This is a genomic window from Pseudomonas cavernicola, assembly GCF_003596405.1.
Lineage (GTDB): Bacteria > Pseudomonadota > Gammaproteobacteria > Pseudomonadales > Pseudomonadaceae > Aquipseudomonas > Aquipseudomonas cavernicola.
The window spans coordinates 2509664-2565589 of record NZ_QYUR01000002.1; the positions used below are offsets into that span (position 1 = coordinate 2509664).

Sequence of the window (55926 nt, forward strand, 5' to 3'; positions counted from 1 at the left end):
AACTCGGCAAGATCTTCAATCAGGGCCGCTGGGCCGACCAACCTGTGGTGCTGAACGGCATCGACGGCCATACCGGCTGGGCCAATAACGCCATGCTCAAGCGCCTGAAGATCGACGCGGCGCTGGTAAAAAGCCTGCCGGAGAAAGAACGCAACTATATCGGCCACGCAGCCGACTTCACGCCCACTGGTTATTTATCTGAAAACGGCTGGGATCGGGTCCGCAGCCAGCTGCCCGGCCCCACTGAATCAGTCATGCTGAACGCCGCCCGCAAGGCCGTGAAAGTCAACAACCAATACGGCGTCACCGCCTGGATGGACGCGGCGGCTAATGCCGGCAGCGGCGATTCGCTGTTCGAGTTGCGCCCGACCGAGCAGAGCTTCGGTGTACTGCCGCTCTACCGCAAACTCGCGGAAGACGGCGAACTCAGCGCCCACGTCGCCGCCCTGCTGATCACTCATCCGCAAAGCAAACCGGCTGATCTGCAAGTGCTGGCCAAGGTCATGCAGCAGTTCGAAGGCGTGCCAAACCTGACGTTCCCTGGCATCAAGATTTTTGCCGACGGCATTCTGGAATTTCCAGGGCAGACCGCCGCGGTTATTGACCCATTCAAAAACAGCCTCAAACAAGGAGAGCTGCTGATCGACCCGGCGCACTTTGGTGAGCTGGTGGTGGCGGCCGAAAAGCGCGACTGGATCGTGCACATGCATGCGGTCGGCGACCGCGCGGTGCGTGAGTCTTTGAATGGCTTTGAATATGCCCGCAAGCTCAACCCAACCCCGGTACCGCACAGCATCAGCCACCTGCAACTGGTCAACCCCAAGGAGTTTCCGCGCTTCAAACAGCTCGGCGTGATTGCGTCCATGCAGCTGCTCTGGGCCACCGCCGAGACCTACACGGAGGAGTTGGTCAAACCCTATATCAGCGCCTTCGCCTACCAGTACCAGTATCCGGCCCGCTCGCTGCACAAGGCCGGCGCGACCATTGCCGGCGCCAGCGATTGGCCGGTGTCCAGCCCCAATCCGTGGAATGCCATCGCCCAGGCCAGCACCCGCAAAGGCCCGCTCGGCGTACTCAACAGTGCCGAGAGTATTGACCGCGAAAGCATGTTCTACGCCTACACCATCAACGCGGCCAAAGCCCTGCGCCTGGAGCAGCAGATCGGCTCCCTGGCACCTGGCAAACAGGCAGACCTGATCGTTCTCGACCGCGATGTATTCAAGGTCAGCGACAAAGAACTGTCCGACACCCAGGTCCTGCAAACCTTTTTCGCCGGCAAACAGGTCTACGCCCCCGCGTCCTGATAACCACTCCACCCGCTCCGCCTGAACGGCCCGGCTCCTCGCTCTGCGAGGGGCTCGGCACAGCCTTGTCCGAATCTGCCCACATACTCATAACAACAGGGAAATTTGCATGAATGCGCTACCCGCCCTAGCCCTTGCCAGCCTTGCACTGGCGCCACTGTGCAGCACCCAGGCGATTGAACTAAGTGATCAGTTCACCCTCAGCATCACCCCCACGATCATCAGCGATTACCGTGCCAGCGGCCTTTCGCAAACCCAAGGCGACCCGGCCGGGCAATTGAATATCGTGCTCAGCCATATCAGCGGCCTGTATGCCGGCGTGTGGACGTCCAACGTCGACTTTGGCTATGAGTCCAAGACCCGCCAGGAAATCGAGTACTACGCCGGTTACTACTGGCAAATGACTGACGACATCAGCCTCGACACCTTCTACACCCAGTATGAATTCCCGCGCGAAAGCCAGTTCAACCAGAGCGACATCCAGGCCACCCTGGATATCTACGGCGTGCTGCTCGGCGGCAAATACGTCAGCAACATAAAAGGCCCGGACTACGAGGATGAAGATGGCAATTGGCACACAGGCGCCCAGGACGAGGACCTGGCCTCGGCCTTTATTGGCTACCGCACCCAGCTGCCGGCCGAAATCGGCTTCGAAGCCCGCTACGAATACGTCGACTACAAGGACGACGTATTTTTCAGCGACGACGGCAGCAGCCGCCCCGACTATCGCAACTGGGAAATCAAACTGAGCCGTGACCTGATCGGCGTGACCTGGGGCCTGAGCTATATCGACACCGACCTGTCGAAAACCGAGTGCCAGAGCTTTACGGGCTTCGACGACCTGTGCGGCGCGACGCTGGTGGCCAGCGCCAGCAAGACCTTCTAACCGGCCGCTGCAAAACCACTGCGAGCTTCGTGCGCTAGGCGGCGTTGCAATCCGCCTCCCGAGCTGTCTGGCAATGCTGGCTTGGCTCTGATTGCAAGCTAAGCCAGCCACCATTTGGTAACGCTGGCCCTCAGTCAGCTGCCGGTACGACGTAGTCATCAGCAGCAGGCGCGCAAGGCCGGCTGGAGTAGCAGTTTTCAATCCCACCCAACAAAAACAAGAGCATCAGTCTGTTCCTCAAGGAGAACTCAGTAATGACCAAGGTCAGCGATAGTCCGCAGCGAAGGCCCCTGATCGAGACACGTTCGATCGATTACATTCCCGAGGCTGAGCGCCATGGCAGCCTCTACAGTCAGTTCACCCTTTGGCTCGGCGCCAACTTGCAGATCACTGCGATAGTCACCGGTGCTCTGGCCGTGGTGCTGGGCGGCGATGTGCTCTGGTCACTCATTGGGTTGCTGATCGGCCAACTGTTCGGCGGCGCGGTGGTTGCCCTGCATGCCGCGCAGGGGCCTAAGCTCGGGCTGCCGCAGATGATCTCCAGCCGCGTGCAGTTCGGGGTCTACGGTGCAGCCATCCCGATTGTGCTGGTGTGCCTGATGTATCTCGGCTTCAGCGCCACCGGCGCGGTATTGTCGGGACAGGCCATCGCCCAGTTGATCGAGGTCAGCGACAGCGCCGGCATCCTGATTTTCGCCTCCTGCATCGCGTTCCTGACCATGTTCGGTTATCGGGTCATCCACCTGGTCGGCAAGGTCACCAGTGTGCTCGGCATCATTGCCTTCGTGTACTTGTTCACCCGGCTGATGACACTCAACGATATCGGCCTCTTGCTGGACAATCGCCACTTCGGCTGGAGCTCCTTCCTGCTGGCGGTGTCCCTCTCCGCGTCCTGGCAGATCGCCTTCGGCCCCTATGTGGCCGACTATTCGCGCTACCTGCCGAGCAAGACCTCGTCCTGGAAGACCTTCACCGCCGTCGGCCTCGGCACCGTGCTAGGCGCCCAGGCCTCGATGGTGCTGGGGGTGTTCGCGGCGGCGTTGGCGGGCGCGAATTTCCGCGGCCACGAGGTGGCCACCATAGTCGGGCTGGGCAGCACCGGAGTGATGGCCGCTCTGCTGTATTTGAGCGTGGTGCTCGGCAAGGTCACGGTCTCCACTCTTAATGCCTATGGCAGCTTCATGTGCGTCGCCACCGTGATCAGCGGTTTCCGCGGTCGCCTGGAGATTTCACCCGTGCAGCGCATGCTGTTCATTCTGCTGATTGTCGGGGCTTCCACCACCATCGCTCTGCTCGGTCAGCACTCGTTTCTGAGTGCGTTCAAGTTCTTCATCCTGTTTCTGCTGACCTTCTTCACGCCCTGGAGCGCGATCAACCTGGTGGACTATTACTTCGTCAACAAGGAGCGTTATGACGTGCAGGCGCTGTCCAACCCCGATGGCCGCTACGGTCGCTGGAATGTGCTAGGGATCAGCGTCTATGTCACCGGTGTATTGATCCAGCTGCCCTTCGTCGACACCCACTTCTACACCGGGCCGATGGTCGCGCAACTCGGCGGCATCGATATTTCCTGGATCGTCGGCCTGCTGGTGCCGGGCATCCACTATTACCTGGTGGCCAAGACATCAGCCCTTGCCGTGCCGCCTGAACGTACCCAAGAGGCCTGAATGAAACTCCGCCGGCATGACTGTCACGCCGCGACCATGGCCGGCGGGCGTTGCTGGACCATCGAGGAAGCCCGCGAGATAGTCGATAAACGCCAGCACCTTGCGCGTCGATGGCTGGGGTGAAGCCGGATGAGGGGGTAAGCACAGGAGTGGCCGCCTCCCTCACTCCTGACCCTATCCCAACGGGAGAGGGTGTTTCTCGTACAGCTCCAATACTCGCGGAGTGCTCGCCCCACGCTTTACCAACTCACCCATACCCCCAAGGTTCCTTCCACCGCTTCCTGATCGAGGCTATCGATGTTGGCGCTGTAGTCGGCGGCCAGGTACAGGCTGACGTTGGTGGCGAGTTTGGCCACCAGGCCACCGCCAATATCCATGGTGCTGCTGTCGTGGTTGGTCTTGAGCGAGTCGACGCCATCGAAGGTCACCGTGTCGCGCCCACCGAAGCTGTGCCAGAGGTTGGCGCGCAAGTAAGGCTCCAGGGGCACATCTCCGGCCAGGTAAGCGCCCTTCAGTCGATCCCCCCACCGGCTCATTTAGACCCAATATAGGACGGTCGCGGGGGACAAAAATCGGCCAGGAGCAGGCAGTCTAGTGTGACTACAAAGCTAGGGGCGATTCAGCAGGTAAGCGTTTCAGATCCTGCTTAAAACCAGTACCCATCTAGGTCAAGGTGAGAGCAAACAGATAAAGCGTCAACCGACCTCTTTGATGTGCCGGCCCAACGCGGTGATGTAGTTGCAGGCTGTCAGCCCTGTTGACCGCTTTTATGGCACTGCTGGTGGATCGGTTGGCAGGTTGTTATCGCCCGTTTGCTGGGCGAACCATTGCATGATCTGCGAACGCGCCGGGTGCAATGCGGCTGATGGTTGCAGGTACATCGAATAGACCCCCTTGGTCTTCAAAGGAGAACCGAACGGGACGACCAGTACTCCGCGATCAATAGACTCCTGAGCCAGTGTCATGTCGGTCATGGCCACCCCCAACCCTCGTGCCGCGGCGTCGAGCGCCAGCTCGTCGAGGTTGAACGGTATCTGCCTATAGTCCTCCAGTAGCAAGCCTCCATTGGCTGCCAGCCAAAGTTTCCAGTCGTGCTTGTCCGTCGAACGATGGATCAGGGGAAAGTGTGCAAGGTCCTCCACCGATTCAAGTGGTTGGGTCCCGCTGACCAGACCGGGGGCGCATAACGGAATCAGCGCTTCCTCGAACAGGTTCAGGCAGGTGGGATCGCTTGATGGCTCAGGTAGATAAAGGATGTAAGCGTCGCTGTCGCTGGACGGTTCGACGACTTCGGTCGCAACAGTCTCGATCGACAAGGATATGTCCGGGTAACGCCTATAGAAATCTGTCAGCTTCGGCAGCAACCAGCGGACCGCCAGCGACACATGCATGCGTATGCGAAAGGGGCGATCCTGCGGAGAAATCCGGCTCTCCAGTACTTTCAATTGCTCCAGAATTTTCTGCGCAGTGCTCAGGACCTGCTCGCCTTCCACAGTCAGACGGACGCTGCGGCTGTTCCTCACGAACATGGGGACGCCGAAGTGACTCTCCAGTTGTTGAATCTTTCGGCTCACTGCGCTCTGGGTCAAACAGAGCTCTTCTGCCGCTTGGGTGAAGCTGTCCGAAGCGGCAACTGCCACCAGCGCCTGCAAGGCCTGGAGAGAGGGCACGCGGTGAAGTTTATCCATGCGTTTTGAGAATGGCTCAATGAGTTTATAGCGTTGGTTATATCACCCACGGCCTCGTAGATTCTAGCCATAGAGTCCGTCGCCAAAAAGGTTATGCATGCTTACACCGCATGTTGTCATCTTTCGGTCCGGCGCGGCGCGCAAGAGACGACAGGTTCTTGGCTAGTCCAGGGCGACAGTATGTGAGGCGATGCTATGAAGAATGAGTGTGGTTGGATTCCGCTGGCCGGGAACTCGCCCCGTCGTGAGTGTCTGAGCGGTACGGAAAAGGTCGACTGGCTGGTGATAGGTGCCGGTATCACCGGGCTTTCCGCTGCTCATGCGCTTGCTGACATGCATCCTCAGGCACGGATCGTGATCGTTGACCGGCAGCGGGCGGCGCGGGGGGCCTCGGCGCGCAATTCCGGATTCGTGGTGGCCCACGAACATCCTGGAGTCGATGAACTGGTCGGTAGCCGGGACTTCGCCGGTTACGAAGTGGATACTTCGATCTCGCGTGCCGCCAATGAGGAAGTACGAAAGCGTATTGCCCGTCAGGGCATCGAGTGCGAGTTCAGGGACTCCGGCTATTTCTTCGCGGTCAGCGATCCGCACAAGCTGACGCATGTCGACGCTCGACTGGAAACGCTACGGGCCGTCGGCGCATCTGCGGAGTTCCTGGAAGGCGAACGCCTGGTGCAGAAGCTGGGAACCCGGCATTACCGAGCGGCGATCTGGTGTGGTAACGGCAACGCCCTGCTGCAGCCGGCGAAATACGTGAAGGGCCTGCTGGATACGCTGCCAGACACTGTGACCCTGTTCGAGGAGACCGATATCACTGGCCTGGAGCGTCTGGGCAGGGGGCGTCTGCGCGCCAATGGCCCTGGCGGCAGCATTGAGGCGAAGCAGGTACTGGTCTGCCTGAATGCCTTTCTCCCCCGCGTGGGTGTACGGGACAGCGGGACCTTCCCGATGGAGCTTAGCGCCAGTCTCAGCCGGCAGTTGAGCGACGAGGAGTTCCGGAGCATCGGTGGTGTGGAATCTTGGGGCGTGCTGTCCACCCGTCCGCTCGGAGCCACCGTGCGGCTTACCCCGGATCGTCGCGTGCTGATCCGCAACACCGCCGAATACCGAACTCGGGATTTGTCCGGCAGTGAACTCTTGAGCCGCCGCAAACACCATCTGCTCGGTTTGCAGCGACGCTTCCCCTGGTTTGCCGAGCAGGACATCCAATACACCTGGACCGGGCACCTGAGCGCCTCGCGCTCCGGGCAGCCCTATTTCGCCAAGGTCGAAGAGGGATTGTTCGCCGTGGCCGGATGCAATGGTTCAGGCGTCGCACGCGGCACCCTCTGGGGGCGGCTGCTTGCCGAACTGGCATCGGGCGGCGACTCGCCAACCTTACGGTCGGTCATGGACAGGGCCCAGCCTGGCTGGTTACCCCCACGTCCCTTGTTCGACATCGGCGCAATGCTGCGTATGCAAGTGGAGGCGGTTAGAGCAAGGACGGAAGTCTAGAAAACTCGGCTATCACAACAAGAACGAAAGCTCTTCAACAAGAAGGTGACCGAACATGAACGTCAACAAGAACCTCCTGGTGGCAATGCTCACCACGTTTTCGGCAACGACCTACGCAGCCGGAGACGTGATCATCTCCAACTGGAGCGGGTATATCGCCGACGATACCCTGAGCAATTTCACCAGGGACACTGGCATCAAGGCGACTTACGACATTCACGACAGCAACGAGGTTCTCGAGTCCAAGCTGATGACCGGCAATACCGGCTATGACGTGGTCAGTCCCTCGAACCACTTTCTCTCCAAGCTGATCAAGGCGGGAGCAATTCAGAAGCTGGACAAGAGCCAGCTGCCTAATTGGAGCAACCTCGATCCGGTGCTGATGAAGGTGCTGGAGGTCAACGACCCGGGCAACCAGTATGGTTACCCCTACATGTGGGGTACCGTCGGCATTGGCTACAGCGTCGAGAAGATCAAGGCGATATTCGGCAGCACCGAGATCACCCGCTCCTGGGGCATGTTGTTGGACGAGAACAACATCAAGAAGCTGAGCCAATGCGGTGTGGCGATGATCGACAACCCCACGCAGATCCTGCCGATTACCCTCAACTACCTGGGACTGCCCCACCATAGCCACGACCCAGCGGATTACCTCAAGGCCGAGCAGGCGCTGATGAAGATCAGGCCGTCCATCCAGTATTTTCAATCATCCAAGTACGTCGCTGACCTGGCTAACGGCGATATCTGCGCCGTCATCGGCTTCAACGGCGACATTCTGCAGGCGGCACGCAGCGCCAAGGAGGCGAAAAACGGGGTAGAAATTGCCTATTCGATCCCCGAGGAAGGCTCCACCCTGTGGTTCGACATGGTGGTCATGCCGAAGAACGCGCCGCACGAAAAGAACGGCTATGCCTACATGAATTACCTGCTCGATCCAAAAGTCATCGCCGATATCAGCAACTCTATCAATTACGCCAACCCCAACACGGCAGCCGATGTCTATGTCCACCCGTCCCTGAGGGCTGAACCGGCGGTTTATCCGCCGACAAAGGTGATGGACAAGCTATTCACCGTAGAGGAGCTGCCATTCAAAATCGTGCGTCTGAGCACCCGCCTGTGGACCAAGCTGAAAACCGGTACCTAGACGCTTTCGAGTGTCCGCGTTTGGCCGATCCCTGCCTGTCACGCGACTCACAGCGGCGTAGGGCGTTCATGCCGCTTGCGGCTTGTCCGCCGCAGAAGCTGGACAGAACTTCGTTATGCCCCCCCCGACCCGGCTCCTCAAACCCCGCACAGCAAAAGGCCGCCCGCCGGCGGCCTCGAGCAAAGGAGCCGGCCTTACTGCACCAACTCCTGCTCGCTGAACATATCGCTGAACAGCATGCTGCTCAGGTAGCGTTCGCCGGAGTCGGGCAGGATCACCACGATGGTTTTGCTTTGCATTTCCGGGCGCTCGGCCAGGCGCACCGCTGCCGCCATCGCCGCGCCGCAGGAGATACCACTGAGGATGCCTTCTTCGCGCATCAGCCGTAGCGCCATGGCCTTGGCCTCATCATCGCTGACCAGCTCGACCCGATCGACCATCGACAGGTCGAGGTTCTTCGGCACGAAACCGGCGCCAATACCCTGGATCTTATGCGGGCTCGGTTTGATTTCTTCACCCGCCAGCGCCTGGGTGATGACCGGAGAGCCGAGCGGCTCCACCGCCACCGAAACAATCGGCTTGCCACAGGTGTTTTTGATATAGCGCGACACGCCGGTAATAGTGCCGCCGGTGCCGACGCCAGATATCAGCACATCAATCGCGCCGTCGGTGTCGTGCCAGATTTCCGGGCCGGTGGTCTTCTCGTGGATCGCCGGGTTGGCCGGGTTGTCGAACTGCTGCGGCAGGAAGTACTTACTGGTGTCCGAGGCGGCAATTTCCGTGGCCTTGTCGATGGAGCCTTTCATACCTTTAGCGGGATCGGTCAACACCAGCTCGGCGCCGAGGGCTTTCAACACCTTGCGCCGCTCCAGGCTCATGGACGCCGGCATGGTCAGCAGCAGCTGGTAACCACGGGTAGCCGCGACGAAGGCCAGACCAATCCCGGTATTGCCGGAGGTTGGCTCGACAATAGTCATGCCCTTTTTGAGCACCCCACGTTCTTCGGCGTCCCAGACCATGCTGGCGCCAATCCGGCATTTAACCGAATAAGCCGGGTTACGCCCCTCGATCTTGGCCAGGATAGTCACGCCCTTCGGGCCTAGACGGTTGATCAACACCAACGGCGTGTTACCGATCGACTGGGCGTTGTCTGCGTAGATACGGCTCATGCGGTGTCCTTCTGCGTGTGCTGCCGGAAAAACTTCAAGCCTAAAACTACGCTGGGTGGGCGTCCAGTTCGCTCACCGAGAAGCAGTGACCTTTCTCACGCCTGGACTCTGCCACGCGCTATCCGGCCGTGCCTACACGAGCAGGAAGCCTCAACTGGCCACACCGATGAGCAGCACCCATCACGGTGACAGCAGAGCGCTGACTCGCCATTCAGTGACTGAATGGCCCGTCTGCGTTCACAGTCGCGCCTCCCGCGCGTTATAGTCGGTTTTTTCGGCAGTGTTCGAACAGGTCGCGCGTGCGCTTGTTTTGAACCGCACCACTACTGAACCGCCGGCTTCTCTGCCCAGGCGTTACCGTTCGAGGATTTTCCGATGAAGTTCGAAGGCACCCAGTCTTACGTCGCCACCGACGATCTCAAGCTTGCAGTCAACGCCTCCATCACCCTGGAGCGCCCGCTGCTGGTCAAGGGTGAGCCCGGTACCGGCAAGACCATGCTCGCCGAGCAGTTGGCGGAATCCTTCGGCGCCAAGCTGATCACCTGGCACATCAAATCCACCACCAAGGCGCACCAGGGCCTCTACGAGTACGATGCGGTCAGCCGCCTGCGTGACTCGCAGCTAGATTCCGACAAGGTTCACGACGTTCGCAACTACATCAAGAAGGGCAAGCTCTGGGAGGCTTTCGAGAGCGATGAGCGGGTGATTCTGCTGATCGATGAAATCGACAAGGCCGACATCGAGTTCCCCAACGACCTGCTGCAAGAACTCGACAAGATGGAGTTCTACGTTTACGAGACCAACGAGACGATCAAAGCGAAGAAGCGCCCGATCATCATCATCACCTCGAACAACGAAAAAGAGCTGCCGGATGCCTTCCTGCGTCGCTGCTTCTTCCACTACATCGCCTTCCCGGACCGCGTCACGCTGCAGAAGATCGTCGATGTGCATTACCCGGACATCAAGAAAGATCTGGTCAGCGAAGCCCTCGACGTGTTCTTCGATGTGCGCAAGGTGCCGGGCCTGAAGAAGAAGCCCTCCACGTCCGAGCTGGTCGATTGGCTGAAGCTGCTGATGGCCGACAACATCGGCGAAGCGGTACTGCGCGAACGCGATCCGACCAAGGCCATCCCGCCGCTGGCTGGTGCTCTGGTGAAGAACGAGCAGGACGTGCAGCTGCTTGAGCGTCTGGCCTTCATGAGCCGCCGCGCCAGCCGTTGAAGCCTTTAGTCTCCCCTCTCCCGCTTGCGGGAGAGGGGCCGGGGGAGAGGGAGGGGAGCAGCACCGAAGTTGCCTGATTCACCCTCTCCCTAGCCCTCTCCCTCAAGGGAGAGGGGATGAATTCGCAAGTGAGGTGCAGCCATGCTGCTCAACCTGTTCAATGAAATGCGCGCCGCCAAAGTACCGGTTTCGGTACGCGAGCTGCTCGACCTGATCAACGCGCTGAAACACAACGTCGTGTTCGCCGATATGGACGAGTTCTACTTTCTCGCCCGCACCATCCTGGTCAAGGACGAGCGGCATTTCGATAAGTTCGACCGAGCTTTCGGCGCCTACTTCAAAGGCCTGGAAAACCTCAATCAGCACATCGAAGCACTCATCCCCGATGAATGGCTGCGCAAAGAGTTCGAGCGCATGCTGACCGATGAGGAACGGGCGAATATCCAGTCCCTCGGTGGCCTGGACAAGCTGATCGAAGAGTTCAAAAAGCGCCTCGAAGAGCAAAAGGAACGCCACGAAGGCGGCAGCAAGTGGATCGGCACCGGCGGCACCAGCCCGTTCGGTTCCGGCGGCTTCAACCCGGAAGGTATTCGCGTCGGCGATGCCGGCAAGCGCCAGGGCAAGGCGGTCAAGGTCTGGGATCAGCGCGAGTACAAAAACCTCGACGATCAGGTCGAACTCGGCACGCGCAACATCAAGGTCGCCCTGCGCCGCCTGCGCAAGTTCGCCCGCCAGGGTGCGCAGGACGAACTGGATCTGGATGGCACCATCGACTTCACCGCCCGCGATGGCGGCCTGTTGAACATCCAGATGCGCCCGGAACGACGCAACAACGTGAAGCTGCTGATTCTGTTCGACATCGGCGGCTCGATGGACGCCCACGTCAAGGTCTGCGAGGAGCTGTTCTCGGCCTGCAAGACCGAGTTCAAGCACTTGGAGTACTTCTACTTCCACAACTTCGTCTACGAGTCGGTGTGGAAGAACAACCTGCGGCGCACCTCCGAGCGCTTCTCCACCCAGGATCTGCTGCACAAATACGGCGCCGATTACAAAGTGGTGTTCGTCGGCGATGCGGCCATGGCGCCTTACGAAATCACCCAGGCCGGCGGCAGCGTCGAGCACTGGAACGAGGAGCCGGGTTACGTCTGGATGCAGCGTTTCCGGGAGAAGTACAAGAAGCTCATCTGGATCAACCCCTACCCCAAGGACACCTGGAGCTACACCGCCTCGACCAACATCGTTCGCGATCTATTGGAAGACCAGATGTACCCGCTCAGCTTGCGTGGGCTGGAAGACGGGATGAAGTTTCTTTCCAAATGACCAACGGGCCCCATGGGGCCCGTTTCGTTTAACCCTGGATATGCCTGTAAACCTGAATATGCCTGCCGTAGGCTGGGTTTCATGAGGTGCATCCATGCACCTCACCCTACGGGCAGCTAAAGCTGTGCAAAACGGCGTTCCTGCCGTTTTGTCACTGCGTTCTACCCAGCCTACGTCTTGCAATCATTTCCCGCTCAGCGCCAGTGCCGCTGCTCATGCTGGATGATCTTGTGCTTGCGCCCCACGCCCAAAGTCCAGCCGGCGCCCAGCAGCAGGCATTCCACCAGCCAGGCCAGCAGCAACGCGCAGGCAATCCCCCAGGCAATCACTTCCGGTGCCAGCAGCACTTGGTAGCGGTAGCCCTGGTAGGTTTCTTCCAGCAACTCGGGGTCGGCCGCAGAGGCCACATGCCACGCTTTGGCGTACCAAGGGCCTTGCATGGCTCGCCATTCGCCATCAAGCAAACGAGACCGGTCAAGCAGCAGGTTCAAGCTATCGGCATCGCTGTTGAAGACCGGATCATCGCTGGCCTGGTAATGCGCCACCAGCGCCTCCAGATCACCCTTGAAGAAGTTCTTGGCCGTCTCGCGAAAACCCTTCAGGCCCTGCTCCGACTCCTGCCAATGCGCCTCGATGCGCTGGCTATAGTCGTTGATAAATCCCGGCACTTGCACGCCCAGCAATAAGCCCAGGGCAAACAACACTAACCGCAGATAATGTCTAAACATCCCACCTCCTCAACTTCGCCCCTGGGCCACGCATTCGCCGCGCCGCCACAGGCTCCATTCACCCGGCTGGTACAAGGTCCAGTTCTCGTTTTCGGTCAACGGTTCGGTGGCCAGCACCGTCACCACATCGTTTGGCGTGGTTTCCGCCTGAAAATCCACGATCACATCGACATCTTTCAAGCGCGCCGGGCCAAAAGGGGCACGGCGGGTAATCTGCGCCAACTTGCTCGAACAGAAGGCGAACAACCAGTCGCCATCACTCAGCAAGCAGTTGAACACACCTTGGCTACGGTAGGTGGCGCAGGCACTGACCAACGCGGGCAAGAGCAACTCCACCGCGACTGGCGCCGGGAAAGCCGTTCGCACCTGGTTGAGCAGATCGCAAAAGGCCGCCTCGCTATCGGTATCACCGACCGGCCGGTAGAAGCTCGGGGTCGGCTGAAAATCCGCCAGCTGGCCGTTATGGGCGAAGCACCAGTTGCGCCCCCACAGTTCACGAACGAACGGATGGGTGTTGGACAAGCAGACCTTGCCGACATTGGCCTGGCGGATATGGCCAATCACCACCTCGCTCTTGATCGGGTAGCGCTGCACCAGCTTGGCCACTTCCGAGTCCACGCTCGCCGCCGGATCCTGGAACAGTCGCAAACCACGACCTTCATAGAAGCCGATACCCCAACCATCGCGGTGCGGGCCGGTACCGCCGCCACGCTGCATCAGCCCGGTGAAGCTGAAGACGATATCGGTCGGCACATTGGCGCTCATGCCCAGTAATTCACACATGACTCAAGATTCTCGCTTCAAGGCGTTACGCAACATTCCAGCTTCCGCATCCAAGCGGGCCTGCAGCGCCTGGCGGCCCAACGGCAGAAAACGGGTCAGTACTCGCCATGCGCCGCCGGCTAGATCGCCCGAGCGGCGCGGAATCAAATGCAAATGCAGGTGCGGCACATGCTGGTTGGCCGCCGGGCCGTCATTGATCAGCAGATTAATCCCTTCGCTGCCATAGCCCGAGCCACGCAACGCACGCGTCACCCGCTCAGCCAAGGTCAGCAAATGCTCGCGGGCGGCAGCAGACAGATCGCTCAAATAAGGGGCGTGCTCGCGGCTGACGATCAGCACATGGGCTGGGCGCAAGGGGTAGATATCGAGGATGACGAGAAAGTGCTCGTCCTCAAACAGCTGATGGGCCGGCAGTTGGCCGGCCGCGATGGCGCAGAACACGCAGTCCATGGGCTTTCCTTATCACAGGTGGCCCATGCTGAACGGCTCGGCGGGTAGGTGCAAGATCGAATATGGGACGAATTAACCGTGAAATGATTTATTCGCCGTCCGCAAGGTTAGAGCCGCGGCTCGATGCGAAAACGGCGGTCGCCACTCTGGTCCAAACGGGTATCCACATGCGCTGCGTGGTCGCGATCCAGCACCTCACGCAAGCTCGGCTCGTCCTCGGCGATCGGTGCCGCCTTGGTATTGCGTGCCTTCCACCAGCGCTCGATCGGCCAACGCACACCAACGAACAGCAGGTAGAGCGCGAAGGCAAGCAAGCCATACATCGCCAGATCCGCCACCGCACGCCAGGCGTTGTTGCCCACCTTGAAGAGCAAGTCCAGGGCCGTGATGGCGATAGCCGGAGCGAACAGCTCCTTGGTCGGATCGATGATGGTCGGGCTCAGCAACAACACCGCAACCAGCAGCCGCAGCGGTTCACGTAGCCAGCGCCACATCCAGCCCGTCAGACGAAACCACACCAGCAAACAGCCAAGCGCTGCGATTCCGTATGCGGCCCAAGCGAGCAGATAGTCGTTCTCGGTCATTAGTGTTCGTGGCGGAGCTGACAAAGGGGCGCTTATGATAACGGCTTTTCGTCGGCCCGGCGCGCTCGCCGTCGACCGCATCCGCTCTGGAGTTTCAGCATGTCGCAAGCCCCCATCGCCCGAATAGAGAACGGCAACGACCCCTACCGCTGGCTGGAAAACCGCGACGCTGCGGAAGTACTCGAGCATCTCAAGGCGGAAAACACCTATTTAGAGGCGGAGCTGGCGGATCAGAGCGCACTGCGTGAGGCGTTGTTTCAGGAGATTAAAGGCCGCATCCGCGAGACCGATCTCTCACTGCCCTCGCCCTGGGGCCCCTATCTGTATTACACCCGCACCACTGCCGGCGATGAATACCCACGGCATTACCGCTGCCCACGCCCGGCGGACGATTCACTGAGCGTGGACGAAAGCCGTGAAGAGTTGCTGCTCGACCCCAACGCGCTGGCCGGCGGCGGTTTTCTCTCCCTCGGCGCCTTCAATGTCAGCCCGGATCACACGCGCCTGGCCTACAGCCTGGATACCAGCGGCGACGAGATCTACCAGCTTTACGTCAAGGAGCTGGCCAGCGGCCAGATCACCGCGCTGCCCTTCGCCGATTGCGACGGCAGCCTGGCCTGGGCCAACGACAACCAGACGCTGTTCTTCGGCGAACTGGATGACACCCACCGCCCGCACAAGCTCTACCGCCACACCTTGGGCAACGCCGGCGCCGAGTTGGTGTTCGACGAGCCTGATGGGCGCTTCTTCCTCAATTGCTACCGCGCGAGCTCCGAACGGCAACTGGTACTACTGCTCAACAGCAAAACCACCAGCGAAGCCTGGGTGCTCGACGCCAATACACCGAACGGCGACTTCACCTGCCTGGCCCCCCGAGAGGAAGGCCACGAGTACTACGTAGACCACGGCAAGTTCGATGGCGACTGGGCCTGGCTGATCCGCAGCAACCAGGCCGGCATCAACTTCGCCCTGTACCAGGCAAGCAGCGCCAGCACACCAAGCCGAGCCGACTGGCAAAACCTGATCCCGCATAGCGATGCGCTGATGCTCGAGGGTGTCAGCCTGAACGCCAACGCCATCGTCCTCAGCCTGCGCGAAGGCGGCCTGCCGATCATCGAAGTCCACGCCCAAGGCCAAGCACCGGCGCGCGTGCAACTACCGGACGCGGCCTACAGCCTGCATGTGCAGGACAGCCTGGAGTTCGACAGCCCGGTCATCCGCCTGCGCTACGAGGCGCTGAATCGCCCCGCTCAAGTGCGCCAACTGAACCTGAGCAACGGCGAACAAAAAATATTGAAAGAAACCCCGGTGGAAGGCCCGTTCGACGCCGACGCCTACGTCAGCCAACGCCTTTGGGCTACGGCGGCAGACGGCAGCCAAGTGCCCATCAGCCTGGTGGCCAAGCGCGAAGTCCTCGGCCAACCCGCGCCGCTGTACCTGTATGGCTATGGTGCCTATGGCGAAAGCCTCGATCCCTGGTTCTCCCACGCCCGCCTGAGCCTGCTGGATCGCGGCTTCGTCTTCGCCATCGCCCATGTGCGCGGCGGCGGCGAACTGGGCGAAGCCTGGTATCGCGCCGGCAAGCTGGAACACAAAGCCAACACCTTCGGCGACTTTATCGCCTGCACCGAACACCTGATCGCCACGGGTTATACCAACCCGCAACAGCTGGCCATCAGCGGCGGCAGCGCGGGTGGCCTGCTTATCGGCGCGGTGCTCAATCAACGCCCGGAGCTGTTTGCTGCGGCGATTGCCGAAGTGCCCTTCGTCGACGTGCTCAACACCATGCAGAACCCCGACCTGCCGCTGACCATCACCGAATACGATGAATGGGGCGACCCGCATGACCCTGAAGTCTTCGCACGGATAAAAGCTTACGCCCCCTACGAAAACGTCAGCGCCCAGCCCTACCCGGCGATTCTCGCCGTGGCCGGCTACAACGACAGCCGCGTGCAGTACTGGGAAGCCGCCAAATGGGTGGCGAAACTGCGCGCCAACAAGACTGACCACAACCTGCTGCTGCTCAAGACCGACCTCGGTGCCGGGCATGGCGGGATGAGTGGGCGCTATCAGGGCTTGAAGGATGTGGCGTTGGAGTATGGCTTTTTGTTGAAGGTGTTGGGGTTAGCCTGAACGTAGCTCGACTACAGCCGTAGGTGTGATCCGGGGGCTTCCTCGGATTACATGGCTAACGCTACCCCAACCCGGAGACTCACCAGGCTGGTGCCAGGAGAAGGAATCAAGTGCAACGCTTACTCTTTATCTGTAGCCAGAATCGCCTGCGTAGCCCCACTGCGGAACTGCTGTTCAGCATGGAGCCGAACCTGGAAACCCTGTCGGCCGGGATAAGCAACGAGGCGGAGAATCCCCTTACTCCCGAAGCCCTGGAGTGGGCGGACCTGATCTTCGTGATGGAGCAAGCCCATAAGCGCAAGCTGACACGGCGCTTTGCCCCCTACTTGAAGGATAAGCAGGTGATCTGCCTGGATATTAGGGATGTCTACGCCTACATGGACCCGGAACTGATCCAACTGCTGCTGGCCAAGGTCAGTCCCTTTCTCAAATAACGCCGAAGGTTCAACGCAAGACCGTAACCTGCATTCGGCGCAATGCGCTGCGCTTATTGGTAATGACCACAATTGCCTTTAATTGGGCAATCAGCGCTCGACATTAATCTTGCGTGAACAAATGCCTTAAATTGGTCGGCTGGCAGTGGTCGGGAAAACAGATAGCCTTGATGGACATAGCAGCCATGATTGACCAGAAAGGTGCGCTGAGCCTCTGTCTCCACACCTTCGGCAATCACCGCAAGACCCAAACTCTGGCTCAAGCTTACAATCGCGCAGGCGATGGCAGCATCGTTAGGGTCAATCAGCACATCCCTGACGAAGGACTGGTCGATTTTAAGTTCATCTAACGGAAGGCTCTTCAGGTAGGACAGCGACGAGTAGCCGGTTCCGAAATCGTCTAAGGAGAGACCTATGCCGTTCTCTTTCAATTCGACCATCTTGGCGATGGTATTTTCTACATCCTCTATCAGCAAACCTTCGGTCAGCTCCAGTTTCAATTTCTCCGGATCGGCACCGGTGTATTTCAGTACTGAGAGCACTTCCTCAACGAAGTCCGGATGGTGAAACTGACGGGCGCTGACATTCACTGCCATGCTCAGCCGGGCGGTTTCCGGATGCTTTGCCCAAGCTACCAACTGAGCGCAAGCAGTTTCCAGCACCCAGCGGCCTAACGGCAGAATTAGCCCTGTTTCCTCCGCCACTGGAATGAACTCAACTGGCGATACGGTTCCGCGTTCAGGATGCTGCCAGCGCACAAGCGCCTCCGCGCCTATGATAGTGCCCTCATTATTCAACTGCGGCTGGAAATGCAGCAGGAATTCCTTTCTCTGGAAGCCTTGGCGTAAGTCTGCTTCCAGTCTGACGCGTGCCGTGGCAACTGCCTGCATTTCCGGATCGAAGAAGCGCATGGTATTACGGCCCGCCGCCTTGGCGCGATACATCGCCAGGTCAGCGCGTTTCATAATATCGTCCACAGTGTTTAGCTGACCCTGGAACAGGGCAATGCCGACGCTGGGGGTGCTGTGATGCTCATAACCATCCAGTTGGTAGGAAATGTTGAGCGAAGTGAGAATTTTCTCGCCGATAGCCTTGGCCTGGACAGCTGCTTCTGGAGGGTTCTCATTAAGACTTTCCAGCAAGACCACGAACTCATCTCCGCCCAGGCGGGCCACGGTGTCGCTCTCGCGTATGCAGCCGGAGAGACGCAGAGCAACTTGCCGCAGCAACATGTCGCCTCTGTCATGCCCCAGCGTGTCGTTCAGCGCCTTGAAGTTATCTAGATCAATAAGTACTACCGCACTCGTATGTAGACTGCGGGCGCTGCCCGCCAGCGCGTGCTGTAATCGGTCCAACATAAGTCGCCTGTTGGCCAGCCCGGTCAACTGATCGTAGAAGGCCAAACGCTTGACCTCTTGCTCAGCTGCCTTGCGGTGGGTGATGTCGGTGTTAATCGACAGAACCGACTGCGGTTGGCCACGCTCGTCCCGCACTAGGGTCCGGTGGCTTTCAAGTGTGATGGTGCAGCCATCCTGGCGGCGAAGCGTGACCTCACCAGCCCAATCGCCAGTTTCTATCAAGCTATCGGTGGCCACATTGAAAGCGCTATGGCCTGGGTAGAGTAACTCCTGTGCCGATTTGCCGAGTGCCTCTTCCTTTGACAAACCGTAGAGACGCTCAGCACTCTTGTTCCAGTACAAAATGCGCTGATCCATCCCGTGAACGACAATGGCATCCTGGGCCTTGTCCAGCAACGATGCTTGCTGGCGGAACTGCTTCTCGCTTTCGCGCAGCTCTACAAGGTAGCCCTCCCTTTCGGCTGCATGCGACTCCATTTCGCGCCTGATCTTGCGACCGTAAGTAACGGCCGCACTGACCATTAGCAGCACGAACGCCATAATTGCATACTCGACCCGGCGCAGTACCTCGACCGATTCCAGCTCTTCCTCTAGCAGCTTGCCTTGAATTAGGCCGACGCGCTCCCGCACCGTAGCGAGTGAGGCGAGCAACTCGGCATACTTCCTATCCATGGTTGCCATGCGCTTGCCGGCATTGTCCGACTGCCCCTCCCTGAAGTAGGAAAATATCAGCAAGGCCTCGTTCACCATTTCAGCCATCGCAACGTCGACTGCATCCACCTCTTCCTTCAATGCAAGAGTGAAGGTTTGGATGTCTGCACTGCGCTCAACTTGATTGGCGATCCGAGTTTGTAGCTGTTCTTTGGCCATTGCCAAATGCTCGTTGAAGGCGCGCAGCGCTTCACTCATGCTCCGTGATTCGGATTCGACCTCATGTGTATCGAACACATTGTTGCCCGGCGCATTGACTTCGGAAGCCAAGCTGCCCAGCGTTGAATAGCTCGACAGCTGTTGGACCCACGATTGGTTTGCCTTGATGGAACGGTGATAAGTGCCAACGATCTGGTGATTCAAGAGCACGCCCAGCACAACAACCAGCACGTCGAAACCCGCAAGGAAAAAATACATCCGGTGCCATTTTTTCGAGCTCGAATTATTTGGGCTGGCGAGCATGTTTTGCTTTGCGGCGCTTTCATTTTTGAAAAAATCCATTTCACGGTCTCCAAATACAATCTCTCTAAATGGGCCAATAAAAGTGGTTTTCGGAAACTAATTAATCCTCAATTTGGTAACGTTGGCCCTGAGTCAACTGCCGGTAAGGCGCAGTCATCTGCGCTTGAATCCTTCGGCGTGAGAGCCTGGATGCTATTGCCCTGCCAGACTAAGCCTCAGCGTAGCCTAGTTGGGCCGCCATACCGGACTTTAGTCTGAATCGCCCCCCGCTCCGGTAGACATTTCCCGGCCTCATAATGAGGCCGGGAAATGTCTACCGGAGCGGGGGGAGTACAGTCAGTCCCTTTGGGGGGTTCGTTCAGGCGGCAAACTCTTACTATTGCGCTGCAACTGCTGCTCCAGCAACGGAATAGCCTGACCCCGCGGATTAACCGAGTCGGCTCGCGGCAGGCGGCTAGTGTTGTTGTTCAACAGTCGCGGAAGGTTCGGCGCCACTTCTGGCGCGCTGTGCGGCGTCACTTGCTGATAGGGGGTGGGCGTCGCCGTACCCGGTGAGCCGGGGGGCGGAGTACCTGGGGGGCGCAGCAAGTACTCCTGCGCGTAAGCCCCGGCAGAGCACAACGCGGCGAGGGTAAGCGCCGCGAGAATCTGGGTTCGCATGACGGGCCTCCGTAACGCACCGAGGGCGCGAGCATTTGGCAGTGGCCAAAGAGCATGAGTGCCAGGCGCTGACGGTGCCCTGCATCACAGCCTGATCAGGCGCCTGCTTGTCACGTTAGACTATGCACCCGCAGCGCTTTGCCCGCATCACTTCGCTCAGCCCCGCACCCCAACCGTCAATCCCGAGACCGCTATGAAGCGCTTTGTACTGCTCGACACCGTAGATATCCCCAATAACGGCGGTGCGCTGTGCCTGTTCGAATACGGCGAGGATTTCGTGATCAAGATCCAGGGCGGCGACGGTGGTCAGTTGATGAACACCCGCATGCACGGCTCGGAAGATGCACTGGCAGAGATCCCCTGCAAGAAAGTCGCCCATCGCCCACAGCCGCGCGTGCTGATCGGCGGGCTGGGTATGGGCTTTACCCTGGCCTCGGCCCTCAAGCACCTGGGTGACAACGCCACGGTGCTGGTGGCCGAACTGGTGCCGGGGGTGATCGAGTGGAATCGCGGGCCGCTCGGCGCCAAGGCCGGCCAGCCGATTCTGGATAAACGCGCCGAGGTGCGGGCCATCGATGTAGCCAAGGTGCTGCAAGCCGAGCCGCAAGGCTTCGATGCGATCATGCTGGACGTGGATAACGGCCCCGAGGGGCTGACCCAAAAGGGCAATACCTGGCTGTACTCGATGGAAGGGTTGAATGCCTGCCATACAGCGCTGCGACCAGCAGGCATACTCGCGGTATGGTCGGCCAGTGCCGATCGCAAGTTCTCGGAAAAGGTGCGTAAGGCCGGCTTCAAGGTCGAAGAGGTGCAGGTGTATGCCCACGGCAATAAAGGCACCCGGCATACCATCTGGATTGCGGAAAAAACGTAGGCTGGGTTAGGCGCGCCCCTGGTTGTAGCTGTGCGGCAATCCCTGACGCGCCATAACCCAGCGATACACCGGCGCCAATGCCATCGCAATGCTGGGTTACGCGGCGGTTGCATTCGCGTGGGTTGTTGCGCATTTGCTTGTGCCGCTAACCCAGCCTACACGCTGGCAAGCCCACATGGCCGTATGACGGGTCGTAGCGGAACGGTGGATTACGCCGCTGCGCGGCTAATCCACCCTACGGGCTCGATTACTGGCGAGTGGCTACAGCGCAAAGAGAGAAAGCGCTAAGCTTTAACAAAGTGATTAGACGATTTAACAGGTGACAGCATGAGCACGGAAAAATCTGCGGCGACCCAAAAGACCGACCGCATCCTCGCTGAGGCCCAACGCAGCCGTGAAGAAGGCTACCGGGAAAAGGCCCTGAAAATGTATCCGTGGGTCTGCGGTCGTTGCGCGCGCGAATTCAGCGGCAAGCGCGTGAGTGAGCTGACCGTCCATCACCGCGACCACAATCACGATAACAACCCGCAGGATGGCTCGAACTGGGAGCTGCTGTGCCTTTACTGCCACGACAATGAGCACTCGCGCTATACCGACCAGCAATATTTTGCCGAGGGCTCGACGGCCAGCCCGCAAGGGCCGAAGTCGACCCACAAGGCCTTCGCCGATCTGGCTGCTTTGCTGAAAAGCAAAGAGTAGCCGGCGCTGTTTGCAGGCCCCGACACCTCAACCGTCCACGCCTGCAAACGCGATCATCACCTGCCCGCCACTGGTTGCAGCCAAGCCCGTATAATCGCGGCTTTCTTCAAGAGCACGTACACGTGGCGAACAGACGGTACAGCTGCATCGGGTTATTCAACCCCAAATCCCCGGAAAACGTCGGCTCAGTAATGCGCGCAGCGGGCTGCTACAACGTCAACTCGGTGTTCTACACCGGTAAGCGTTATGCCCGCGCGCAAGACTTCATCACCGACACCAAGAAGATTCATCAGGATATTCCGCTGATCGGTATCGATGATCTGCAGAAAATCATCCCGCTCGGCTGCACGCCGGTCGCGGTCGAGATGGTCGAAGGTGCTCGGCCATTGCCGGACTACACCCACCCGGACCGCGCCATTTACATCTTCGGCCCGGAAGACGGCTCGCTGGGTAAAGACGTCCTGGCCTGGTGTGACGATGTGATCTATATCCCCACCAGCGGCTGCATGAACCTGGCGGCGACGGTCAACGTAGTGCTCTACGACCGCCTGGCGAAAGGCAACAACACCAAATCCGGCCCCCAGTTTTCGCGCTAGTGGCCTGTACGGCTAGTTGGTTAACTCAAGTTCGGATGCCTGGAATCAGGCGCGACGAGTCATAACAGCAACGCCGTATCAGGGCCGGATTGGCTTAGAGCGGCGCTTGCAGCTGACGTTACCCGCCTGAGCCCCTCCCATCTCAACGGCGCTCGGTAAAGGCCAGCCCCACGCCCATCGCCATGATCACCGCCCCCGCGCCGGTCTGCTGCCAGCGGCGCCAGCTCGGCCGGCTGCCCAAGCGGTTGCCGAAATGCCCACAGAGCACGGCCACCCCAGCGTTGACCAGGGTGCCGCAGAGGTTGAACAACAGCCCCAGCGCCAGCACTTCCCAGACAAAATGCGGCGAGCCAGCGTGGGCGAACTGCGGTAGAAAGGCCAGAAAGAACAGCGCCACCTTGGGGTTGAAGATATTGACCAGGGCGCCCTGTAGAAAGATCTGCCGCAAACTGGCTGGCGCCAGCGCCTGACTGCTCTGCTCGCGCGCGCCTGCACGAATCAGCTGGATACCGAGCCAGATCAGGTACAGCACCCCGGCCCACTTGACCAGGCTGAAGGCTAGCGCCGACATCATCAGCAAGGCCGACAAACCAAAAGCGGCAGCCACCGCATGGAGCAAGCAGCCGGCGCCGATCCCCAGGCTGGAAACCAGCCCCGCCGAAGTACCCTGGGCGCTGGAGCGCGAGGCGATATAGAGCATATCCGGCCCCGGCGTGAGGTTGAGCGCCAGAGTAGCGGCGAGAAACAGACCGAGATGTTCGAGGCCAAGCATGGGCTAGCTCCTGCACAGGATTGTGCTGAGCATAGAGGGCGCGTGTTTGGGCGGGAAGTGCAAACCGTCCGATATGGCTCGACAGGATCGAACAGCGAACGCAGAGCGTCCGTGGCGGGGTTCCCACGCGGGTGCGTGGGAACCATCAAAAGTAGGTTAGTGCTGAACGCAGTGATGCCCAACAAGGAGTCGCCCTGCGACTCCCTCTTCACGGTCTCGAACCTGAAAGCCCGGCCTTGCAGGCCGGTTGTTGGGCATCGCCTTTGGCTCAGCACCAACCTACCGTCTGCGCTCTCCTGATAGATTTACAGAGCACCCGCACACTTCTCTGAGCGGCATTACCCTTCTAACCCGTCTCTATAGCCCCGACTTCAACCGGCTAAACGCCCGAGTCAGCGCGCGGTTGAACTCGCGCGCATTGTCGTTCTTGGTATAGAGCGTTGCGCGCACCGCTTGCGGCGGGTAGGTGCCAGGGTCATTGAGGATCGCCGCATCGACCGTCGCGGCTGCCGCCGGCACGGCGTTGGCGTAGTAAATAGTGTTGGTGATCGCGCCGATGATTTCCGGAGTCATCAGGTGATCCATCAGTGCCAGGGCGGCCTCGGGGTGCGGAGCATCCTTGGGGATGACCATGGCATCGAACCAGAGCAACGTGCCTTCCTTGGGTATCTGGTATTTCAGGCTGAACGGCTTGCCGGCCTGCTCGGCCTGAGCGGCGGCGATCGCGACGTTGCCGTTCCAGGACATCGCCAGGCAGGTGTTGCCGTTGGCCAGGTCGTTGATGTTGCGGTCGTTATCGAAATAACGGATATACGGGCGGATTTTCGCCAGATGCGCCTCGGCGGCCTTCAGGTCATCCAGGTTCTGCCGGTTGATGTCCAGGCCCAGGTAGCGCATGGCGGCGGCGAACACCTCATTGGGATCGTTGAGGTAGCTCACCCCGCAGTCGGCGAAGCGCGCCACCACGTGCGGGTCGAACAACATCGACCAGCTGTCCACCGGCGCGTCGACCATCCGCGCCTCGATCGCCTGCTGCTGATAACCGATGCCGGTAGTGCCCCAGACGTACAGCCCGGCGTAGCGGTTGTCCGGATCGAAGCTCGCCATGTGCTTGGCGAACTCCGGATCGAGCCCTTGGAAATGCGGCAGCTGCGACTTATCCAATGGCTGCAGGGCGCCGCTGGTGATGGCCCGGGTCAGATGCTGGCCAGCGGTCAGCACCAGGTCATAGCCGCTGCGACCGGTGAGCAGCTTGGTTTCGACGGTTTCCAGCGAGTCGAAGTGATCGGCCACCACGTGGATGCCGGTCTTGGCTTCGAACGCAGTCAGAGTGTCCGGCGCCAGGTATTCATTCCAGATGTACAGATTGACCTGAGGCTGGTCGGTTGCCGCCTGCGCGCCTGCCGCGACAAGGCCGAGGCAGGCGCTGGTGAGCAGAGTACGAAGGTTCATCGCCGTGCTCCTCTAGTCGTGGGTGGCGGAGGCGTGGGTGGCGGCCGCGTATTGCGGCATGGTGATGCAGGCGACGTTGCCGCCGCCGAGAAGGATTTCGCGCGAGTTGTCGATGCCGATAATCCGGTGCTGGGGGAACAACTCGGCCAGGGTCGCCTGCGCCACACGATCGTTGGCATCGCCGAACAGCGGCAGCACGATCACCGAGTTGCCAGCGTAGTAGTTGATATAGGAGGCGCAGATCTTGGTGCCCGCCTGGCGCAGGTGCGTGCCATCGTTCTGATCCAGCCCGGCCGCCTCTTGCGCCGTCCACTCCAGCGCCCGCGGTTGCGGCAGCTTATGCACGATCAATTCACGACCACGGGCGTCACGGGTGCTGCGCAGGATGTCGTAGGCCTCTTGATAGATTTCCCACTGTGGGTCGTCGCGTTCGTCGGTCCACTGCAACACCACCTCACCGGGGCGGACGAAGCAGGCCAGATCATCGACGTGGCCGTCGGTTTCATCGAACTTGCACCCGCGCGGCAGCCAGATCACCTGCTCGGCGCCGAGGTAATCGGTCAGCCGCCTGGTCACTTCGGCTTTGCCCAACTCGGCATTGCGATTGCGGTTGAGCAGGCATTGCTCGGTGGTGAGGATGCTGCCCTGGCCATCACTCTGGATGCCACCAAGCTCGGCAATCAATGGCGCGCGATAGCGGTCGAAGCGCTCGATTTCGAGGATCTTCTGCGCGATCTGGTCGTCCTTGTCCCAGGGATAGTAGAGGCCGCCGTCGAGGCCGCCATAAGCGTTGAACTCGAAGTCCACGCCACGCACTTCGCCCGTCGCGTCGTTGACCACGAAGCACGGCCCGCTGTCGCGGAACCAGGTGTCGTTGCAGGTCATTTCCACCACACGGATGTGCGCCGGCAACAGGCGGCGGGCGTTGGCGTATTGGCTGCTGGAGGCGCAGATGGTCACCGGCTCGCTCTCGGCAATCGCGCTGGCGATCTGCACCCAGACCTGCTGCGCCGGCTTGCCGCCATTGCGCCAGACGTCCGGACGTTCCGGCCAGCCCAGCCAGCAGCCAGCCTTGCGCTCGAACTCGCCGGGTAGACGGAAGCCATCGGCCTTGGGAGTGGAAGTCAGGGAACGTGCCATCGAACACCTCGGTTTTATTGTTGTGGAGAGATGTCCAGACAGTACGCGCCGCTCAGGGCGGGCTTCCAATGACGATTTTCGCGGAATCCTTGAATTTAATTCAGGAGTTTGCCAGCTGATCACTCAGCCAATCCAAGAACTGCAGTACCGCGGGTTTCTCCAGACGGATGCGCTCACAGACCAACGCGTACTGCCCGAGCGAGGTCACGCTGGCCGCGAAAGGCCTGACCAGGCGACCGCTGGCCAGGTCTTCGGCGGCCGTCAAGTTGTCGCCCATGGCTACGCCCTGCCCTTGCGCGGCAGCCTCCAAAGCCAGGCCGGCATGGGGGAAGTACAGCTGGCGACTGGCCTGGATATCACCGGCGTGGGTGGTCAGCCAGGCCATCCAGGTCTTACCGTCCTGATCGTCATGCAGCAGGCAATGCCGGGCCAGGTCGCGCGGCTGTTTCAGGCTGCCCTGGTTGAACAGGCTGGGGCTGCACACGGGAAAGAACAGCAGGGTCGGCAGCGGCCGCACGAAGTAGCCACTGGCATCCTCCGGGCCGGTGCCATAGGTGATTGCCAGATCGATATCGTTACCCGGCAAGCGGCCTTCCAGCGCCTGCTCGTGCAGGTGCAGGGTGATATGCGGGAAGCGTGCGCTGAAGTCGGCCAAGCGGCTGACCAGCCATTTTTGCGCCAGTTCGGCGGTGACCGCGACGCGCAGTTGCGCTTGCGAGCCGGGGTCGCGCAACTCGTCGCAGGCTTCGCCAATCAGCTCGAAGGCTTGCTGCACGCTCTGCAACAAACGCTGCGCCGCCGGCGTCGGGCTGACCTGACGGCCTTCGCGGACGAACAAACTGGCGCCGAGTTGCTCCTCCAATTGGCGAATCTGATGGCTGACGGCACTATCGGTCACGCAGAGTTCGGCGGCAGCGCGACCGAAATGCGCGTGGCGGGCGGCACACTCGAACGTGCGCAGGGCGGTGAGCGATGGTAGGCGGCGCATAGGAACCTCAGAACCTGTTCATGATCTGCTGCGCGTCGGCCATGCGGCGTTGAAATCGGGCTCAAAATGCTCATTTACCGTTCGTAAACTGCGCTTTTTCGCCCTATTTCGCCTTGCCTGACCTTAGCTCGCGAGATCGTGAACAGGCTCTCCGGGACGCGTGCGCCGAATCCTCGCCCAGCGCGGCTATGACGTCCAGGCTTAACAGGCTTCTGTTAACGCAGTAGCGAGCTATCCAGCACCTTGGACGGCTCGCCCATCAGCTCCTCGCTGACCTCGATAAAGTCCTTGGTGCTGACCAGATCCATGCGCATCAGACCGCGGCTGACGTCATCCAGCGAGCGCTGATTCTCGGTGCGCTGGCGGATTTCCCGATCCAACTCTTGCAACAACAACACCGCCCTGGCAGTCGTTGCGCCGCTCACGTTCTCGCCGCGCAGGCTGCTGACCTGGCTACTCCATTTGCTCAAGTTGGCACGCACCGCCTGATAGCGCTCTTCACTCATGCCACCGGCACGACGGACCAGTTCGATGGCGTAATACTCAGCCAAACCTTCGCTGATCCAGTCGCTCTTGTCGGTGTCGCGGATGCGGCTGAACACATGCACCAGCTCATGTACCAGGGAACTGGTGCCGTTCTCGCTGACCAGCGGCCGGTCGGCGTGCATGAATAAGGAGTTGGACGCCGACAAGCCGCCACGCCACATCGGATTGCCAGCGCCAACTACCAGCAGTTTGGCCGGGTCACGCGGGAATACCGCCCGCACTTCGGGCCAGACAAAGGTCAGCAGAGTGAGGATGTCCATCCGCCGCATACCGGCACCGATGGGCGCAGCGATGGTGACCTCGGTTTCACCGAGTTTGCTGCGACGGGTGCCGATTTTACCGGCGAGTATCCAACCGGTCGGGCGGTCGAACAGGCGTGAGGGGTTGTCGATCCGAAAGCGATTTTTGCCGATCCGCGGCCAGCCGGTTTCAACGCTTTTCCAGCCTTTGGGCAGTTCGAATTGGAGGCGCGAGACCAGCGCGATAGCGTTTTTCTGATTCAGTTGCGCGCTGGGCACCAGGTCATCGCCACGCAGCAACGCCCAGTCCTCGGTCATCCGCGCATCGAAGCTGCCGGATTTGCGCGGATGGCTGATACGCACGCGATAGCTCAGGCTGGCCTTGCCGGCTGCCGGCTGCCAGATGCCGCGCTCGGCGCCCTGCTGCTGCCAGTTGCCGTCGGCCTTGAAGTCGCTGTAGTAGCCCTTGTTGCCGAGATCAAAGCTCAGGCTTCTGACAGCCTCGCCCTGTTCCAGGGTCAGGCGTACTTCGGCCTGATCGCTCTGTGGCAAGAAACGTACGTGGTAATCCAGATCAACCTTTTGCACGGCCCACAACGGCGTACTCAAGGCCAGCAAGACGATAGACAGCAGCAGATTCAAGCGGATGGGCATTGCAGAGGGTTCCTTGGATGACGCAGCGCAGTTCATTCCCTATGACTCGGCCGGCTTCGATTGATTCAGCGCTGACTCAACCGGAGCGAAAAATCATGTAGTCCTCCCAGTCATCCTCGGCCACGCTGTTTTCACTGAGCATGTTGCCGGCCTGGGAAATGCCGGCGTTGTGCACCATCTCCGGGTCGCCGCAGACCAGCGGGTGCCAATGATGCAGGTCCTTGCCTTCGGCCACCAGGCGGTAACCGCAGGTCGGCGGTAGCCACTGGAACTCATTGGCCTGCCCCGGTGTGAGCTGGATGCAGTCCGGCACGAACTTGCGTCGATTGCTGTAATCGGTGCAGCGACAGCTTTTCAGGTCGAGCAACTTACAGGCGATGCGCGTGTAATAGACGCTGCCGTCGTCCTCGTCTTCGAGCTTTTGCAGGCAGCACAGGCCGCAGCCGTCGCACAGCGATTCCCACTCGTCCTGATCGAGCTGGTCGAGGGTTTTGCGTTTCCAGAAGGGTTCGACTTTGGCGGCCATGAGAGGGTACGGAGTGACTGGTGAAAAGGCCGGCAGTCTAGCTCGGCACCACGACCCGGCCAAGGCCGCGACGCCGAACGGTTTTAAGTAAGGCTCTGTCTGAGTCGGATGTTGCACAAAAGCCTGGGAGCAACGCCGACCCAGTAGGAGCTAGCTCTGCTAGCGAATGCAGACAACGCAAAGGCTTCGCTAGCAGAGCTAGCTCCTACAAAAAGCGGCAGCCCAGCTCAACACTTAACGAGTACACAGCCTTTAATAACCGCGGGCGAAATCCACCTGACCGCGCAAGGCTTCGCCGGCCTGATAACGCTTGAGGTTGTCGAGGAACAGCTGCGCCATCAGGCTGGGCTGCGTCGGTGCCGAGCTGTGGCCGGTCAGCAGCAAGCCGAACGCGGTCCAGAATGGGTGGCGGGCGGGCAGCGGCTCCTGGCGACAAACGTCGATCACCGCACCCGCCAGATGGCCTTCGCGGAGCGCGGCGACCAAGTCGGCGTCCACCACGGCGACGCCGCGCCCGGCGTTGATGAACAGGGCGCTGGGTTTGAACTGGGCGAACAGTGCGGCGTTGTAGATGTCCTGGGTGGCCGGGGTATCCGGCAAGAGGTTGATCACGTAATCGGCCTGCGCCACCAACCGACCGAGATCAGCCAACCCGGCGACTTCCACAAAGGGCGCCAGAGTCCGCGGCTCGCGGGCTACACCGAGCAACTCGATGGCAAAAGGCGCGAGGAACTGCGCCACGCTCAAACCAATATCGCCGGTGCCGACGATCAGCACGCGGCGCCCGGCGAGGCTGTGCGGCAAGCGGCTGTCCCAATGCCGCTCGACCTGGCTGGCCAAACGCGCCAGCAATTCGCGCTCGTGGGCGAGCATGTAGGTCAGCACATACTCGGCCATCACCTGGCCGAAGATACCGACCGCACGAGTCAATCGATAATCGTGCGGAAGGCCCTTCACCAATAACGGCGTAATGCCAGCCCAAGTCGACTGCAGCCACTGCGGCTGGAGGCCTTTGCGCAACAGGGGCGCAAGCAAATCCGGCTGCCCCAGCCAGAGTGGGCAGTCGGCGGCCAGTTGCGCCAACTCGGTAGGATCATCGCTGGCCCGCACTTCCAGCTCCGGCTGCGCACGACGCAGTAAGTCGGCATAGGTAGCGTGGTGGTGCTCGGCAATCAGAACGCGCATAACTTGAAAACCTTTCCAAAACAGAGATAGCAGCCAGCGACAGGCAAGAGACTGTCCGTAGGCTTTGTGATGACCGTAGGTTGGTGCTGAGCCCAACAACCGGCCTGCAAGGCCGGGCTTCAATTTGCTTGGGACCGAGCACTGGGAGCCGCGGTGCGACTCCTTGTTGGGCATTACTGCACTAAGCGCCAACCTAAGCATCAACCTCCGGCTTGTGCTGACCTACCACTTACATCGGATCGTTGCGGCGCAGTAGCTCTTCCGGCAGATGCTCGATGTACTCGTCTTCGGCCGGCGGCATTTGCAGGTGATAGCCCTGGCTGTCGAGGTTCGCCAACACCTTGTGGATGTCCTCGCGGGCCAGTTGCCGCTCGGGGTTGAGCACCAGGTCGAAGGTGTGCTGCGGCGCGCCAAACGCCGTGAGTAGCGACTCTGGCACCCGCTTCAGCGCATCCGCTTTCAGCACGTAGAGGTACATCTCGTTCTTGCGCGGGCTTTTATAAATCGAGCAAATACGTTTCATGCCTGTTCTTCCTGGGGTTGCGCAGCCAAGCTGTCGAGCAGTGCCTGGCCCATCAATTCACGCCGCCAACCGCGCAGGGACTCGGGCAATTGGTAAGGGCCGTTGGGGTAGCCGCTTTTCAGCAGCGCTTCGAGGGTCTTCTTGCGCAGCATCAGCTCTGGCGCCATGTCCAGCCGCTCGGCTTCGCGCTGGCCGATGGCGCGCAGTTCCTTGAGGAGCGCCGCGGCTTCCATCGGCAGCGGCTCGGGCAGCGCCTGTGGCCACTCGCTTGCTGGCGTGGCGGCCACTTGCTTGATCAGTGTGAGAATGAACTCGCCATCCTGACGCACGGTCTTGGGGTGCATGTCGTCGATACGCGCCAGCGCGACCAGATTGTCCGGCTGCGTGCGGGCCAGCGGCCACAGCGAGTTTTCCCGAATGATCCGATTGCGCGGCTGATTCCTCGCCCGCGCCTCTCGCTCACGCCAGGCGCACAGCTCACGTAGCACCGCGAGCTGGGCCGGCGAAAGTTTCCAGGCCAGTTTCGCCTCGCGGTAGACCTCATCTGGATCGATCTCGCGGCGCAGGTTGACGACCAACTCGGCACCGTCCTCCAGCAGCCAGGCGGTTTTCTCGGCCGACAGTTTGGGCCGCAAGGCCTCAAAGACCTCCGCCAAGTGCAAGGCATCTTCGGCGGCGTAGCTGATTTGCGTCTGCGAGAGCGGGCGCTGCAGCCAGTCAGAGCGGGTCTCACCTTTAGGCAGGTCAATCCCCAGCACGGCCTGCACCAGGCGCGAATAGCCCATGGAGAAGCCGAGGTTGAGGTAGGCGGCGGCCAGCTGGGTATCGAACAGCGGCACCGGCAAGCTGCCGGTGAGCCGCAAAAACACTTCCAGATCCTCGCTGCAGGCATGCAGCACCTTGATCACCGCCGGGTCTTCCAACAGTGCGGTAAAAGCCGTCCAATCCTGAATCAGCAAGGGGTCAAGCAGATAAACCCGTGCACCGTCGCAGATCTGCAGCAAGCCGGCGATCGGGTAGAAGGTGTCAACCCGCATGAATTCGGTATCGAGGGCCACGTAAGGCAGACGCTGCCATTCGGCACAATGCTGCGCCAAGCTGACGTCGTCACGAATCCAATGAATATCGATGGCCACATGACTCTCCTTAAATAATGGCGCGCAGTATATATCGACCCCGCCGCTTGCCGGGCATTCACGGCTTGCCGTGTGCCATACGGCCTCCTATGCTGCCGGCGCTTGTCCGACAAGAATCAGAACAAGGATATGTCATGAAAAAGCTTCTGGGCTCGATTGCCCTGCTGCTCGCCGCCGCAGCCATCTACCTCGTCGTCACCCCCAGCCTGATCGATCCGCTGGCCTGGGACGCGCCGAAAGCACCGGCCATGATCGGTGTGCTGGAACCTAACGACACCCTGATGAAAGCCGAGCTGCTTGCCCAGGGGCAGGTCCATGGCCCGGAAGATACCGCCGTCGATGCCCAGGGCCGACTTTACGCCGGCCTGCATGACGGCAATATCGTGCGGATCAAGGCCGATGGCAGCCTGGAAACCTTTGCCGACAGCCAAGGCCGCCCGCTGGGCATGGACTTCGATGCCAACGGCAACCTGATCGTCGCCGACGCCTATAAAGGTTTGCTCAGCATCGACCCGCAAGGGCAGATCAAAGTGCTCAGCACGCAAGCCGAGGGGCAGGCATTCCGTTTCACCGATGATGTAGATATCGCCAGCGACGGACGGTTCTACTTCTCCGATGCCTCGAGCAAGTTCGAGCAACCGGATTACCTGCTCGACCTGCTCGAAGCCCGCCCCCATGGTCGCCTGCTGCGCTACGACCCTGCGACCGGCAAGACCGAAGTGCTGCTCAAAGACCTGTACTTCGCCAACGGTGTCGCCCTGTCGGCCAAGGAAGACTTCGTGCTGGTCAACGAAACCTACCGCTACCGCATCACCCGCTACTGGCTGAGCGGAGAAAAAGCCGGTACTCACGATATCTTCATCGACAATCTGCCGGGCCTGCCGGACAACCTGCAAGGCGATCGCGCCGGCACTTTTTGGGTCGCCCTACCTTCCGCGCGCAAAGCCGACGCCGATTTCCTGCACCAACATCCGTGGCTGAAAGCGCAGATCAGCAAACTGCCGCGCAGCATGTGGCCGCAGGTGGTTCCCTATGGCTTGGTCATCGCCCTCAACGAGAAGGGCGAAATCCTCCGCAGCCTGCACGACACCAGCGGCGCGCACCTGCGCATGATCACCTCGGCCAAGCCGGTGGGGGGCTACCTGTACTTCGGCAGCCTGGACAACGACCGGATCGGCAAGCTGAAAATCGACTGAACCTGCCGACTGCCCCCACCGCCCGTAGGTTGGCGCTGAGCGCAGCGATGCCCAACAAGGAGTCGCCCCGCGACTCCCTGTGCTCGGTCTCGCGCATGGAAGCCCGACCTTGCAGCCGGTTGTTGGGCATCGCCTTCGGCTCAGCGCCAACCTACGATATTCCCCCAATTGTCACTTCCCACTTTGCCTGCGCTTATGATGCGCACTGACCTCGATACGACTCAGGAGCCCGTCATGCCCCTCGCGCAACTGCTCAGCCCCCAGCAACTGGCCACCCGTCTGGGCCGACCCAACGTGTTGATTCTCGACTGCCGATTCGCTCTCGATGACGCTGCCTATGGTCAACGCAGTTACGCCGAAGGGCATATCGCCGGCGCTCAATTCGCCGATCTGGAGCGTGACCTCTCCGGGCCGATCGTCAAAGGCCTCACCGGCCGCCATCCACTGCCAGATCCGGCGGTGCTGATTGAGAGCTTGCGCAGTTGGGGCCTGGACACTGCCAGCGAGGTGGTTCTGTATGACGACGGCCCTGGCGCCTTTGCCGCACGCGCTTGGTGGCTGCTGGCCTGGCTGGGCAAGCGCGACGGCGTGTTCCTGCTGGATGGCGGCTTGAAGGCCTGGCGCGAAGCGGGCCTGGCGTTGACTGCCGAGCCGACTGCCGCCAACCGGGGCAATTTTCACGGCCAGCCTGACGCCAGGCTGCTAGTAAGCGCCGAGCAGTTGCAGCAGCGTTTTGGCGATCCACAGCTGACCCTGCTGGATGCGCGCGCCCTGCCGCGCTTTCGCGGCGAAGTGGAGCCGATCGATCCAGTTGCCGGACATATCCCCGGCGCGCAATGTGCGGTGTTTACCGACAACCTCGGTGCTGATGGTCGTTTCCTGCCGGCCGAACAGTTGCGTCAGCGCTTCGCCAACCAATTAGGTCAGCGCTCGCCGGCCGGCCTGGTGGCCTATTGCGGCTCCGGCGTGACAGCCTGTCATAACCTGTTTGCCCTGAGTCTGGCCGGCTATGCGCTGGCACCGCTGTATGCCGGCTCCTGGAGCGAATGGATTACCGACCCACAGCGCCCTGTCGCCAAAGGCGAGTGAGGCGTAGTGCCGATAGGTCGCCCTGGTGCTCGCCTGGAGGCTCTAGCAGGCCATCTGCCACTTTTGCCGTGAGAACCGCCTGCTAAGCACCAAGCGTAATATCGACAATAACCAAAAGCTGGAAATGATTTAAAAACAGCTCTTTACAGCTGAAAGATCGCACTAGACTTCAACATGAGCGGCTAACCCCGCTCCCGGTGGGGCCTTTCTAGAACAATGAGTAGAAGCTGCCATGCGCCCTGGCCCTGCCGGTAACCTTTCGCGAGGCTTATATGGGCATTGCCGCCAGCGAGTTACGTCAGCACGTTATCCGCCCTACCCTCCTCTACTTGGGGCGTCACTCAGCTAGCGCCGAAGCCCTTTTGCTCGGTGCCGCCGCCAGCCAGTCGGCACTCGGCTCAGCCCTTGACGACCGCCGTGGTCACGGTCTCTACCGCATCGCCGAACTGCGTCATCAACTGCTCTGGGATCGCCATCTGGCCCTTGATCCAGAGCTGGCCAGCCAAGTGCGTGGCCTGGCCAGCCAACATGCTTTCCTGGCTGCGCCGCACCTCGAGCTGACGGTGAATCTGCGCTACGCCACCGCCATCGCCTGGCTGCTAGTGGAAGCCGAAAAAACGCCGTTGCCTGCCGAAGACGACCTGCTCGGCTTGGCCCGGGTATGGCGCCAAGTGTTCCAGCCGCAAGGCCGCTTACGCGACTTTATGACGGCTTGGCAGCACTACATTGGCAACTTCAGCCGGGTCGCTTAAGCCACCGCTTTAGCTCCTCAGCAACCGCTGGCGATGAGCCTGAACGTGCCGCAAGCGCGTAGGCGGCGTCGTGCAGTATCGCAGCAAATGCCATCATTTTAACTTCAATTGTCCGACAAAACCGCTCTAGATCGCGGCTTTTAGCGACTGGCCAGAGCCTGGAAATCCTGCTAATTTTCGCGCCCCGCGATACCCCACAGGAATTTTCCGATGAAACAAGCCTGGTTCAAGACCACCCTCGCCCTGGCCATCGGCGCCGTTTCCAGCTACAGCCTGGCCGGCGGCTTTGCCCTCAACGAACAAAGCATCAGCAATATGGGCACGGCCTTTGCCGGGCGCTCCTCTTCCGCCGACGACGCCACCACCGTCTTCGGCAACCCAGCCGGCATGTCCCGCCTGAAGCGCGAACAAGTCAGCGGCGGCCTGGCCCTGCTGGACGCGAAGACCGATATCGACGATGCCAGCGGACGTTTCGCCGGCAGCAACGACGGCGACATGGTGCCGTTCATCGGCGTGCCCATGGGCTACTACGTCAAACCGCTGGACGACCAGTGGACCTTCGGCCTGGGCGTATACGCCCCCTTCGGCCTGGTGACTGACTATGAAAGCGGCTTCCAGGGCCGTTATTACGGCGACCGCAGTGAAGTGCGCGTCATGACCCTGCAGCCGACCCTCAGCTACCAAATCAATGATCAGCTCTCGGTTGGTTTTGGCCCGACCATCAACCGTATCGACGGCGAGCTGACTTCGGCAGTGCGCAACCCGGTGCCCGGCGGCGCTGACGGCGAAGTGAAGATCGCAGGTGACGACGTTGCCGTAGGCTTCAACGCTGGCGTGCTGTACGAGATGACCCCGCACACCCGCCTGGGTATGACCTACCACTCGATGGTCGACTACACCCTCGAAGGCGATACCAAGATTTCCGGCAGCGGCCCTGCCCTCGCAAGCGCCGCTGGCAAGTACGACGCCACCCTGGATCTGAAAACCCCGGAGTCGGTTGATCTCTCCGTGACCCATGACCTCAATGACAGCTGGACGATCTACGCCGGCAGTACCTGGACGCGTTGGAGCCGCCTGGAAGAAATCACCGTCAACAGCGAAGGCATCAGAGGCCCATTGGCACCTGCGTTCGGCACCATCACCGAAGAACAAAAGTGGCATGACACCTGGTCCTATGCGGTCGGCGCGGCCTACAAGCTGAACCAGCAATGGCTCCTGCGCGCCGGCCTGGCCTACGACCAGGCGCCAACCAACAACCAATTCCGCTCGCCGCGCATCCCGACTGACGACCGCAAGATCCTCAGCCTCGGCGCAGCCTGGAGCCCCAACGATGACATCACCGTCGACCTGGCTTACTCCTATCTGAAAGAAGATGACGCGGATATCGACCTGAACGCCCCAGGTAAGGGCACCTACAGTTCCACCTACAAAAACTCCGCGCACGGCTTCGGCACGCAAGCGACCTACCGTTTCTAAGCGCTTAAACACGGATTGCGCTGCACTCACGCGGCGGCCATAAACCTGAATAGCGGGGCTTCTTTGTCAGTCACCGATTAGGGGCGTAACTGCACCTCACATGACCTGTTTGCATTGCCACTGACCAGTTATTTTCTTTCGATCTGACCACGCATTTGCAAACGGGATAATCACTTCCGCGGGGCACCTGACCGTCTCAAAACGACCCAAAGTTGCCGGTGGGAACCGGCAGAATCCGGGCAGAAGAAGACCATGGGCTAAGGTTTCGCGGAGGCTATCGAAGCCTAGGGCGCCGTCCTGAACGAAGACGAAAATGAGCAGAGGGCGAAGACAGAAACCGCCAGTATCAAAGGCATCGGGAGTCAAACGAAGTCGCTCAAGCACAGGCAGAGAATAGCTATAACGAACAGTGGAGCAGATACAGCTATCCAGCATAGACTGCCGTCGGCGCGGGTCAGGATCGTGGGGAGACCGCACCTCGCCTAAACCGATGACATCAGCCTTTTGCAGACACATTAGTACCTATGACATTAATCGCTGCGGGCAAAGCATATGCTTGCCAGTGTGTGATGGCGTTTGGCTTAATGCGTGCTAGCTTGCAGAATTCGGATTGCAAGCATCCAAGGACTAGGAATACACGAAAAATGTGGTTAGGCCGCTGGATTGCCCTGTTAACGATTACGCTAAGCCCTTTGGCATTCTCGTCTGAGATTAGCTGCAAGGTGGTCGCCATCAGCGATGGCGACACCTTCACATGCCTTGATGCGTCACGATCCCAGATCAAAGTACGCATGGCCAATATCGACACCCCCGAAAGCAAGCAGCCTTACGGCCAAAAGGCCAAACAAGAGCTCAGCGAGCTGCTGTTTGGAAAGAGGCGGAAGCAAAGACAGGTACGGGCGCACTATCGGGCATGCCTATGTTGACGGCGTACATGCCAACCGAGAAATGGTTGCCCGGGGTGCCGCTTGGGTGTATCGCCAATACAACAGCGATCAATCCCTGATAGACCTGGAGCAGTCCGCTAAGGCCGCACGGCTCGGCCTATGGGGGTTATCAGAGGCTGAAGTAATGCCGCCATGGGAATGGCGAAAAGCAGGTAAAACAACTACAGGCCACCTTCGGGTGGCCTTTTAGCATTAGCGGGTAATACTTCTCTGTATAGGTGGGCGTGTTGCTGGTGGCGCGCGCCGCGGGGAGGTGTGAGGTGAACAAGCTATCAATTGTGGGTGCCGGTATGGTGGGTGAGGCGGCGGCTCAGATCATCGCCCGGGAAGAGTTCTGTCGTGAGTTGATGTTGATTGATGTGCAGGGTGAGTTGGCACAGGGCAAGGCGCTGGACGTCTGGCAGGCGGCAGTTGAGTCAGGTTCTGATACCTGGGTTTACGGCGGGTCCAATGCCGAATTGCTGCAGGATTCTGACCTGGTGGTGATTACGGCGGGTGTGCCCCGCAAGCCTGGTCAGTCGCGTCAGGATGTATTGAGTATCAATCTGCCAATTCTCGATAGCATCATGCTGGATATTAATCGTCATGCTCCGGCGGCGACGGTGTTGGTGGTGTCGAACCCGGTCGACGTGCTGACCTATCGGGCTTGGTGTCTCAGTGGGCTGGGACGCGACAGGGTGTTCGGGCAGGCGGGGGTGCTGGATACAGCGCGCATGAAGTGTTTCATTGCCGAGGAGACAGGGTTTTCTGCTCGGGATATCACGGCGCTGGTGCTGGGAGGGCATGGCGATAGCATGGTGCCGCTGATGCGATACTGTGCGGTCGGTTCGGTGCCGCTGTCTCACTTCCTGTCCAGTCAGCAGATAGAGCGGATTGTGGAGCGCACACGTCAGGGTGGCGGCGAGATTCTGGGTTTGAAGAAGCTGGGGAGCGCCTGCGATGCGCCGGGCGTGGCAATTGCACAGATGGTGGATGCTATCGCCAATGGGCGAAACCGCATTTTGCCGGCGGTCGCGATTCTCGAGGGCGAGTACGGGCGAACAGGTATTGCCATGGGTGTCCCCTGTGTGCTGGCAGAGGGGGGGGTTGCGCGGGTGATCGAGTTGTCTCTGGATGCGCAGGAGCAGGCGATGTTCGACCGCTCTGCAGATCAGGTGGTGCGTGATATTGCTGAAATGAATGCTTTGTGAGCGGGGGTATATGAGGGGGTTTTGCGCTTCCTCGCGGTCACTCGGTTCGGCGGCGTCCAGGGCGTTCTGCGCATGGATGCGCAGCACCGCCAGCGGGGTGCGCAACTCATGAGCGGCATCGGCGATAAAGCGCTTCTCCTGGTCGAGCAACTGGTTGACTTGCAGCAGCAGACGATTGAGCGACGCGCTGATCGGTTCCAGCTCACTCGGCAGCGGAGCCAGCAGCGGTGCATAGACCCCGCCGATATTTTCCAGCAGGGTCGCCAGCGGCAACACGCAGAGGTGCCGTTGCTCCTGGCAGGAGGCGTTGGCCCGATACAGGCAGTCGCGACGGTGAATCAGGGACGTGATATCGCAGCATTCAAGCGACTGGCTGCGACGGGTAAGTCACTCGATGAGGCAGCGCTTTGCAATAGTTCAACACCGCTTCGTAGTCTTCTCTAACCTCCAAGCGCATCCAGTGCGCGCAAATATGGCGCCCTCGAGCTAAGGGGGCGCCTGAGTTTCTGCTTTAACTTCAGCGCACATTACGGGTGTTCGATGCTCGTCGAGTGTTCTCTGTGGTGCTGACCCTGTGCGGCGCGGCTCGACCAACATAATCCTTCATGTTGCAGCGTGGTATGACGATGATCGCCACGGTGTGTGAATCGCCCCTGAATAAGTGGACATTCGATGGCCGCTTTTGGCCGATCTGAGACAGTTGGCGACGAGCTGGATCGTAACAAGTGGCAGATTTCGATTGGAAAGGCTGGTGGGTTTGACACAGGAATCACCGGCGATTTTTATCGGAATACGCAGGCTGCAAAGGTCGGACGCCGGGTTTCACCCAGCGTCGCCTCAGGATACGGGATACGGATCCGGCCCACCGCTGCCGTGGAAGGCGATCACGGGTTGGTGCTCCGGCGCACTTCTTGCGCTCCAAGCGGGGCACGACATGCACCCCTCCCTCAAGAGCCCCTACCGTGTTGTGGAAGACGGATCACTACCTACTACAACGTACCCAGAAACTCCTTCCATGGTGTGCCTTGCAGGGTTTCGGTCGTCGAATGCCCATAAGCGCGGATGAGCATGGCCGCTTTCTCGACCTGCTTGACGTCACTCGCCTCCACGATATCGACCACATCGAACCGCCCGAGCGTGGCGTAGCTTTCCTTCCAAGTGACCTCGGGGCATTCGCTCCTGATCTTTTCCGCCACGGTGGCGGCCAGTTGTTTGAAGTCGTTTGGATCGCGGAATGCGTCTGGGGAAAAACGGCTGAGAATCACGTACGTAGCCATGGAACACCTCCATTCGGCTGAGGGACGTGGGAACGTGCGTCGTCGGGACGAGCGCACGGGAGGGGCGAATCTGCTGGCAAAGAGCGATGCCTCCCCACCTCACTTTTTATTGTAACCGTTGCGGGAATAGTGCACCGAATAACCCTTCAGCCGGCAACCTCGCCGAGCCTTGGTTGCTGAGTGACGGAGGCGCCGCATGCGGATGCACCACTACGGCCATCCGATGATCGTGGCGAACTGCGGCGGCGCCGAACGCATTGCATCCGGATCAAGCACACAGCATGCGCACTAAACAAACCTATCCGGATTGGATACTTTTCACTCCATGACAATCGTCATTTGACGAGAGGACCAGTGCAAATTTTTGTGTTTCGGTGACAGGCTGCTGCTGGCCGATCTCTGCCTGTCACTTGACTCACAGACATGATGGTCTAGTCGGATGCAGACAGCTGGTCAGATGGCATGCAAGCACTTGGTCAAGTCCATGCAATTGCGCCATCAGGGCTACGTGGGCTTCTCGTCGTTATTCAAGTCCAGCACGGTGCTCGCCGGGGCCGTTGGCGGCGCTGGCGGCTCCTGGCTGGCCAGCGGTTCGGCAACCGGCAGTGACTTGGCCTGCTTGCCACGCAACCGATTGATCAGCCAGATGCCACCGGCAATCACAATGAACCAGAACTTCTTCAGCAGCAGCAACGCCCCCGCCAGCAACCCTACCTTGGCCGCTACCTTGCCGGCGATCAGCGCACCCAGGCCATACGCGGCAACCTTGTCCAACTCCGGATTGAAGTCGGCGTAGCGGTTGCCATCGTTGAACTCGGTCATGGCCAAAACGCCCGGCAGGTTCTGCTCGATAGCGGCCAGTTGCCCCATGTCGGCGACAAAGTTCAGCACCAGCACGCCCTTACGGCCGAGCACGCGAATGTTGTAGTTGAGGGTGTTGTGCTCAGCCTCGCCGAATTTCAGCTCCTTGGCCCAGTACAATTTTTTGCCTTCAGCGTCGTAATGCGGCTTGGCCGCCCAGCCGATCAGGGCAACTGGCTCGTAACCCTGTTCACTGCGCCATTGGTTGTTGGCGATCGAGTCTTCCTGCATGCCTTTGAGCATTTCGTCATAGTCGATGTCCGCCGCGTCCTCGTCGGAGACGTAGCCGTTTTCCTCGTACTCGATGGTCACAGCCCACGACTCGCCCTCTAGCGGGGAAATTCCGGCGGGCAAGATCATGCCCAACGGCAACGGTTCACTCGGCGGGTTACCCCAAGCCTCTGTCAGTACCCGCTCGGCATCAGCACTATCGAGGAAAACAAATTGCTCCGGCAGATCCAGAGTGGCCAGGTTATCGCCGATGACGACTTTCCCCGTCTGTGGGTGCAGGCTCTTGACGAACTGCTCGGCCGTCAGGGGCGGGTCTTGTTCGGCGGCACTGTCAGCGGCCTGTTCGGCAGGTTCTTCTGCGGCTTGACTGGTGAGGGCAAAGGGAATGGCTGCAGCCAATAAGCCAGCCAGGATCAGCTCCTTGATCGACATCGGTAACTCCATGGTAGGGGGAATAAAGCAGTAGAAAAGCTTAGCAAAACCGGCAACTGTCAGCCGGCAGAGCACAGTATCAGGCTCGGCACGCTGTTGGCCTACGCGGCCAGCATCAGGGCTGTGAGGCGATGGCCTTCTCCACTGCGGCAAGCAAATCTTCGTCATCCGGTTTGGTCAAGCTGGAGAAGCTGGCAATCACCTTACCCTGGCGATCGACTACATATTTGTAGAAGTTCCAGCGTGGTGCACCGCTCTGCTGGGTCAGGTCTTTGAACAGCGGGATGGCCTGATCTCCGGTGACCTGCTGTGGCTCGGTCATGGCAAAGGTGACGCCGTAATTGACGTAGCAGATTTTGGCGGTCTCGGTAGAGTCGGCGGCTTCCTGCTTGAAGTCGTCCGAAGGCACACCGAGTACCTCCAGGCCCTGCCCCTGATAGCGCTTATACACGGCTTCCAGCCCCTTGAACTGCGGAGCAAAACCGCAATGGCTGGCGGTATTGACCACCAGCAAGGGTTTGCCGGCAAAGCGCTGACAGAGGTCGATGCTCTCCTTGGCCCGCAGTTTTGGCAGCTCGCCCTGCAACAATGGCGGACACTCGGCAGCCGACAACGGGCCGGCCAGAGCAGCGAGCAACAGTGAGAAGACAAACTTACCCAAGGTCATGACTTACATCCTGGAAGAGCGAACTGGTAAGCAACGCTACTCGCCCTCTCCCGTCACAGCAATCGGCCGCATGTAACTCGCTGGGCACGGCCTAAGAACCTGTTCAAGATCGTCGCGAGCGCAGGTCAGGGCCGCACCCGTTCTCGAAAATGCTCCCGGCATTTTTCCTACCTCCCCCATCCATGGGGTCGCCTACGGGTAGCGGCATTCCCCACATCCATGTGGGTCACAAGGCGTAACAACAACAGGCAAGGAAGCGGAGTTTACGCGTGGTAAATGAGCATGACTCGCTTCGCTCGCCCCTGCGGGGCCGCGCTAAAGCGCGTTAGCCGCAAGCGGCCTGCCGAGCCTGTTTTCAACGCCGCATGACCAAGCGCAGCAGATATTGAACAGGTTCTAACAGGCACCCATGCCCAACTGCAGCAACGCCAGCCCGCCACGCTGCCAGCCCCACCAAATCAACGTCAGCACGATCAGCACGCCAGCGAGCCCGAGCGACCAGCCTATCGAACGTTTCATGCCGTACTCACCTCCGCTTGCAAACGCGCCACCGGCTGCTCCCGCACCGGCCAGTTGAGCGCCGCCGCGACCACGCTGAGGAAAATGGCAATCTGCCAGACCAGATCATAACTGCCGGTACGGTCATACAGATAACCGCCCAGCCAGCCGCCGAGGAAGGCGCCCAACTGGTGGAAGAGGAAGACGATGCCGCCGAGCATCGACAAGTTACGCACGCCAAACAGCGTCGCCACTGTGCCATTGGTCAGCGGTACGGTGGACAGCCACAGCAACCCCATCGCGATACCAAAGGCGTAGGCACTCCAGACGTTCAATGGCGCCAGGAAAAACCCGGCAATTACCAGCGCCCGCGCCAGGTACAGCGCGGTAAGCAGGCGCGGTTTCGACATCCGCCCGCCGAGCCAGCCAGCGATGTAAGTCCCAAATATATTGAACAACCCGACCAGCGCCAGCACCGTGGTCCCCGCCTGCGCCGGCAGATGTTGATCGACCAGGTAAGCCGGCAGGTGCACCCCGATAAACACCACCTGAAAACCGCAGACGAAAAAGCCCAGTGCCAGCAGCCAGAAACCGGAATGGCCGGCTGCCTCTTGCAACGCCTCCCGCAAGGTCTGCTCATGGCCCAACAGCGGCAACGGCCGATCACGCAACATACCCACCAGCGGCACGATCAGCGCGACCAATGCGCCAAGGGCTAGCAGAGCCGCCGACCAGCCCAGCCAACCGAGCAAACCCAACGTGCCCGGCAGCATGGCGAATTGGCCGAAAGAGCCCGCGGCACTGGCGATGCCCATGGCCATGCTGCGTTTCTCGGCCGGCACCGCGCGGCCAACTACCCCGAGCAGCACCGAAAAGGAGGTGCCGGACAGGCCAATCCCGATCAGCAGACCGGCACTCAACGACAGCGACCAGGGCGAGTCAGCCAGCCCCATCAACACCAGCCCGGCGGCATACAAAACGCCACCGACCAGCACTACCCGCGACGCGCCAAAACGGTCGGCCAACGCCCCGGTAAAGGGCTGCGACAAGCCCCAGATCAGATTCTGCAAAGCGATGGCGAAGGCAAATACCTCACGCCCCCAGCCAAATTCCGCACTCATCGGCGCGAGGAATAGGCCAAAGCCATGGCGGATGCCCAGCGACAACGCCAGAATCAGCGCCGCGCCGACTAGAATCCATGCACTTGCCCGCCAGGTTGCCGTCATCATCTTCTCCAAATACGGGTATATACCCGCGTAATCGCGCAAAAAATTAAACGATGTTTTCCAAATCATCCAGCAGCAACATCAGTGCTTCGCGCTTGCCCTCGCCCAGACGCGAGGCCAACTGCGCCTGGGCGCTCTTCCAGGCCACCTGCGCCTGAGCGATGCGCTCACGTCCGCTGGAGCTGATCTGCACCAGGCGACTACGTTGATCCTCGCCATCACCCAGAACAATCAGACCTTCGGCTTGCAACAGCTTGAGATTGCGCCCTAGCGTGCTGCGATCCAGGCCCATGGCTACGGCCAGCTCGGAAATGCTCGGCTGGTCCAGCCGCTGTAAATGGCTCAGCAGGGAATACTGCGCAACACTCAAGCCGATATCGCGCAGGGCATCGTCATAGAGTCTGCTCACGCTACGAGCCGCGCGGCGCAGTTTGGTGCAAAGGCATTGGGTCATCAACATAACTGCGTGTATATACCCGCAATCTACAGCAGGTCAAGCCTAAACAGCTTGATCGTCGACCCAGGTTGTCGCTCAGCGGTAAGCCAATGCCAAGCTCAGCAATACCGCACACTCAACCAGTTCCACCATCGCCCCCGCCGTATCACCGGTGGTGCCGCCAAGCCGGACGATCATCCGCCGCCGCAGCCAGGCAAACAGCAGCAACGCGCAAGCCAGCGCCAGTAATCCCACCCAGCCCAACAGCAGCATGGCCAAGCCATGTGCGCCGAGCACCCACGGCAGCGTCTGCCGCGGCAAATGCTCAGCCAGCGCCTGCCCCAGGCCACCGGCGCGCACATAGGGCGTGCAGAGGAACAGCAACGGCAGCAGCGCCCGTGCCAGCCAGGGTGCCAGCAGCAACGCCGGCCCCTGGCCTTGCTCGAGCAGCGCCACCAGTGCGGCGAACTTGAGCAACAGCAGCAGTACCAGCGTGACCACCGCGACAGGCCCACTGCGTGGGTCTTTCATGATCGTCAGGGTGCGTTCCCGATCGCCCAGACCGCCGAGCCAGGCATCGGCCGTGTCCGCCAGACCATCCAGGTGCAGCGCCCCACTCAACATCACCCAAACCGCCAACAACAAGGCCGCGTGCAACAGCAGCGGAGCGTCGCTGAGCACTGCGCTCAAGCCCCAGAGCAACGCGCCCAGCACTACACCCACGGCGGGATACCAGAGCAGCGAGCGCCCCAGTTGTTCTGGCGTCGGCATGCCAGCCAGGCGAATCGGCAGACAAGTGAGAAATTGCAGGGCGATCAAGAGTGGCTGCATCGACATGTTTTAGTGCTCGTGTAGAGCAAAAGGAGTGACGACGCCCAACTGGAACAGAGCGCCGTGCCCTACTTCCACCTGCAACAACTGCTCACGCGGCAGACCGCGCGCTTGGGCCAGTAGCAGCCGCATCACGCCACCATGGGTAACCAGCAGCAGGCGCTGACCGGCGAAACGGGCCGCCAAACGCTCGATGGCTGCCAGCACGCGTTCGGCGAACTGCTGCATGGATTCGCCCTCGGGTGGCGTGAAGGCGTAGGGATCGGCCCAGAACAACCCGAGTTCCTCGGCCTGCGTGTCCATCAATGCCGCCGCACTGCGACCTTCCCAGGCGCCGAAATGCAGTTCGCGCAGATCGTTTTCCAGTTGCAACTGCACACCTTGCTGCTTCGCCAGTTCTCGGGCGAAGGCCGCACAGCGTTGCAGCGGCGAGCTGACGATCAGATCCCAAGGCCCGGCGTCAGCGACCGCCGCGCGCATCTGCGCCCAGCCGCTGGCGGTCAGCGCGTCGTCCAGACTGCCGCGAAAGCCGCCGCCCAGTTCGGTTTCACCGTGGCGCAACAAATCCAGCTGCAGGGTCATGCCGGGCGATCAGCCACAGCGGCTTCGGCAAAGGTCGCCATGTCGCTGTGCAGACGACAGGCCAGTTGCAACAGCGGCACCGCCAAAGCCGCCCCGCTGCCCTCGCCCAGGCGCAAGCTGAGCTGCAACAACGGCTGCGCCTGCAGGGCTTCCAGCACCGCCTGATGCCCCGGCTCAGCGCCGCGATGGGCGAACAACAACCACTGCCGGCAAGCGGGATTGATGCGCACCGCAAGCAGTGCCGCCACGCTGCAGATAAAACCATCCACCAGCACCGCCAGACCCTGCTGGGCGCAGGCCAGGTAGGCACCGACCAGCGCGGCGATTTCAAAACCGCCGAGGTGTTGCAACAGCGCCAGCGGCTCGCCCAGATGGGCCTGATGCAGCGCCAGCGCGCGCTCGATCACCGCCGTTTTATGCGCGACGCCAGCCACATCCAAGCCTGTGCCGGGTCCGACCATGAGCCGCGCTGGGCAGCCCAACAAGGCACAGGCCAGAGCACTGGCAGAGCTGGTGTTGCCAATCCCCATCTCGCCGCCGATGTACAGCTGGGCGCCGGCATCCAGGGCCCGCCGCACGCTGTCGCGCCCGGCTTCCAGGGCGATCAAGGCTTGTGCCCGAGTCATCGCCGGGCCTTGGGCAAAATTCTGCGTACCGGCACCAACCTGCAAATGCCGCACGTTCGACAAGGGCTCCAGCGGCACCGCGGTGCCCAGGTCGATGACCTCCAGGGCGGCGTCCAACTGCCGCGCCAGCACGCTGATGGCCGCGCCACCGGCCACGAAGTTGCGCAGCATCTGCCCGGTGACCGCTTGCGGATAGGCCGAAACACCCTCCGCCACCACGCCGTGATCAGCGGCAAAAATCGCGATCCACAGGCTATCGACGCTGGGCCGCTCGCGCCCCTGCATGCCAGCCAGGTCAATCGCTACCTGCTCCAATTGGCCGAGCGAGCCGGTCGGTTTGGTCAACTGCTGCTGGCGCGCCGAGGCCTTGTTGCTGGCGATAGCATCCAACGACTGACACGGTGCATCCCACCAGGACAGACTCATAACGGCACTCCTTTCAAAATCATGGGTAAGCCGGCCACGCTGAAAATCACCCGTTGACAGCGTTCGGCCAGGGCCTGATGCAGCCAGCCCGCCTCATCGACATAACGGCGGGTCAGCTCGCCCAGCGGCACCACACCCAGGCCGGTTTCGTTGCTGACCAGGATGATCCGCCCTGGCAGTCGCTCGATAGCGGCCAACAGCGCCTCACGTTCAGCCGCCAACCGTGCCAGGTCGTCCAGCATCAGCAGATTGGTCAGCCAGAGCGTCAGGCAGTCGACCAGCAGACACCGGCCCTCGGCGGCGTTTTCAGCCAGCACACGAGCCAGTTCCAGCGGTTCTTCGATCAGCCCCCACGCCAGCGGGCGGCGTTCGCGGTGGTGCTGGATACGTGCACTCATCTCGCCGTCATGCGCTTGCGAGGTGGCGATATAGGTCACCGGTAGGCCGCTCTCTGCCGCCAGCCGCTCGGCCAAACGACTTTTGCCGGAGCGCGCACCGCCAAGGATCAGTTCAAGCATCTAAAAGCTTCTCCGTAGGGTGGGTGCAACCCACCATGGCATTCACATGAAAGCTCGGATTGGTGGGTTGCACCCACCCTACAGTTCCCGATTACCCAGACAGGCCACACAGTTCGCGCAACCGCAAGCAGTCCAAGTGTTCCTCGACCAGATCGGCCAGCCGCTCAAGATCGCGCTCGCGCAGGGCGTGGTAATCGACCGGCTGGACGTCGCGCAAACCGGCCCAGCGCAACAAGGCACTGCAGGCTGCCGGCGCTTCAAACAGGCCGTGCAGGTAGGTGCCGAGAATCTGCCCATCCACACTCTGCGCGCCATCGCTGCGACCATCGCTCAGGCGCACCGCGGCAGAATCCAGCGCTGGACCGCTAGTGACGCCGGCATGGATTTCGTAACCGCTCACCGGCGCATCCTCCAGACACAAACGGCCCTGGACATTGCGCAGCTGTTTTTCCGCTGCCAGCACGGTGTCGAACTCCATCAGGCCGAAACCCGGGCTGGAGCCCGCCGCGCCTTCCAACCCGAGCGGGTCGTGCAGGTTGCGGCCGAGCATCTGCAAGCCGCCGCAAATCCCCAGCAGTTTGCCGCCATAACGCAGATGCCGTTGCAGCGTTTCTTCCCAGCCATTGGCTCGCAGAAACGCCAGGTCGGCACGCACGCTTTTCGAACCGGGCAGGATGACCAAATCCGCCGGCGGAATCGGCTGCCCCGGCGCAACGAACTGCAAGTCGACCTGCGGGTGCAGGCGCAGCGGGTCGAAGTCGGTGTGGTTGCTGATCCGCGGCAGCACCGGCACCACCACCCTCAGCACGCGCTCGGCCTTTGGCGTCTGGCGTGTGTCGATGGCGTCTTCGGCTTCCAGATGCAGATCGCTGAGGTACGGCAGCACGCCGAGCACCGGCTTGCCGGTCCGCTGTTCGAGCCAGTCGAGGCCCGGTTGCAGCAGGCTCAACGCACCGCGAAAACGATTGATCACGAAACCCTGGACGCGCGCCTGCTCGCTTTCGGACAACAACTCCAAGGTGCCAACCAAGTGCGCGAACACCCCACCCCTGTCGATATCGGCAATCAGGATCACCGGGCAGTCAACCGCTTCGGCAAAGCCCATATTGGCGATGTCGCCAGCCCGCAGGTTGATCTCCGCTGGCGAGCCGGCGCCCTCCACCATCACCACCTGGTAAGTGGCACTCAAGCGTTGATGGGATTGCAGCACGGCCTGCATCGCGACCTTTTTGTAGCCGTGATAAGCCGCCGCTTCCATGCTGCTGATGGCGCGGCCGTGGATGATCACTTGCGCGCCGGTGTCGCTGTTGGGTTTCAGCAGCACCGGGTTCATATCGGTGTGCGGCGCCAGACCACACGCCTGAGCTTGCACCGCCTGAGCGCGACCGATTTCACCGCCGTCGGCCGTCACCGCGCTGTTAAGCGCCATGTTCTGCGGTTTGAACGGAGCCACCGCGACGCCCTGGCGTTGCAGCCAGCGGCACAGCGCGGCGACCAGGGTGCTTTTACCGGCATCCGAGGTCGTGCCCTGGACCATTAAGCTATTCATGAAAGCTCCAGCCGATAGGCCTGCAACGCTTGCTCGAGACGGGCCCAGCCCGCCTCATCCGCCGGCAGGCCAAAACGCAGGCTGCTGCTTTGCACTTTTTCTACAAGCGGCTGCACGAACAGCCTGACCAGGATCCCGCGCCGGGCGAGAAAATCCTGCAACACTTGCGCCTCGGCGCTCGGCAACCATTGGAACAACGCACAACCACCGACAGGCGCAAAACCATAGCGCCCGAGCAACCCGGCCAGGCGCTGACTGGCCTGGGCCGCGCGCTGGCGCTGCAGCAGATGCCCGTTACCATCGCGCAGGCAGGCTGCGCCAAGCACTCGGGTCGGACCGTTGATAGTCCAGGGCCCCAGTTGTTCAGCGAGCGCCTGCAACAGTTTGTTTGGGCCCAGGACAAAACCAAGCCGGGCACCGGCCAGGCCGAAGAACTTGCCGAACGAACGCAACACGATCAGCCCGTCTCGGCCGCTGCTGGTGGCCAGACTCTGTTCCGGCGTGTTGTCCATGAAGGCTTCATCGACCACCAGCCAGCCACCCCGGCGGGCCAGACGCGCATGCCAGTCGAGCAGCTGTGCCCGCTCGATGAGCCGGCCGGTGGGGTTGTTCGGATTGACCAGCACCAACACGTCGAGGCCGTCGAGGAAGAAGTCGACCTCATCCTCGCTGAGCTCACGGACGATATGCCCGCCCTTGCGCCAGGCCTCGGCATGTTCGGCGTAGCAGGGCGACAGCACGCCAACTTTGCCAGCGCGACGCAGACGCGGCAGCATCTGGATCGCGGCTTGCGAGCCAGCTACCGGCAACAGCTGCGCGGCGCCGTAATAGGCGCGGGCAGCGGCCTCCAGGCCGTCTTCGGTCTCCGGCAGTCGGGCCCAGGCGCGCAGGGAAATCTCCGGCAGCGGCCACGGCCAGGGCGCAATACCGGTAGAGAGATCGAGCCAGTCGGTCTCGGCAATCCCGTACTGACGCGCAGCCAGCTGCAAACGCCCGCCGTGTTCAAGCATAGAGTCGGCCTCCCACCAGCAAGATCAGCAGCCAGAGCAGCACGCCACGGCGCACCAGGCTGACCGCCCGTTCGATAGTTTCCGCACCAGCCGCCGGCCCTTCTCCCAGGCGCGGGCGCTGGTGTAACACTCCGTGGTAAACCGCCGGTCCACCAAGGGCCACACCGAGCGCACCGGCACCTGCAGCCATCACCGGGCCGGCGTTTGGGCTGTCCCAGGTCGGCGCCTGAGTGCGCCAGCAATGCAATGCCAGCCGGGTTTTGCCGAGCAGCGCGTACGTCAGCGCAACCAGCCGGGCGGGGAGGTAATTGAGTACGTCATCGATCCGCGCGGCGGCCCAGCCGAAGCGCTCGAAGCGCGCGTTGCGATAACCCCACATGGCGTCCAGGGTATTGCTCAGGCGGTACAGCACCACGCCCGGCGCGCCGAGCAACACGAACCAGAACAGCGCGGCGTAGACCGCATCGCTGCCGTTCTCCAACACCGATTCGGTGGCGGCACGGGCGACGGCCTCGTGATCCAGCTCGGCGGTCTGCCGGCTGACCATGTAACCGACACGCTTGCGCGCCTCCGGCAGATCATCCTGGCGCAGCGCCCGGGCCACCGGCTCGGCATGCTCGGCCAGGCTCTTCAAGCCGATTGCCGCATACAGCGCCAGCACCTCGACCAGCCAACCGACAGTGGGCAGCAGGCTCAACAGATAGGCCATCAGCGTCAGCGGCAACACCGCCAACACCCAGGCCGTGACCCCATGGCTGCGCCAGCCGCGACCGATGTCTTCATGCCTCATCTGGTTGTGCACATCACCTTCTGCCAAAGGGGGAGCGAATGGCCGGTTGAAGCGTCTTTCAAGTGCATCAGCAAGGCGCCCGAAAGCCACCAGCGGGTGCCAGCTTTTCGGCTCGCCCAACACGGCATCCAGCGCCACACCAGCCACACTCAACAGGGCGATGCTCATGTCCGCTCGCCCCGCTGCCGCTCTTCCCACTGCCGCTCTTCCCACTGATTGTCGAACACCAGTTCGGCCAGCGGCCTCGGCGTGGCCCAACCTTCCTGCTGCAACATCGGCACCGGATAAAACTCCGGCACCGGGCCCAGGCAGAGCACCGCCACCGGTTTCGCCCCAGCCGGCAAGTGGAGCAGCGCGGCCAAGGCCTCGGGGTCAAACAACGACACCCAGCCCATGCCCAGGCCCTCCGCACGAGCAGCGAGCCAGAGGTTCTGAATCGCGCAGGCAACCGAAGCCAGGTCCATTTCCGGCAAGGTGCGGCGGCCAAACACATGCGCCTCGCGGCCTTCCATCAGCGCCATCACCAGCAACTCGGCGCAGTCACGCACACCCTCGACCTTGAGCCGCATGAATTCATCCGAGCGCTGCTGCAATGCCTCGGCCGTGCGCACCCGCTCCTCTTCCACCAAGCCATGAATGGCGCTGCGCAAGCCGGCCTGGGTGATGCGGATAAACCGCCAAGGCTGCATCAACCCGACGCTCGGCGCCTGATGCGCCGCTTCCAGCAAACGCGCCAGCAGCTCGGGCGCAACCTGGCCGCCGCTGAAATGGCGCATGTCGCGGCGCTCAGCAATTGCGCGGTACACCGCCGCGCGCTCGGCTTCGCTGAAAGCGTGCTGGCTCATGCAGTCGACTCGCTCATGGTAAGAACAAGGCCGCAGCCGCCCGGGGATTGGACGGCAGATAGAAGTGAATATAGGAAGCGGTCAGCCGGCCGATCCGGTAAACCGCCTCGGCCGTGCGTTTATAAGTCGGGCAGACACCACGAGCCAACGGCTCCAGGGCACAGTCCAGTTCCGAATAGTGGTAGGTGTGGCCACGCAGGCGCCCTTCCGGCAATTCGATTTCCTGCAGCGCCAGCGCCTTCAGGCGTTTGTGCATCAGCGCCTCGCCAGGCAGCAGGCCGAGCAGCTCGCCGCGCTCACCGTCTTTATCGGTCAGCCCCTTGAGCAGGTAGAGCATGCCGCCGCACTCGGCGTGGATCGGTTTGCCGGCGGCGTGATGGGCATGAATCGCCGAGTTCATCGTCTGGTTCGCCGCCAACTGCTGCAGGTGCAACTCGGGGTAGCCACCAGGCAGATAAAGGCTATCCACCTCGGGGATACCGGCATCCTGCAGCGGCGAAAACTGAATCAGTTCGGCGCCCAGCTCACGCAGCAGATCGAGGTTAGCCTGGTAGAGAAAAGCGAACGAAGTATCCCGCGCGACACCGATGCGCACGCCGGCCAATAACGCTTCGATGGGCTGGCTCTCAAACAGCTCGGGAGCGGCAAAACTCACCGGCGCCGGCAAGCCAACGTCGGCACTCGCGGCCAAGGCATCGGCGGCGGCATCCAGACGGGCATCCAGGTCGGCCAGCTCTTCGGCCTGGACCAAGCCCAGATGCCGGCTCGGCAGTTCGATCGCGGCACTGCGCGGCAAGGCGCCGTACCAGTGGATGTGCTTGGGCAGGCAGTCACGCAGGATCTCGCCATGGCGGATGCTGCCGGTGCGGTTGGCCAGCACCCCGGAGAACGGCAGATCCGCCTGGAACGTTGCCATGCCGTGGGCCATGGCACCGAACGTCTGGGCCATGCCCGAACCATCGATCAGCGCCATTACCGGCACGCCGAAATGCCGCGCCAGGTCGGCGGCGGACGGTGTGCCATCGAACAGGCCCATGACCCCTTCGATCAGAATCAAGTCGGCCTCGCCAGCGGCTTCCCAAAGCAGGCGGCGGCTTTCCACCTCGCCGACCATCCACAGATCCAGCTGATAGACTGGCGCGCCGCTGGCGCGGGCGAGGATCATCGGATCGAGAAAGTCCGGCCCGCACTTGAATACCCGTACCCGTTTGCCCTGGCGCGAATGCAAGCGCGCCAGAGCTGCGGTGACAGTGGTCTTGCCCTGGCCGGAAGCCGGTGCGGCAATCAACAGTGCCGGGCATTGGCGTTCGGCGCTCATACAGAAAACCTCAAAACTCCACCCCTTTCTGCGCCTTCACGCCGGACTTGAACGCATGCTTGAGCATGCCCATTTCGGTCACGGTATCCGCCGCCTCGATCAAGCCGGGTGGCGCACCACGGCCGGTGGCGACCACGTGCTGCAACAGCGGACGACCACCGATATCGGCCAGTACGGTTTCCAGCGACAGATAGCCGTGTTTGAGCGCGATATTCAGCTCATCCAGCACCACCAGGCCGATCTCGGGGTCATTCAACAGCTGCTTGGCAACCGCCCAGGCGGCGACGGCTTTGTCGATATCGCGCTGGCGATCCTGCGTGTCCCAGGTGTAGCCCTCGCCCATCACGTGGTAGCTGACTTCCTCGGGGAAGCGGCGGAAGAACCGCTCTTCGCCGGTACTCGCCGCCCCTTTGATGAACTGCACCACGCCGACCTTCATGCCATGGCCCAACGCACGGGCGACCATGCCGAAGGCCGAGCTGCTTTTGCCTTTGCCATTGCCGGTGTGCACCAGCAACAGACCGTATTCGTCTTGCGCCTGGGCGATCTTTTCATCGACCAGGGCCTTTTTGCGCTCCATCCGAGCCTTGTGGCGGGTATCTCTTTCTGCTGACTCGCTCATCGTTTCACCTCAGAACCTTGCTGCACGTTGAAGGCTGCCAAAAACACTGCTGGAAGCGCGAAAGGGGTGTCGAGACAGACTGGCCAGAAAGAATACCGCCCAGTGTGCGGCGGGAAAATTCTCACCACTGCCGAACAGCTAGGCAGCACTGGCGCCAGAAAGGACTTACTCATCGAGACAGTATCTCCACCACTCTCGCCCACACGACTCGGGCTGGGTAAAGCTCGCGGAGAACAGCAGACGCACAGGCGGCACAGCGCAGCCCACACGCCAGACAACGCCCTCCGCGATGCCGTGGACTGCGACAGGCCGGTCTCCGGGCTTACGAGCGGAACACCTTCGAGATGAGGTGTTCGCAAAACCGCACCTTCCCGTGCAGAGCACAGTGGCTATAAAGCGGCTTCTTGACTCGCCTACCGTTGCGGGGGCAGCGCCGGAATTGTTTGCGGCTGTTGATCATTTACTAATCAACGCGCAGAACGCACCGGCTTCCCTGTTTCACCCCCTCGGCGCTAAGACTGGGGGGGCACCTGAAGCAAGGCAGGCAGGGTAGAGGGTTGGGGATGGAGCGTCAACGCGACCTTAGGGCTGGTGTGGCCAGGCTGCAACTGAACTCTGCAGCGGTGCCGCCAAACTGCGCACTTTGCCCCGCCGGTGGTGACCGCCAAAGACCTTATCCAGCCTTCAGATGCTCCGGCTAGCGCCCCAAGCGGTTGGTTCATTATTCCAAGGAAATATTGAACGAAGCGTCATGCCCGCGCAGGCGGGCATCCAGAAAGGCCGTGGCCTCCTGGGTTATTCACTACGTTCACCCCTCCGAGGCCGCCCTCTGGGCGTTCAACGCACTGCGTGCTTTTGTCCCGCCATCGCGGGAACGACAGTTACTCATTTATCCCGAACCTCCTTAAGTAATTGAATTAACCAAACAGGCCGCCAGGTACTGGTGAAGTACTGCTTTGGGACTCCAAAGTTCTGACCTGTTGAAGTCCAGGAAAAGGCCGGCCCAATGGGTTCCGGCCTTTGGATTTGGTGGACCGAAGGAGGATCGAACTCCCGACCTCCACGTTGCGAACGTGGCGCTCTCCCAGCTGAGCTATCGGCCCTAAGACGGGCTGAATATAGCTCACCGGCTGCGGGTCGGCGCTGGCAGGCGGACGCGGTCAAGCCTGTTCGAGCACATCGTTGGAAAAAGCTGCTGAGGCGAACTCATGCGCCCACGCCCAGCACTGCTATCAGCGTTTACGGCAGATGGTCAGGCCATCGCCGATGGGCAACAGAGACAAATCCACACGCTGATCATTTTTCAGGCGACGGTTGAGGGCTTGGATGGCGCGGGTGTCAGCGCTGTCGGGGTTGGCCTCCAGCACTCGCCCACTCCACAGGGTGTTGTCGAACAGGATCAAACCGCCAGGCCGGGCCAGCACCAGGGCATGTTCCAGATAAACCGGGTAATTGGCCTTGTCGGCGTCGATAAAGATCAGGTCGAAGGTTTCGCTCCGCCCCTCTCGCTCCAACTGGCTCAGGGTTTCCAGCGCCGGTGCCAGTCGCAGGTCGATGCGCTCATGCATCCCCGCCTGTTGCCAGTAGCGACGGGCAGTAACGTTGTAGTCACCGGCCAGGTCGCAGCAGATCAGCTGTCCATCTTCCGGCATGGCGCTGGCCATACAGAGTGCGCTGTAGCCTGTGAAGGTGCCGATTTCCAGCAGCCGTTTGGCACCGCTCAGCTTGACCAGCAGCGCCATGAATTGACCCTGCTCCGGGGCGATTTGCCAGCGCGCCATGGGCAAGGCTTGAGTTTCCTCGCGCAGGCGCTTGAGCAGCGGCGTTTCGCGCAGGGAGACATCGAGCAGGTAGTTATACAGTGCGTCGTCGAGATTCAGGGTACGGCCGGTCATGCAACACTCCTGTGCAGGTAAGGGCGCGTGCAGGTCAAGGCGTGCGGGCGAGGTGGGCTGGATTGAGCACCCGCTTGGCATCCAGATAGCTCTTCTGCCAATAGGCAGTCGCCAGGCTATCCAGGCGCACAGTGCCGCCACTGGAGGGCGCGTGCACGAAACGCCCTTCCCCGACATAGATACCCGCATGGCTGACCTGACCGCCGCCATTGGTGGCGAAGAACACCAGATCACCGGTCTGCAGCGCATCCTGGCGCACACTCGGCGCACGCATGCCGATCAGCTCGCGGGTAGAGCGCGGCAAGGCGATGCCGGCAGCATCCCGGTAGACGTAACCGATCAGGCCGCTGCAATCGAAGCCGCTATCTGGGGTATTACCGCCATAACGGTAAGGCGTGCCGACCAACCCCAAGGCGCGCAACAGCACATCATCGGCGGTGCCACTTTGCTCGACAGGGGTGCTGAAAACGCTTTCTGGAGGGGCGGGATTGCTCGCGCAGGCAGTTAGCAGCGCGGCGAGTACGATGAGGGCGAGGCGGGCCGTGACGGGCATTAGCGAGGCGGCTCTGATTCTTAGTGCGCTCTACTCTGCCCCGAGGTACGGCCACGCGCAAGCTTTGCGCTTACGCGGGCTGAACTGAATGGAGGTTAAGGGTGCAGCTGATTGCGGCTAACCGAAGCCATCGCCAAGGCGCGCTTGGCCTCGATGAAGGTACGGCTCCAGTATTTATCACCCAGGCTATCCACCCGCACACCACCACTGCGACTGCTGGAAGAGTGGATGAACTGATCATCGCCGAGGTAGATGCCGGCATGGCTGACTCGGCCACGGCCGTTGGTGGCGAAGAACACCAGATCGCCTGGCTCAAGCTCTGTACGCGCCACCAGCGGCGCATCGAGGTTGATCATTTCGCGGGTGGAGCGCGGCAGGCTCATACCGGCTTCTTCTTTGAACAGGTAACCGATAAAGCCGCTGCAATCGAAACCGGAAGAGACCGAGGTGCCGCCGAAACGGTAGCGGGTGCCTACCAGCGACAGGCCGTGAGCCAGGATGCTGTCGGCAAAGGTCGGCAATTCGTAGGGTTTGTCTTGCGCAAAGTCCGGCAG

The 55926-nt window shown here is 61.0% G+C and carries 56 protein-coding genes, 1 tRNA gene, 3 pseudogenes and 1 riboswitch (2 of these 61 only partly in view); of the genes and pseudogenes, 20 read left to right on the forward strand and 40 right to left on the reverse strand.

Annotation, left to right across the window (positions count from 1 at the left end; translation table 11 throughout):
• Positions 1–1304 carry the 3' portion of an amidohydrolase gene (locus D3879_RS11925; protein WP_119954447.1) on the forward strand. Its footprint begins 439 nt before the window's first position, so the window shows 1304 of its 1743 coding nt (coding positions 440–1743); the start codon falls outside the window, past its left edge; it ends in the stop codon at positions 1302–1304.
• A gap of 109 nt (positions 1305–1413) precedes the next feature.
• Complete coding sequence (locus D3879_RS11930; protein WP_119954448.1) at positions 1414–2190, forward strand: TorF family putative porin; 777 nt, start codon at positions 1414–1416, stop codon at positions 2188–2190.
• 57 nt (positions 2191–2247) lie between these two features.
• Here the strand turns inward: D3879_RS11930 and D3879_RS11935 are convergent.
• A pseudogene (locus D3879_RS11935) lies at positions 2248–2349 on the reverse strand (IS30 family transposase); the annotation flags it as partial.
• 95 nt (positions 2350–2444) lie between these two features.
• Between D3879_RS11935 and D3879_RS11940 the strand changes: the two are divergent.
• On the forward strand, positions 2445–3857 hold the full coding sequence (locus D3879_RS11940; protein WP_119954449.1) for a purine-cytosine permease family protein: 1413 nt from the start codon (positions 2445–2447) through the stop codon (positions 3855–3857).
• A complete protein-coding gene (locus D3879_RS27480; protein ID WP_274381368.1) occupies positions 3858–3980 on the forward strand; it encodes a hypothetical protein in 123 nt (40 codons plus the stop codon).
• Positions 3981–4096: 116 nt separating this feature from the next.
• Here the strand turns inward: D3879_RS27480 and D3879_RS11945 are convergent, their stop codons facing one another.
• Positions 4097–4393, reverse strand: coding sequence for an autotransporter domain-containing protein (locus D3879_RS11945; RefSeq protein WP_119954450.1), 297 nt, complete (start codon positions 4391–4393; stop codon positions 4097–4099).
• A 231-nt stretch (positions 4394–4624) separates the two neighbouring features.
• Positions 4625–5545 (reverse strand): LysR substrate-binding domain-containing protein, encoded by a 921-nt coding sequence (locus D3879_RS11950; protein ID WP_119954451.1) that lies wholly within the window; start codon positions 5543–5545, stop codon positions 4625–4627.
• A gap of 195 nt (positions 5546–5740) precedes the next feature.
• Here D3879_RS11950 and D3879_RS11955 point away from each other — a divergent pair, with 195 nt between their 5' ends.
• Both D3879_RS11955 and D3879_RS11960 read left to right on the forward strand, forming a co-directional pair.
• On the forward strand, positions 5741–7042 hold the full coding sequence (locus D3879_RS11955; RefSeq protein ID WP_119954452.1) for an NAD(P)/FAD-dependent oxidoreductase: 1302 nt from the start codon (positions 5741–5743) through the stop codon (positions 7040–7042).
• 55 nt (positions 7043–7097) lie between these two features.
• Positions 7098–8186 (forward strand): polyamine ABC transporter substrate-binding protein, encoded by a 1089-nt coding sequence (locus D3879_RS11960; RefSeq protein WP_119954453.1) that lies wholly within the window; start codon positions 7098–7100, stop codon positions 8184–8186.
• Positions 8187–8380: 194 nt separating this feature from the next.
• Here the strand turns inward: D3879_RS11960 and cysK are convergent, their stop codons facing one another.
• Entirely contained in the window at positions 8381–9355 is a 975-nt protein-coding gene (cysK, locus tag D3879_RS11965) for a cysteine synthase A (protein WP_119954454.1), read from the reverse strand.
• A gap of 375 nt (positions 9356–9730) precedes the next feature.
• Here cysK and D3879_RS11970 point away from each other — a divergent pair, with 375 nt between their 5' ends.
• Positions 9731–10576, forward strand: a complete 846-nt coding sequence (locus D3879_RS11970; protein ID WP_119954455.1) for an AAA family ATPase — start codon at positions 9731–9733, stop codon at positions 10574–10576.
• A 141-nt stretch (positions 10577–10717) separates the two neighbouring features.
• Positions 10718–11896: a vWA domain-containing protein gene (locus D3879_RS11975; protein WP_119954456.1), complete on the forward strand. Its 1179-nt coding sequence runs from the start codon at positions 10718–10720 to the stop codon at positions 11894–11896.
• Positions 11897–12090: 194 nt separating this feature from the next.
• On the opposite strand, the gene D3879_RS11980 is transcribed toward D3879_RS11975, so the two are convergent.
• The 4 genes from D3879_RS11980 to D3879_RS11995 all read right to left on the reverse strand — a co-directional run bounded on the left by D3879_RS11980 (position 12091) and on the right by D3879_RS11995 (position 14441).
• Complete coding sequence (locus tag D3879_RS11980; RefSeq protein ID WP_119954457.1) at positions 12091–12624, reverse strand: DUF2937 family protein; 534 nt, start codon at positions 12622–12624, stop codon at positions 12091–12093.
• A 9-nt stretch (positions 12625–12633) separates the two neighbouring features.
• Positions 12634–13407, reverse strand: coding sequence for a class II glutamine amidotransferase (locus D3879_RS11985; protein ID WP_119954458.1), 774 nt, complete (start codon positions 13405–13407; stop codon positions 12634–12636).
• Positions 13408–13410: 3 nt separating this feature from the next.
• On the reverse strand, positions 13411–13857 hold the full coding sequence (locus D3879_RS11990) for an HIT family protein (protein WP_119954459.1): 447 nt from the start codon (positions 13855–13857) through the stop codon (positions 13411–13413).
• Positions 13858–13964: 107 nt separating this feature from the next.
• On the reverse strand, positions 13965–14441 hold the full coding sequence (locus D3879_RS11995; RefSeq protein ID WP_119954460.1) for an MFS transporter: 477 nt from the start codon (positions 14439–14441) through the stop codon (positions 13965–13967).
• A 99-nt stretch (positions 14442–14540) separates the two neighbouring features.
• On the opposite strand from D3879_RS11995, the gene D3879_RS12000 reads away from it, so the two are divergent.
• Positions 14541–16574: a S9 family peptidase gene (locus tag D3879_RS12000; RefSeq protein WP_119954461.1), complete on the forward strand. Its 2034-nt coding sequence runs from the start codon at positions 14541–14543 to the stop codon at positions 16572–16574.
• Between the two features lie 110 nt (positions 16575–16684).
• Complete coding sequence (locus tag D3879_RS12005) at positions 16685–17008, forward strand: low molecular weight protein tyrosine phosphatase family protein (protein ID WP_119954462.1); 324 nt, start codon at positions 16685–16687, stop codon at positions 17006–17008.
• Between the two features lie 53 nt (positions 17009–17061).
• Here the strand turns inward: D3879_RS12005 and D3879_RS12010 are convergent, their stop codons facing one another.
• Both D3879_RS12010 and D3879_RS26290 read right to left on the reverse strand, forming a co-directional pair.
• On the reverse strand, positions 17062–19578 hold the full coding sequence (locus D3879_RS12010; RefSeq protein WP_119954463.1) for a putative bifunctional diguanylate cyclase/phosphodiesterase: 2517 nt from the start codon (positions 19576–19578) through the stop codon (positions 17062–17064).
• A 297-nt stretch (positions 19579–19875) separates the two neighbouring features.
• Entirely contained in the window at positions 19876–20199 is a 324-nt protein-coding gene (locus tag D3879_RS26290) for a hypothetical protein (RefSeq protein WP_147411131.1), read from the reverse strand.
• Between the two features lie 193 nt (positions 20200–20392).
• Here D3879_RS26290 and D3879_RS12015 point away from each other — a divergent pair, with 193 nt between their 5' ends.
• The 3 genes from D3879_RS12015 (at position 20393) to D3879_RS12025 (ending at position 22368) form a co-directional block, all read left to right on the forward strand.
• Complete coding sequence (locus D3879_RS12015; protein WP_119954464.1) at positions 20393–21073, forward strand: spermidine synthase; 681 nt, start codon at positions 20393–20395, stop codon at positions 21071–21073.
• A 327-nt stretch (positions 21074–21400) separates the two neighbouring features.
• Positions 21401–21772 (forward strand): YajD family HNH nuclease, encoded by a 372-nt coding sequence (locus D3879_RS12020; RefSeq protein WP_119954465.1) that lies wholly within the window; start codon positions 21401–21403, stop codon positions 21770–21772.
• A gap of 122 nt (positions 21773–21894) precedes the next feature.
• A complete protein-coding gene (locus tag D3879_RS12025) occupies positions 21895–22368 on the forward strand; it encodes an RNA methyltransferase (protein WP_119954466.1) in 474 nt (157 codons plus the stop codon).
• 142 nt (positions 22369–22510) lie between these two features.
• On the opposite strand, the gene D3879_RS12030 is transcribed toward D3879_RS12025, so the two are convergent.
• The 9 genes from D3879_RS12030 to rnd form a co-directional block, all read right to left on the reverse strand.
• Complete coding sequence (locus D3879_RS12030; protein WP_119954467.1) at positions 22511–23140, reverse strand: LysE family translocator; 630 nt, start codon at positions 23138–23140, stop codon at positions 22511–22513.
• 357 nt (positions 23141–23497) lie between these two features.
• On the reverse strand, positions 23498–24592 hold the full coding sequence (locus tag D3879_RS12035; RefSeq protein ID WP_119954468.1) for an extracellular solute-binding protein: 1095 nt from the start codon (positions 24590–24592) through the stop codon (positions 23498–23500).
• Positions 24593–24604: 12 nt separating this feature from the next.
• The gene (gene aguA / locus D3879_RS12040; RefSeq protein ID WP_119954469.1) at positions 24605–25732 is read right to left on the reverse strand and encodes an agmatine deiminase; all 1128 of its coding nucleotides are present in this window, start codon (positions 25730–25732) and stop codon (positions 24605–24607) included.
• Positions 25733–25832: 100 nt separating this feature from the next.
• Complete coding sequence (locus D3879_RS12045) at positions 25833–26720, reverse strand: LysR substrate-binding domain-containing protein (protein ID WP_119954470.1); 888 nt, start codon at positions 26718–26720, stop codon at positions 25833–25835.
• Between the two features lie 215 nt (positions 26721–26935).
• Positions 26936–28159: a hypothetical protein gene (locus D3879_RS12050; protein ID WP_119954471.1), complete on the reverse strand. Its 1224-nt coding sequence runs from the start codon at positions 28157–28159 to the stop codon at positions 26936–26938.
• Between the two features lie 76 nt (positions 28160–28235).
• Complete coding sequence (locus tag D3879_RS12055) at positions 28236–28685, reverse strand: YcgN family cysteine cluster protein (protein ID WP_119954472.1); 450 nt, start codon at positions 28683–28685, stop codon at positions 28236–28238.
• A gap of 252 nt (positions 28686–28937) precedes the next feature.
• Complete coding sequence (locus D3879_RS12060; protein WP_119954473.1) at positions 28938–29870, reverse strand: D-2-hydroxyacid dehydrogenase; 933 nt, start codon at positions 29868–29870, stop codon at positions 28938–28940.
• A gap of 229 nt (positions 29871–30099) precedes the next feature.
• The gene (locus D3879_RS12065) at positions 30100–30393 is read right to left on the reverse strand and encodes a YcgL domain-containing protein (protein WP_119954474.1); all 294 of its coding nucleotides are present in this window, start codon (positions 30391–30393) and stop codon (positions 30100–30102) included.
• The gene (rnd, locus tag D3879_RS12070; protein WP_119954475.1) at positions 30390–31529 is read right to left on the reverse strand and encodes a ribonuclease D; all 1140 of its coding nucleotides are present in this window, start codon (positions 31527–31529) and stop codon (positions 30390–30392) included. The genes D3879_RS12065 and rnd overlap by 4 nt, the downstream gene beginning before the upstream one ends.
• A 134-nt stretch (positions 31530–31663) precedes the next feature.
• Here rnd and D3879_RS12075 point away from each other — a divergent pair, with 134 nt between their 5' ends.
• From D3879_RS12075 to D3879_RS12100, 6 genes and pseudogenes are all read left to right on the forward strand, one after another.
• Positions 31664–32725 carry an SMP-30/gluconolactonase/LRE family protein gene (locus D3879_RS12075; RefSeq protein WP_119954476.1) on the forward strand — a complete coding sequence of 354 codons (1062 nt, stop codon included), beginning with the start codon at positions 31664–31666 and terminating at the stop codon, positions 32723–32725.
• A gap of 234 nt (positions 32726–32959) precedes the next feature.
• Positions 32960–33814 carry a sulfurtransferase gene (locus D3879_RS12080; RefSeq protein WP_119954477.1) on the forward strand — a complete coding sequence of 285 codons (855 nt, stop codon included), beginning with the start codon at positions 32960–32962 and terminating at the stop codon, positions 33812–33814.
• A gap of 272 nt (positions 33815–34086) precedes the next feature.
• The gene (locus D3879_RS12085; protein ID WP_119954478.1) at positions 34087–34566 is read left to right on the forward strand and encodes a hypothetical protein; all 480 of its coding nucleotides are present in this window, start codon (positions 34087–34089) and stop codon (positions 34564–34566) included.
• A gap of 210 nt (positions 34567–34776) precedes the next feature.
• The gene (locus tag D3879_RS12090) at positions 34777–36042 is read left to right on the forward strand and encodes an OmpP1/FadL family transporter (protein WP_119954479.1); all 1266 of its coding nucleotides are present in this window, start codon (positions 34777–34779) and stop codon (positions 36040–36042) included.
• 791 nt (positions 36043–36833) lie between these two features.
• Positions 36834–37179, forward strand: a pseudogene (locus tag D3879_RS27615) (thermonuclease family protein).
• A gap of 70 nt (positions 37180–37249) precedes the next feature.
• Positions 37250–38179: a malate dehydrogenase gene (locus tag D3879_RS12100; protein WP_119954954.1), complete on the forward strand. Its 930-nt coding sequence runs from the start codon at positions 37250–37252 to the stop codon at positions 38177–38179.
• Positions 38180–38188: 9 nt separating this feature from the next.
• Here D3879_RS12100 and D3879_RS27020 read toward each other — a convergent pair.
• A pseudogene (locus tag D3879_RS27020) lies at positions 38189–38404 on the reverse strand (histidine kinase dimerization/phospho-acceptor domain-containing protein); the annotation flags it as partial.
• A gap of 57 nt (positions 38405–38461) precedes the next feature.
• On the opposite strand from D3879_RS27020, the gene D3879_RS27025 reads away from it, so the two are divergent.
• Complete coding sequence (locus D3879_RS27025; protein WP_274381376.1) at positions 38462–38623, forward strand: oxidoreductase C-terminal domain-containing protein; 162 nt, start codon at positions 38462–38464, stop codon at positions 38621–38623.
• A gap of 545 nt (positions 38624–39168) precedes the next feature.
• Here the strand turns inward: D3879_RS27025 and D3879_RS12115 are convergent.
• The 20 genes from D3879_RS12115 to D3879_RS12205 form a co-directional block, all read right to left on the reverse strand.
• Positions 39169–39456: a GYD domain-containing protein gene (locus D3879_RS12115; RefSeq protein WP_119954480.1), complete on the reverse strand. Its 288-nt coding sequence runs from the start codon at positions 39454–39456 to the stop codon at positions 39169–39171.
• A 504-nt stretch (positions 39457–39960) separates the two neighbouring features.
• Positions 39961–40980 (reverse strand): DUF2167 domain-containing protein, encoded by a 1020-nt coding sequence (locus tag D3879_RS12120; protein ID WP_119954481.1) that lies wholly within the window; start codon positions 40978–40980, stop codon positions 39961–39963.
• A 115-nt stretch (positions 40981–41095) separates the two neighbouring features.
• Complete coding sequence (locus D3879_RS12125) at positions 41096–41647, reverse strand: glutathione peroxidase (protein ID WP_119954482.1); 552 nt, start codon at positions 41645–41647, stop codon at positions 41096–41098.
• A 396-nt stretch (positions 41648–42043) separates the two neighbouring features.
• Positions 42044–42166, reverse strand: coding sequence for a hypothetical protein (locus D3879_RS27485; protein ID WP_274381370.1), 123 nt, complete (start codon positions 42164–42166; stop codon positions 42044–42046).
• Positions 42163–43371 carry an MFS transporter gene (locus D3879_RS12130; RefSeq protein WP_119954483.1) on the reverse strand — a complete coding sequence of 403 codons (1209 nt, stop codon included), beginning with the start codon at positions 43369–43371 and terminating at the stop codon, positions 42163–42165. Before D3879_RS12130 ends, D3879_RS27485 begins: the two co-directional genes overlap by 4 nt.
• A gap of 46 nt (positions 43372–43417) precedes the next feature.
• Entirely contained in the window at positions 43418–43831 is a 414-nt protein-coding gene (locus tag D3879_RS12135) for a MarR family winged helix-turn-helix transcriptional regulator (RefSeq protein WP_119954484.1), read from the reverse strand.
• Positions 43832–43903: 72 nt separating this feature from the next.
• A complete protein-coding gene (locus D3879_RS12140; RefSeq protein ID WP_119954955.1) occupies positions 43904–44638 on the reverse strand; it encodes an adenosylcobinamide-GDP ribazoletransferase in 735 nt (244 codons plus the stop codon).
• Between the two features lie 9 nt (positions 44639–44647).
• Positions 44648–45220 (reverse strand): alpha-ribazole phosphatase family protein, encoded by a 573-nt coding sequence (gene cobC / locus D3879_RS12145; RefSeq protein ID WP_119954485.1) that lies wholly within the window; start codon positions 45218–45220, stop codon positions 44648–44650.
• On the reverse strand, positions 45217–46272 hold the full coding sequence (gene cobT / locus D3879_RS12150; RefSeq protein WP_119954486.1) for a nicotinate-nucleotide--dimethylbenzimidazole phosphoribosyltransferase: 1056 nt from the start codon (positions 46270–46272) through the stop codon (positions 45217–45219). The genes cobC and cobT overlap by 4 nt, the downstream gene beginning before the upstream one ends.
• Positions 46269–46790, reverse strand: coding sequence for a bifunctional adenosylcobinamide kinase/adenosylcobinamide-phosphate guanylyltransferase (gene cobU, locus D3879_RS12155; protein WP_119954487.1), 522 nt, complete (start codon positions 46788–46790; stop codon positions 46269–46271). The genes cobT and cobU overlap by 4 nt, the downstream gene beginning before the upstream one ends.
• A 91-nt stretch (positions 46791–46881) precedes the next feature.
• The gene (locus tag D3879_RS12160) at positions 46882–48339 is read right to left on the reverse strand and encodes a cobyric acid synthase (RefSeq protein WP_119954488.1); all 1458 of its coding nucleotides are present in this window, start codon (positions 48337–48339) and stop codon (positions 46882–46884) included.
• Positions 48336–49349 carry a threonine-phosphate decarboxylase CobD gene (cobD, locus tag D3879_RS12165; RefSeq protein WP_119954489.1) on the reverse strand — a complete coding sequence of 338 codons (1014 nt, stop codon included), beginning with the start codon at positions 49347–49349 and terminating at the stop codon, positions 48336–48338. The genes D3879_RS12160 and cobD overlap by 4 nt, the downstream gene beginning before the upstream one ends.
• The gene (cbiB, locus tag D3879_RS12170) at positions 49342–50307 is read right to left on the reverse strand and encodes an adenosylcobinamide-phosphate synthase CbiB (RefSeq protein WP_119954490.1); all 966 of its coding nucleotides are present in this window, start codon (positions 50305–50307) and stop codon (positions 49342–49344) included. The genes cobD and cbiB overlap by 8 nt, the downstream gene beginning before the upstream one ends.
• Positions 50304–50984, reverse strand: a complete 681-nt coding sequence (bluB, locus tag D3879_RS12175) for a 5,6-dimethylbenzimidazole synthase (protein WP_119954491.1) — start codon at positions 50982–50984, stop codon at positions 50304–50306. Before bluB ends, cbiB begins: the two co-directional genes overlap by 4 nt.
• 13 nt (positions 50985–50997) lie before the next feature.
• Positions 50998–52302, reverse strand: coding sequence for a cobyrinic acid a,c-diamide synthase CobB (locus tag D3879_RS12180; protein ID WP_119954492.1), 1305 nt, complete (start codon positions 52300–52302; stop codon positions 50998–51000).
• 10 nt (positions 52303–52312) lie between these two features.
• Positions 52313–52924: a cob(I)yrinic acid a,c-diamide adenosyltransferase gene (cobO, locus tag D3879_RS12185; RefSeq protein ID WP_119954493.1), complete on the reverse strand. Its 612-nt coding sequence runs from the start codon at positions 52922–52924 to the stop codon at positions 52313–52315.
• A 290-nt stretch (positions 52925–53214) separates the two neighbouring features.
• A riboswitch (cobalamin riboswitch) is annotated at positions 53215–53473 on the reverse strand.
• A gap of 478 nt (positions 53474–53951) precedes the next feature.
• Positions 53952–54027: transfer RNA gene (locus tag D3879_RS12190), tRNA-Ala, on the reverse strand.
• 129 nt (positions 54028–54156) lie between these two features.
• Positions 54157–54819 (reverse strand): O-methyltransferase, encoded by a 663-nt coding sequence (locus tag D3879_RS12195; protein ID WP_119954494.1) that lies wholly within the window; start codon positions 54817–54819, stop codon positions 54157–54159.
• Positions 54820–54853: 34 nt separating this feature from the next.
• The gene (locus D3879_RS12200; RefSeq protein WP_119954495.1) at positions 54854–55372 is read right to left on the reverse strand and encodes a C40 family peptidase; all 519 of its coding nucleotides are present in this window, start codon (positions 55370–55372) and stop codon (positions 54854–54856) included.
• 95 nt (positions 55373–55467) lie between these two features.
• On the reverse strand, positions 55468–55926 hold the 3' portion of the coding sequence (locus tag D3879_RS12205) for a C40 family peptidase (protein WP_119954496.1). Its footprint extends 132 nt past the window's final position; only the last 459 of its 591 coding nucleotides appear in the window; the start codon falls outside the window, past its right edge — the gene reads right to left on this strand; its stop codon occupies positions 55468–55470.

Coding starts and splice junctions, on each gene's coding strand:
- D3879_RS11930 (WP_119954448.1), top strand. CDS start 1,414: ATGAATGCGCTACCCGCCCTAGCCCTTGCCAGCCTTGCACTGGCGCCA.
- D3879_RS11940 (WP_119954449.1), top strand. CDS start 2,445: ATGACCAAGGTCAGCGATAGTCCGCAGCGAAGGCCCCTGATCGAGACA.
- D3879_RS27480 (WP_274381368.1), top strand. CDS start 3,858: ATGAAACTCCGCCGGCATGACTGTCACGCCGCGACCATGGCCGGCGGG.
- D3879_RS11945 (WP_119954450.1), bottom strand. CDS start 4,393: ATGAGCCGGTGGGGGGATCGACTGAAGGGCGCTTACCTGGCCGGAGAT.
- D3879_RS11950 (WP_119954451.1), bottom strand. CDS start 5,545: ATGGATAAACTTCACCGCGTGCCCTCTCTCCAGGCCTTGCAGGCGCTG.
- D3879_RS11955 (WP_119954452.1), top strand. CDS start 5,741: ATGAAGAATGAGTGTGGTTGGATTCCGCTGGCCGGGAACTCGCCCCGT.
- D3879_RS11960 (WP_119954453.1), top strand. CDS start 7,098: ATGAACGTCAACAAGAACCTCCTGGTGGCAATGCTCACCACGTTTTCG.
- cysK (WP_119954454.1), bottom strand. CDS start 9,355: ATGAGCCGTATCTACGCAGACAACGCCCAGTCGATCGGTAACACGCCG.
- D3879_RS11970 (WP_119954455.1), top strand. CDS start 9,731: ATGAAGTTCGAAGGCACCCAGTCTTACGTCGCCACCGACGATCTCAAG.
- D3879_RS11975 (WP_119954456.1), top strand. CDS start 10,718: ATGCTGCTCAACCTGTTCAATGAAATGCGCGCCGCCAAAGTACCGGTT.
- D3879_RS11980 (WP_119954457.1), bottom strand. CDS start 12,624: ATGTTTAGACATTATCTGCGGTTAGTGTTGTTTGCCCTGGGCTTATTG.
- D3879_RS11985 (WP_119954458.1), bottom strand. CDS start 13,407: ATGTGTGAATTACTGGGCATGAGCGCCAATGTGCCGACCGATATCGTC.
- D3879_RS11990 (WP_119954459.1), bottom strand. CDS start 13,857: ATGGACTGCGTGTTCTGCGCCATCGCGGCCGGCCAACTGCCGGCCCAT.
- D3879_RS11995 (WP_119954460.1), bottom strand. CDS start 14,441: ATGACCGAGAACGACTATCTGCTCGCTTGGGCCGCATACGGAATCGCA.
- D3879_RS12000 (WP_119954461.1), top strand. CDS start 14,541: ATGTCGCAAGCCCCCATCGCCCGAATAGAGAACGGCAACGACCCCTAC.
- D3879_RS12010 (WP_119954463.1), bottom strand. CDS start 19,578: ATGGATTTTTTCAAAAATGAAAGCGCCGCAAAGCAAAACATGCTCGCC.
- D3879_RS26290 (WP_147411131.1), bottom strand. CDS start 20,199: ATGCGAACCCAGATTCTCGCGGCGCTTACCCTCGCCGCGTTGTGCTCT.
- D3879_RS12015 (WP_119954464.1), top strand. CDS start 20,393: ATGAAGCGCTTTGTACTGCTCGACACCGTAGATATCCCCAATAACGGC.
- D3879_RS12020 (WP_119954465.1), top strand. CDS start 21,401: ATGAGCACGGAAAAATCTGCGGCGACCCAAAAGACCGACCGCATCCTC.
- D3879_RS12030 (WP_119954467.1), bottom strand. CDS start 23,140: ATGCTTGGCCTCGAACATCTCGGTCTGTTTCTCGCCGCTACTCTGGCG.
- D3879_RS12035 (WP_119954468.1), bottom strand. CDS start 24,592: ATGAACCTTCGTACTCTGCTCACCAGCGCCTGCCTCGGCCTTGTCGCG.
- aguA (WP_119954469.1), bottom strand. CDS start 25,732: ATGGCACGTTCCCTGACTTCCACTCCCAAGGCCGATGGCTTCCGTCTA.
- D3879_RS12045 (WP_119954470.1), bottom strand. CDS start 26,720: ATGCGCCGCCTACCATCGCTCACCGCCCTGCGCACGTTCGAGTGTGCC.
- D3879_RS12050 (WP_119954471.1), bottom strand. CDS start 28,159: ATGCCCATCCGCTTGAATCTGCTGCTGTCTATCGTCTTGCTGGCCTTG.
- D3879_RS12055 (WP_119954472.1), bottom strand. CDS start 28,685: ATGGCCGCCAAAGTCGAACCCTTCTGGAAACGCAAAACCCTCGACCAG.
- D3879_RS12060 (WP_119954473.1), bottom strand. CDS start 29,870: ATGCGCGTTCTGATTGCCGAGCACCACCACGCTACCTATGCCGACTTA.
- D3879_RS12065 (WP_119954474.1), bottom strand. CDS start 30,393: ATGAAACGTATTTGCTCGATTTATAAAAGCCCGCGCAAGAACGAGATG.
- D3879_RS12075 (WP_119954476.1), top strand. CDS start 31,664: ATGAAAAAGCTTCTGGGCTCGATTGCCCTGCTGCTCGCCGCCGCAGCC.
- D3879_RS12080 (WP_119954477.1), top strand. CDS start 32,960: ATGCCCCTCGCGCAACTGCTCAGCCCCCAGCAACTGGCCACCCGTCTG.
- D3879_RS12085 (WP_119954478.1), top strand. CDS start 34,087: ATGGGCATTGCCGCCAGCGAGTTACGTCAGCACGTTATCCGCCCTACC.
- D3879_RS12090 (WP_119954479.1), top strand. CDS start 34,777: ATGAAACAAGCCTGGTTCAAGACCACCCTCGCCCTGGCCATCGGCGCC.
- D3879_RS12115 (WP_119954480.1), bottom strand. CDS start 39,456: ATGGCTACGTACGTGATTCTCAGCCGTTTTTCCCCAGACGCATTCCGC.
- D3879_RS12120 (WP_119954481.1), bottom strand. CDS start 40,980: ATGTCGATCAAGGAGCTGATCCTGGCTGGCTTATTGGCTGCAGCCATT.
- D3879_RS12125 (WP_119954482.1), bottom strand. CDS start 41,647: ATGACCTTGGGTAAGTTTGTCTTCTCACTGTTGCTCGCTGCTCTGGCC.
- D3879_RS27485 (WP_274381370.1), bottom strand. CDS start 42,166: ATGAAACGTTCGATAGGCTGGTCGCTCGGGCTCGCTGGCGTGCTGATC.
- D3879_RS12130 (WP_119954483.1), bottom strand. CDS start 43,371: ATGACGGCAACCTGGCGGGCAAGTGCATGGATTCTAGTCGGCGCGGCG.
- D3879_RS12135 (WP_119954484.1), bottom strand. CDS start 43,831: ATGTTGATGACCCAATGCCTTTGCACCAAACTGCGCCGCGCGGCTCGT.
- D3879_RS12140 (WP_119954955.1), bottom strand. CDS start 44,638: ATGCAGCCACTCTTGATCGCCCTGCAATTTCTCACTTGTCTGCCGATT.
- cobC (WP_119954485.1), bottom strand. CDS start 45,220: ATGACCCTGCAGCTGGATTTGTTGCGCCACGGTGAAACCGAACTGGGC.
- cobT (WP_119954486.1), bottom strand. CDS start 46,272: ATGAGTCTGTCCTGGTGGGATGCACCGTGTCAGTCGTTGGATGCTATC.
- cobU (WP_119954487.1), bottom strand. CDS start 46,790: ATGCTTGAACTGATCCTTGGCGGTGCGCGCTCCGGCAAAAGTCGTTTG.
- D3879_RS12160 (WP_119954488.1), bottom strand. CDS start 48,339: ATGAATAGCTTAATGGTCCAGGGCACGACCTCGGATGCCGGTAAAAGC.
- cobD (WP_119954489.1), bottom strand. CDS start 49,349: ATGCTTGAACACGGCGGGCGTTTGCAGCTGGCTGCGCGTCAGTACGGG.
- cbiB (WP_119954490.1), bottom strand. CDS start 50,307: ATGAGCATCGCCCTGTTGAGTGTGGCTGGTGTGGCGCTGGATGCCGTG.
- bluB (WP_119954491.1), bottom strand. CDS start 50,984: ATGAGCCAGCACGCTTTCAGCGAAGCCGAGCGCGCGGCGGTGTACCGC.
- D3879_RS12180 (WP_119954492.1), bottom strand. CDS start 52,302: ATGAGCGCCGAACGCCAATGCCCGGCACTGTTGATTGCCGCACCGGCT.
- cobO (WP_119954493.1), bottom strand. CDS start 52,924: ATGAGCGAGTCAGCAGAAAGAGATACCCGCCACAAGGCTCGGATGGAG.
- D3879_RS12195 (WP_119954494.1), bottom strand. CDS start 54,819: ATGACCGGCCGTACCCTGAATCTCGACGACGCACTGTATAACTACCTG.
- D3879_RS12200 (WP_119954495.1), bottom strand. CDS start 55,372: ATGCCCGTCACGGCCCGCCTCGCCCTCATCGTACTCGCCGCGCTGCTA.